Raw genomic sequence first — 57,671 nt, forward strand, 5'->3', positions numbered from 1 at the left:
GGAAGCACACCGGGATATCAGCCACTACCTGATGCATCGGTACAACTGGATACGGCCGCATCAGTTCAATGACGGACTGGCGCCGGCTGTTGCGGAAGAAAAACTTAACGCAGTGTCCGGGGTTGGTTGACCACTACAGATGTCGCTGGCGCAGAAAACCTGACAGATGACAAGCAAGACAAGGACATCGGCCGCATCGCTGCCTTCTGCGCAGCCCCGCAGAGGAAACCACCGGAACTTGGGACCTTTTCGCACTTCCTGCAAACGGTGATTCACAGCCAAGAACGGCGGCTAGCTAGCCCATTAATCCGCAGTTTTTTACGGCTCACGGGCCAATGGGTCGGTTCAAGTTGGCTTCTTGATCCCGATGGGTTGCATCGCACGCTCACGCAGCTCACAAAATCCTACCGGAACCGAGCTGCGCACATCGACGAGATGACCCGGGACGACTACCTTGGCTGCCGCGAAACGGTGATCGGTACAAGCGGACTGGTATGGAAACTGATTGTCTCGACAGAGCGCCACAAGTGAGCCTTAGTCCGGCACTTTGGACCAGCGCAGGGTGTCGTTCCAGGAACCGCCAGCGCTGCTGGGAACAAAATTACTTTGAGAGCAGGAACATAATTGCTTAAACAGACGGCAATAGCCACGTCTGGTTACGCGCATAGTTGATTTTACATAATCATAGTTATCGACAATTTTGGTGTAAGAGCAAAGTTGTAATGTCGCATCTAGGCAAAGTTGAAATGTCGTAGCTCGAGGGTTTCGGCGCATGCTGGCGGCGGTTCGAACTGCCGGAGCGCATCGTGGGCCAACCTGGACTGATCACCATGAGCATGCGGGAGCTGGATCGTCTGAAAGTCGTGGAAGCTGTGATCGAGCAGCGTCTGATGCCTTGGCGAGCCGCGGAGCGGCTCGGGGTCAGTCGACGGCAGATTGAACGGCTGGTCGCCCGGTATCGGGCTGCTGGCCCGGCCGGGCTGCTTTCGCAGCGCCGTGGCCATGCGAGCAACCATCAACTGCCCGAGGATTTGGCGCATCGTGCCTTGAGCCTGATTCGGGCGCGCTACGCCGATTTTGGGCCGACGCTGGCCTGCGAGAAGCTGTGGGAATGCCACGGGCTGCAGGTGTCAAAGGAAACGGTCAGGAAGCTGATGACGGACGCTGGGCTCTGGATTCCGCGCCGGCAACGACCGCCGAAGGTCTACCAGCCGCGAGCGCGCCGGGCGTGCCTGGGTGAACTGATCCAGATCGACGGCAGCGATCATCGGTGGTTCGAGGAACGGGCGCCGGCCTGCACGCTGCTGGTGTATGTCGACGACGCGACGAGCCGGCTGATGCATCTGCACTTTACGGCAACCGAATCGACCTTCAGCTACTTCGAGGCAACGCGGGCGTATCTGGAGCACTACGGCAAGCCGGTAGCGTTCTACAGCGACAAGTACAGCGTGTTCCGCAGCCCGAAGGCCAGCAAGACCGGCAGCAGTGTGACGCAGTTTGGTCGCGCCATGTATGAGCTGAACATCGACACGTTCTGCGCGAACAGCAGCTCGGCCAAGGGGCGTGTCGAGCGAGCGCACCTGACGTTGCAAGACCGATTGGTCAAGGAGATGCGATTGCGCGGGATCAACACGGTGGCCGACGCCAACGCTTACGCGCCCTCCTTCATCGCCACGTAAAACGCGCGCTTCGCGAAACCGCAGCGCTGAACCGGTGGCGTAGCGCGTTTCATCCCGCTACCGCCACGCCACCGCAGAGCTGCCCATGATTTACCGCATGATGCATGCCGGTCCGGTCCCCGCTTGCAAACTGCCTCAAATCACGGGATCTCGTCGGATCGCGACGTCGGGCCGGCGATCAGAAGCTGTGTTGCATGCCAATGTTGACCTGAACCTGGTTGCCGCCCGATGCCGTGTTGCCAAAGTCAGCGGCCGACGCCTGAGCGCCCAACGCATGGACATAGGCCCCCATGGCGTAAACCGCGGTCCTCTTCGACAGCGAGTACGTCGCACCCAGTGACACCTGGTTGATCGATGCCATCGTGCGGCCAGCTGCAGCTTGCGTGGGCGTGGCGGCGGAACCGTAGACATACGTGTACCCGGTGTCCAGCGACAGCGCCGGCGTTACCTGATACTGCAGGAGCGCACCGAGTACGTTGAAGTGGATCGACGGCTGGCCGTTGTTGCCTTGGTACTGAGCGTTCGAGTAGCGCAAGCCAGCCGTATAGGGGCCAACCTGGTATTGAGCGGCGACTTGAGCGATGCCCGCGCTCTTGAATGCATTGCCGCCGTTGTAGCCCGAACTCGGATAGCCCAGCGCACCACCGAAGCCCGGTTGTGCCGTTGCGTTCAACCACCCGTTCTCACCCTGGTTCGCAGCATGGAAGTAGCCGCCGGCGACCGTCAGGCCACCTTGGGCGTAGTTCGCCGCCACCGACCACGATTGCCCCGAACCCATCGCGCCGGCAACACCGCCGAACGAGTACGCGCCTTCGGCCTGGAAGCCGTTGATGATCGGCGAAATGTACTTCACGGCGCTGTTCTGGTTCGTCGTGTTGTCGTTGTTGTCCACATCGCCCGGGGTTGAGAATGCCGACGCCGAAATGGCGTCGCCCGTCAGGCCCTGGACCATCTCCGTCACGGCGTCGAGCTGGCGCCCCATTCGCAGGGTACCGTACCGGTCGGACGTGAGGCCTACGTAAGCCTGGCGGTTGAACAGCGAGCGCGTGGAGCCAATGGGCCCCTGCCCGTTTATGCCGCCTGTCCCGATGTTGAAACCATTTTCGATCTTGAATACAGCCTTGAGGCCGCCGCCAAGGTCTTCCTGTCCCTTGAGGCCCCACTTGTTCGAACCCGAGGCGCCGCCATCGAGGCCGAACCGATCGTGGCCATTGATGTTCGACGTGTAGCCGATACCTGCATCGAGCATCCCGTACAGGGTGATCGACGACTGTGCCATTGCAGCCGACGATGCGGCAAAGGCGGAAACAGCCATAACGCTGACTTTGATTTTTTTGTTTTTCATCGGTATTTCACTGTCAGGAGTGGTTTCGAGATTGATGGAAACGGGTTTTGTTGTATTCGAATGCAGATGACGGCGCCGGCCTGCGCGTTGTCTCGGTCGCAGCAGTCGGCGTCAGATTCGTTCAATCGGCATATTTAAATTCAATAAATTCGTCCTCCTAAAATTGACCCGAAGGGAGGGACCACACGTCTCGATCTATCCGGCACTCCCCCGGTTGAAACGGGCGCGGCGCCCCTGCCTGGGCGACAACCGCTCCCTTGCTGCCATTGCCGTTCCAGCTATACAGCGCCGTGAATCGATACAGTACCGAGTCCCGCGAAGCTCGTGACGACGAAACCGGAGCACGCGCCACCTGCAATTGAATAGCCGGAATTACCGGCCTCCACTGGAGGTTGGTTGGGCGTCCGGTTCAGCCGCCGGCGAAGTACGCGGCGCTTTCCGCCAGACGCCAATGCAGCCGGGTTGCACTTTGCAGGCAGAAAAACCATATCAGGAACATAATTTTTCGTCAAAATTTGTTAGATATAAGTTTATCTTTTTTGATAGCGTTGCCATCACGCGAAATCAATGCAAGGCGCGACAGAACGCCGGTCACTTCATGCTGCTGCGCGCCTTCTTGTCTGGCCGCCTCGGCTGTCCGATTTGAACTCGCTGCTATCGATAACCACGATCGCTCGCGTGGACAGCTTCAGGTCACGGCATGACATCGCGAAGCGTCGGCATTGCATTGCGAATGCCCTTCCCGTTGCTGCGCCTGAACCGGGCAATGGTGTCGAAATCCGGGTGCGAACCGAATCGATTCCAGCCCTCGCCTTCGACAAAACGCCCTCGCCTCGCATCGGTACGGGCAGATTCAGCCCAGGTGATCGCGGACGTTTTCACCCGGCCTCGGCGAATGGGAGACGGCCGACGGGCTCGAACAGTTCATCGTCAATCGATCCTTGAAATTGCGCACGCGGCGCTAGCTTTTGTCTCTGCCCGCCCGGGATTCGCGAAGTGCGCCCTGCATGACGACGCCAGCCGCTTCGATATGCGCTCTCGTCAGGCGCTTGGCGGTACGCCGGTCGCGAGCAAGCACGGCATCCAGGATTTCGACGTGTTCCGCAGAGGAAACGGGCTGGTACCGCTGTAGTTGCCAAACGAGCCTGAGATAGCGATCGGTCTTGCGCCAGATCGCTTCGAGGGTCTCAAGCAAATGCCGTTTGCCGCTTGCCTGGTAGATGGCCCGATGAAACGCCCAGTTATCGAGCGACCAGTCTTCCAGCTCGTGGGCGTCCGCGTCGCGCGTGAGAATCGCGCGTGCCGTGGCCTCGTCGGCGGCGCCGAACGAATCGATGGCGGAATCGAGCGCGAGCAACTCGAGCACAACCCGCATTTCCGTCAGCTCCGATGCTTCGGCCGACGTCATCGCCGAAACGAACGCCCCTCGGTTCGGCACGATCGTCACGAACCCGCTCGCCTGCAATTGCACGAACGCCTCCCGCACCGGGATATGGCTTGTTCCAAATTCCTTCGCGATCAGATCCTGGCGCAACTGCGTTCCGGGCACCCAGGTTCCGTCCGTGATGCGTTCGCGCAGGCGATCGGCCAGACCGCTCAAAGAAATCTTGCTATCGACTGATTTTTTCATTTTAATATATTAAACCGACCTCGGAGGCTGCCATGACAGTATCGAGATTGAGAAATATTCCTGGTATCGGGGTCGATCGCGTGGGCGACGCGGCGGACTTGCTGGGCGACCCGGACATTCTAAGGCTTGAAAATCTCGATACCGACCTGCGGCCGCCGGCAGTGGCGCTGGCGCGGACGCACGACGCGATAGAGGACGATTCCGCCAATAGCTACCTTCCATTTACGGGCCAGCGGCCGCTGCGGGAAGCGGCCGCCGCCCGCGTGGGACAGGCTGCGGGCGTCACTTATGACGCCGCAAGCGAGTGCATCGTGTCCGCGGGCGGGCTGGCGGGAATACTGAACGTGCTGCTGGCAATCGTCGAGCCCGGCGACGAGGTGGTGCTGACGGATCCGACTTACGCAGGCTTGATCAACCGCGTGCATCTGGCCGGCGGCATCCCGAAGTTCGGGCGCCTCGTCCCTGCGGCGGACGGCTGGCGCCTTGATCTCGACAGTCTCGCGGCGGCAATCGGGCCGCGGACGAAAGCCCTGTTGATCATGGCGCCGTCGATGCCGAGCGGTTACGTCCCGTCGCGGGACGAATGGTCGGCAATAACGACACATTGCGTGGAGCGCGGCATATGGCTCGTCTATGACGCCGCCATGGAGCGCATCTTGTTCGACGGCCGACGCGTCGTACATCCGGCGAGTTTTCCCGGCATGCGAGCGCTGACGATCACGGTCGGCGCCGTTTCGAAGGAGTATCGGATGATCGGGTGGCGCGTCGGATGGATCGTCGGTCCGGCATCGATCATGAACGACGTGCGCCTCGTCAGTCTGTCGAACGTGGTCTGCCAGGTCGGGATTGCGATGGCGGGGGCGACGGCCGCACTGACCGCAACCGACGACGGCGTGGCTCAGGCCGTGGCGGAGTGGGAAGCGCGTCGCGACTTCCTGATGGATGCGCTTGCCGACCTGCCGGTGATCCGTCCTCACGGCGGCTGGTCGATGCTGCTCGACACCCGAAGGTTGGGCATCGAACCCGCCGATGCCTCGAAGCGACTGCTGGAGCACGGCAAAGTCGCGGCAACACCGATGAGCGGCTGGGGCCCCGGGGCGGATCGCTACCTGCGCTTCGTCTTCGCAAACGAGTCCGTTTCTCGCTTGACGGACATTCGCGAGCGCATTCGCCGTGCGTGGGGCGCGTGACGCACCCTCACGGCCGGCAATTCGGCGCCGGCGCCACCACGAACGCAAGTCAGGCGCGGGCGCGCTGTCCCGGCACGGCGGACAGCGCCTTCAACATCTCTGCAAACAGGCTCGCCGCGCGGGTTCGGCCTGTTCTTTTCGGCCACAGCAGGCCCAGATCGCGCGACAGCTCGGGGCCCGTGATGCGCAGCAGGTCGACGTGTTCGGCGCGCGCCGCGGCGCTTTCGGGGACGATGGTTGCAAGCTGTCCTTGGGCCGCGACGGCGAGCAGCGACTCGGCCGTATCCATTTCCACCGCGACCTGCAGACGCGCGCCGACGTCGCTGAACGTCTGCTCGATCAGGACGCGCGTCGAGAACCGCGACGTCAGCAGCGCCAGCGGGATCGAATCAAGCGTCTTCCACTGGATCCGGCGTTTCTTCGCGAGAGGATGATGCCGGCCGACCGCCAACACGAGTCGTTCCGTGAACAGATACTCGGATTCGACATCGTCCCGCGACGCTGGATGAAATGCGATGCCGAGATCGAGCGTGCCGAGGGCGAGGTTTTCCTCCAGCTCGGCGGCCAGGAGATCCCGAACCGCGATGCGCACTTTCGGGTAACGCCGATTGAAGGCGGCGATCGCGTCCGGCAGAAACGACAGCGGAAACACCGGGATGGCGCCCAGCGTGAACGTCCCGGCCTCGAGTGCGTTGAGTTCCTGAACGGCTCGCCTGGCGTGCGTCGCTTCGTTGCAGGCACGCGCGGCATAGTCGCGAAACACGCGACCCGCCTGCGTGAGCCGGATGCTGCGCCCCACCCTGTCGAACAGCGCGGCGCCCAGTTCCTCCTCGAGCTGATGCAGCGCGTGCGACAGCGTTGATTGCGCGACGCACATCGTTTCGGCGGCCCGCGACAGATTGTTCAGTTCAGCGATGGCCAGAAAATAGCGAAGGTGCCGCAGTTCCATGGGTGCCTGCCAAGGTGTCTTCACGGGGCCGTCCGGACACGGCCGCACACGCGTGCCAGTCGGTTGCGCCAGCGTAGCAACATCGATCGACCGTGTCGAACGGTTTCATCTAATTAATTCATTTTATGAATCGTCGACGGCCACTTATCATCCGGCCTGTTACCGGTCGTTGGCGCAGGTGGTACACGAACGAAGCGGCCGACGGCGCCTGACACCGTGCAATTCAATCCGGAGCCTGACATGAGCGATGCCATCCTGCGACACCCGACTCCCTTGTCGATCCAGGAATCCTGGGCGCGAGAATTCTCGCAGGCGATCGAAATTCCAGCAGGCGCGAAAACCATCACGTTGAGCGGTGTGGGCGCATTGCCATGCAACCGCGAGGCCGGGCCGCGCACGGTCGCGTATTTCGGCGACATGCAGACGCAGACGAGAAGCGTACTCGACCAGATTCGGCAGATCCTGGAATCCAGGGGGTACGCGCTTGGCGATGTCGTCGCGGTACAGGCGCTGTTCGTTGCGGATCCGGCGAATGACGGCATGCCCGACTTCGACGCTTTTTCCACGGTCTATCGCGACTATTTCGGGTCGCCGGCGCAACCGGCATTGCCCACTCGCACGCGTGCGCAGGTGGTGCGGCTGGTCGAGCCCGGCTGGCTGGTCGAAGTGACCGTGACCGCCGCAAGGGTCGTGAACGCGTGAAGTTTCCGGCGCGGGCCCGCGATGCCTGAAACGTGGCGCTCCGACGCAGCCTGTATCGCTGCATCGAAGCGCGATCGTGGCGCGGTATGTCAGTTCAATTCCCGTTCTTCTTCAGGATGCCATATCACATCCCTGGCGTTCGACGACGAACCGGCGGGGCCGAAGATCGCGAAACTGACGGCTGCCAGCACCCATGCGGCCAGGCTGCCGTAAAGCAAGACCGAGCTGAAACCATGCACGAGCGCGGCGTGGGCGATGCGTCCGGACGGATCGAGCGTCGTTACCGCGGGAGCCAGCCGCGCAAGATCGGCGAGATTGCCGGTGGCGATGATTCCCGCCAGCGCGCGTAGCCGGGATTCGTCGAGGACGTTCGACCAGATGCCGTTCAGATACGCCAGAATGCCTTGAGACAGGATCGATCCCATCAATGCGATATTGATCGCGAACGTGATCAGCCGGGCGCTCATGTCGATACCCGCTGCCATGCCCGCGCGGTCGGTCGAAATCGCGCCCGTGGCCGTATTCGTGACGGTCGTGTTGGTGAAGCCCAGCCCGCACCCTGCCACCAGGCAACCGGGAATCACGGTCAGCCAGCCGGCATTCGCCAGGCCGCTGCCGACCCTGATCAGGAAGAGGCCCAGGCCGATGGTGAACAGCCCGAACGGGATGATCACGCGCGGGTTGTAGCGCAGCATCAGGCGTTCGGCGAGCGGCGGCATGACCAGCGTGGGAAGCGTATAGGCCAGCAGGCAGGCGCCGGCGGCGACAGGCGTATAGCCGAGTGCGCCCTGAAAATAGATCGGCAGGTAGATGTTGAACGGCCAGAAGCTGACGTTCATCGCGACGGAGCCGACGAGCGCGCCGGAAAGCGGACGGATCCTGAAGACGGAAAAATCGAACATCGGCCGCGGATGCCTGGATTCGATGACGATGAACGCGGCGAGGCTGATCGTCGCGGCAAGCAGTACGCCGATGCCGCCGGCGAAGCCGGCAGACGAGCCTTGCGTGATGAAATAGGTCGCGCCGAGCACGGCGAACGCCAGCGTGAACAGCCCCGCGAGATCGAGCGTCGTTTCCTCGCGATTCCTCGATTCGTCCACGTGTTGGAAGACGAGCCCGGCGGTCAGCGCGGCGAGCGGTACGTGTATCAGGAAGATCCATCGCCAGCTCGACAGCGCGACGATCAGGCCGCCGATGAGCGGCCCCAGGCCGAGGCCGATGCCGAACACCAGCCCCCAGACGGCAAACGCGCGGCTGCGCGCCCTTCCCGTCTGGAACTGATGCGACAGCACGGCAATCTGGGAAATGATCATCGCTCCGCCGCCCAGGCCCTGAAGGAACCGGCTGACGATCAGGAAGGACATGTCTTGCGCGAGGCCGCACATCAGGGACGTCACCGCAAACAACGCCAGACTCAGGATGAAAATGCGCTTGCGTCCGTAGCGATCCGCCAGCGTGCCCGTTACCATCAGGACGGTCGTGCAGGCGATGGTGTACGCATTCATGACCCACTGCATGGACTTGAAGTCGCCGTGCAGGACGGTCTCCAGCGTGGAGAGGATGACGGGCACGCTGGATATTTCCAGGTGAAACATGACGCCGGCCAGACTGACGGCCGTCAATACGATGGCGCGCTTGCGGATATCGGAGAGGGACATGGCTCGCTCGTTTCGGAGGGAAGATGCTGAGCTGTCGGAACACAACTCAAGTTCGCCGGGCCATCCTACAAGCCGGGTCTGCGCGGATAAACGGGACACGACTCCATACAGAATGAACCGGCCGGTCCGGAATCCTTCATACGCCGATGATGAATAACCTGAACTGGGTGCAATCGTTCGTGCAGGTTGCCGATACCCGCAGCTTCGTCGCCGCCGCACGGCATCTGGGCATTTCGCCTTCCGCAGTCGGCAAGAACGTGGCCCGGCTGGAAGCGCACCTGCGCGTCAGGCTGTTTCACCGCAGTACGCGCAGCGTGGCGCTCACGCCCGAGGGCAGCGTCTTTCTGGAGCGGTGTCGCCGCATCCTCGACGAGCTGGATCTGGCGGAAGTCGAGCTTCAGCAGCGCGCCGACGCGCCGCGCGGCAGGTTGCGGGTCAGCCTGCCGCTGACCAGCGTGGTGACGCCGCTACTCCTGGCGGGATTTCATCGACGCTACCCGGAGATCGAACTGGAGGTGGATTACTCGGATCGGCTGGTCGACGTGATCGAAGACGGTTTCGATGTGGTCGTGCGGACGGGGCAGCCGCGGGATTCGCGCCTGATTGCACGCGTGCTGGGGTCGTGCCGCCGCGTCATCGTCGGGTCGCCGGATTATTTCGACCGGTACGGCGTGCCCGGGCATCCGCGCGATCTCGAACAGCATGCGGTGCTGCTGTATCGATACCCGAGCACCGGGAAAATCCAGCCGTGGCCGTTCGCGGACGGCACGTCGATGGACGCGCTCAAGCTGAGCGCGGCCGCCGTCTCGAACATGAGCCCGTCGCTACTCGCGATGGCGTGCGCCGGCGCCGGCATCGCATGCCTGCTCGACCACGAGGTCGACGGCCCGCTCCGTGACGGATCCTTGCGTTCCGTCCTGGACGGGGACGCGCCCCCTTCCGTGACCTACCGGATTCTCTGGCCGCCGAGCCGGCAACACTCGCCGAAGGTGCGAGCGTTCGTCGACTGCATGACGGAAGCGGTCGCGTTTCATTCGCGTTCGCCCGCGTTTGCGCCGAACGCTCTATAGTTCCAGTCGACGCATCTTCCGGCTCAGGTTGGCATGACGGACATACACATCATCAATCCGGACACGTTTCTCGAGACGCCCGCCGGGCGGGTATGGACGCCGGAACGAAGCAAGGCAGCGTGGTCGAGCAGCTTCACGGCGCTCGAAGCAGCATTGGCCGGTCACGGGGAAGCGCCCGCGCGGCTGCTCGTCGTGTGCGGCGTGCAAGGCGCGGGGAAATCGTACTGGATCGACAGGCACGCGCACGCGCATGCGCCGTGCATCTGCTTCGATGCCGCGTTGCCCGGGGCACGACACCGCAAGCCGATCATGGATATCGCCCGTCGATACGGCGCGCAAGTGCATGCGATCTGGATCGACGCTCCGCTGCACGTCGCAAAGGCGCGCAATGCCCGGCGCCCCGAGGACCAGCGCGTTCCCGATGCGAGTATCGACAGCGTCGCTTCGCTTTTCGAGCCGCCGACGCTCGAGGAAGGCTTTGCATCCGTTACCCGGGTCGAGGGCGACTGACGCCTGCACGCCGCGGGTTCGGTACGACGGTGCCCGCGAATCGATCCCGCGAATCGGCCCGGTGAATCGCCGGACTTTCCCGGCGCGCGGGCGCTGAACGCTCCGGTCGATCAGCAACGGGCGCCCGCGCATTGCAATGCCTGCCACCGGACGCCCCCGCCCCGGTCCGCCGCCCCACCCTGCGCGGCAACTACCACTACTGCCAGTACCTGCGCCATCCACGTCCCCTTAACCTTGTCGGCATCGCGGGCGCGCCGTCGGAGGCCGCGCCGCTTCGACCGGAGACAGGACAGATGCCATTTGACTGGACGCAGGAACAGCATGCGACGCTCGCGCGTTTTCGCGACATCGGCGCGGAGATCGCCGCCGCGGAGCGGGACGGCCGCGCGCCGGCCGCCTTCGATGAAGCCGGCTGGAAACGCCTCGGGCAGGAAGGACTGTGGGACATGATCGTGCCGGAGACGTATGGCGGCGACGGTCACGGCTGGTGGCATTTTTCCGCGGCGCTCGAGGGGCTCGCCTCGTCGATCCGCCGTCCGGCGCTGCTGCTGTCGGTGATCGCGCAGGCCGGCATGGTGCGCGCGCTCGAACGGTATGGCACCGCGACCCAGCAGGACCGCTATTTCGGCGCGATCCTGCGCGGCGAACTGAGCGCGACGGCGATCGCCGAACCGGGCACCGGCACCGACGTGCGCAGCATCGCGACGAAACTGGTCGAGCATGGCGACGGCTATCGGCTGACCGGCAGCAAATTCAATATCGCGCACGCGCCGCTCGCGCGCTTCATCCTCGTCGTCACGCGCATCGAAACGCCGGGCCGGCGCAATACGGCGCTCGTGATCGTCGACCGCGACCAGCCGGGCATGACGGTTGCCGCGCCCGACCGCAAGCTCGGCCTCGACGACCTGCCCACCGGCGCGCTGCACTTCGACGACTGCCCGATCACGCGCGGCCAGCTGCTCGGCGAGCCGGGCGCGGGGCTCGGCAACCTGATCGACATCATCTCGCTCGGCCGCCTCTACTACGGCCTCGTCGCCGCGCAGGTCACGGCGCCGTATCTGCGCGACGCGATCGGCTATTGCCGCGAGCGGCGCAGCTTCGACAGCACGATCGACGAGCACCAGTACGTGCAGCGCCGTCTCGTCGACCTGCAGATCGGCATCGAGCGCGGCACGTGGCTCGCGCGCGGCGCGCTCGCGCAGTTGCTGACGGATCACCCGCAGGCGCTGATGACCTGCTCGATCGCGAAGCTGGTCGGCGCGCAGGATCTCGTCGACGGCGCGCTCGGCCTCGTGCGGCTGTACGGCAGCCTCGGCTACCAGGCCGGGCCGGTGGCCGCGTTCGCGTCGGATGCGCTGGGCTTCATGAGCGTCGGCGGAACCGAGGAAATGCACCGCAAGAACATCTTCAACCAGATGATGCGCGCCGGCTGAGCGCCCGCGCCATCGATCCGCCTATCACGCGCACTACAGGAAACCTCACATGGCAACGACCCACCGACGTCCTTCCCGCCTGCGCCGCTCCTGGCTGTTTCTCGCCGGCGCCGATCACGATGCGCTCGTCGCCGGCGCCGCGAGCGGCGCGGACGTATTGATCCAGGAACTCGAAACCTTTACGCCGCCCGACCGGCGGCCGGCCGCGCGCGAGCTGAGCGAGCGGGTGCTCGCGGGCTGGCGCGAAGCCGGCATCCTCGCGTCGGTGCGCGTGAATCCGCTCGACACGGGCGGCATCGACGACCTGCGCGCCGCGATGCGCGGCCGGCCGGACATCGTGATGATGTCGTATGTCGCGACGCCCGAGCAGGTCGTCGCACTCGACGAAGCCGTCACGCGGTTCGAGCGCGAATACGACATTACGCCCGGCTCGACCGAACTGGTGCCGAACATCGAGACGACGCTCGGTCTCGTGAACACGATGGCGATCGCGCGCTCGAGCCCGCGCGTGTCGGCCGTGCTCGTCGCGACCGAGGACATGGTGGCCGACATGTGCGCCGAGCGCACCCGCGCCGGCCGCGAACTCGACTACGTGCGCTCGCGCTTTCGCGTCGAGTGCGCGGCGGTCGGCGTCACGGCGATCGACTGCCCGTACAGCTATGCCGACAACGAAGGCGCGGAACTCGACATGCGCGTGTCGCGCGGCCTCGGATATCAGGCCAAGGCGATCGTCAACGGGCAGTTCGTGCCGGTCGTCAATCGCGTGCTGACGCCGACGGCCGACGAGGTCGCCCTCGCCCGCCGCGTGATCGACGCGTTCGACACCGCGCGGCGCGAATCCGGCGGCCGCCGCGTTGCCGCGGCCGTCGTCGACGGCTTCCTCGCGGAAGTTCCCGACTATCTCGCCGCGCATCGGCTGATCGCCCGCGCGACGCAATTCGGCATTGCCTGAGTGACGCCATGGATACGATCGCAACGCGCCTGAAGGCGCTGAAAACCCTCGCTCACGCGGCGCCGCACGTGCCCGCGCAGGACTGGCCCGCAACGCCGCAGGCGCAGTTCGAGCGCTGGCTCGACGAGGCCGTCACCGCGGGCGCCGTCGAACCGCAGGTGATGACGCTGTCGACGGTGCGCCCGGACGGGCGGCCCGATGCACGCTCCGTGGTGCTGCTGAACGTCGACGCGCGCGGCTGGCATTTCGCGGCGAGCACGCGCAGCCCGAAGGGGCGTCAGCTCGAACACCTGCCGTTCGCCGCGCTCACGTTCTACTGGCCGGCGATCGCAAGCCAGGTGCGCCTGAGCGGCCCGGTCGAGCGGCTGCCGGACGCCGAGGGCCGCGCCGATTTCGCGGGCCGCCCCGAGCGGTCGCGCGCGAGCATCCTCGCCGGACGCCAAAGCGAGCGGCTCGACGATCCCGCCGACCTGACGCGCGCAATCGACGCGCAGCTCGAGCGGCTGGCCGCCGATCCGGGGCTCGTGTCGGACGACTGGCACCTGTACACGCTGGCCCCGGACGAAGCCGAATTCTGGCGCGCGGACAGCGCACGCCGCTTCGCGCGGCAGGCGTACCGCCGGGCCGGCCAGCGCTGGGAACGGTGCGCGCTATGGCCTTGAAGTCCGCCGAACATCCGCCGCGGCCGGGCGGTCACCGGCCTGACCGGATGCACGACGACACACGGCTCATGCACGCGGGCCGCGACAGCGCGGCCTGGCACGGCTTCGTCAATCCGCCCGTCTACCACGCGTCGACCGTGCTGAGCCCGACGGTGTCCGATCTGCTGAACCGCACGCAGCCGTATATCTACGGCCGCCGCGGCACGCCGACGACCGAGGCGCTCGAGCGCGCGGTGACGAGCCTCGAGGGCGGCGCCGGCGCGGTGCTGTGTCCGTCGGGCCTGTCCGCGTGCACGCTCGCGCTGCTGTCCTGCCTGAAACCCGGCGATCACCTGCTGATGACCGCCTCGGTCTACGGCCCGGTGCGCCACGCATGCGAAGGCGTGCTTGCACGGCTCGGCGTCGAGACGACCTGGTACGACGGCAGCACGCCCGTCGCCGCCGCGTTCCGTCCCAACACGCGTGCGCTGTACGTCGAAGTGCCCGGCTCCTACACGTTCGACATGCACGACATTCCGGCGCTGGTCCGGCTCGCGCAGGCGCACGGCGCGCTGGTCATCGCGGACAACAGCTGGGCCACGCCCCTCTTTTTCCGGCCGCATGCGTTCGGCATCGACCTGTCGATCCAGGCCGGCACCAAGTACCTGGTCGGGCATTCCGACGCGATGCTCGGCACGGTATCGGCCAGCGAACGCGCGTGGCCCGCGTTGAAGCAGCTGCACGGCGATCTCGGCCTGTGCGCGGGCCCCGACGACGTATTCCTCGCGCTGCGCGGGCTGCGCACGCTCGGCGTGCGGCTGCGCCAGCATCAGCGCAATGCGCTCGCGGTCGCGGCCTGGCTCGCGACGCGCGCGGAAGTGCAGCGCGTGCTGTATCCCGCGCTGCCCGGCGACGACGGGCATGCGCTGTGGCGCCGCGATTTCGGTGGCGCGTCCGGGCTGTTCTCGGTCGTGCTGCGCCCTGCGCCGCAGCAGGCGGTCGAAGCGTTTCTGGACCACCTGGCGCTGTTCGGGCTCGGCTATTCGTGGGGCGGCTACGAAAGCCTCGCGCTGCCGTTCGAGCTGGACGCGCACGGCCTCGCGGCGCGCTGGCCGGCCGGCAGCCGCGGCGTGCGCCTGCACATCGGGCTCGAGGATCCGGACGACCTGATCGCCGATCTCGCCGCGGGCCTCGACCGCTATGCGGCGTACGCGCCTGCCGCCGCCTGCGAGGACGCCGCGCGATGCTGACCGTCTGGGGGCGCCGCACGTCGTTCAACGTGCAGAAAGTGCTATGGCTCATCGGAGAGCTGGGCGTGCCGTACCGCCATATCCCGGCGGGCGGGGAGCACGGCTCGCTGCAGACGCCCGCGTTCACGGCGCTGAATCCGACCTGCCGGATTCCGGTGATCGACTGGGACGGCGACGTGGTCTGGGAGTCGCACACGATCCTGCGCTATCTCGCCGCGCGCGTGCCGAACAGCCCGTTCTGGTGCCGCGACGCGTTCGCCCGTTCGCGCGCGGAGCGCTGGATGGACTGGTCGCAGACGGCGCTCGAGCCCGACGTGATGACCGGGCTGTTCTGGGCGCTGGTGCGAACGCCGCCCGAGCGGCGCGACGATGCGCTCGTGCGCGACAAGGCCGCGCGCAGCGCCATGCAATACCAGCTGCTCGACCGGCTGCTGTCGACGCAGCCTTTTCTCGGCGGGGCGACGCCGGGCCTGGCCGACATTCCGGCCGGCGCGACGCTGTTCCGTTATTTCTCGCTCGACGTCGAGCGGCCGCCGCTGCCGCACGTCGAAGCCTGGTACGCTCGCCTGTGCCGACGGCCCGCCTATCGCGAACAGGTGATGGTGTCGTTCGACGCGCTGCGCGGCCAGCCGGGCTGACTTCCTGCCAGACGACCTTCACGACACTCACGACACGACATGACGCCCCTCGCACTTCGTCCGATCCTGATCGTCCTGCATCGCGAGCAGTCGAGCCCCGGCCGGATCGGGCGCCTGCTCGCCGAGCGCGGCCATCCGCTCGATATTCGCCGCCCGCCGCTCGGCGATCCGCTGCCGGCGACGCTGGCCGGCCATGCCGGCGCCGTGGTGTTCGGCGGCCCGATGAGCGCCAATGACGGCGATCGCTGGATTCGCGACGAGATCGACTGGATCGGCGTGCCGCTGCGCGAGGCGGCGCCCTTTCTCGGCGTGTGCCTGGGCGCGCAGATGATGATCCGCCACCTGGGCGGCCGCGTGAGCGCGCACCGGGACGGGCGCGCGGAAATCGGCTACTGGCCGATCGCCGCGACGCCCGCCGGCAGGCGGGTCGGGTCCTGGCCGTCGCACGTCTACCAGTGGCATCGCGAGGGCTTCGAGCGCGTGGACGGGCTCGAGCTCCTCGCGACCGGCGAGCACTTCGAGAACCAGGCCGTCCGCTACGGGCCGCGCGCGTACGGCGTCCAGTTCCATCCGGAAGTGAGCTTTCCGATGATGCGGCGCTGGAGCACGGCCGCCGCGCACAAGCTGGCGGCGCCCGGGGCGCAGGATCTCGCGACGCAGGCTCGCGAAGGCTGGCGGCACGACCGTGCGACCGCGGCGTGGCTCAGCGCGTTTCTCGACCGCTGGCTCGCGGATGCACCCGCATCAGGTGGGCACCGTCACGTCGGAGATGCTGATCAGCCCCCACTCGACCGCACGCAGCACGGCTTCATGCCGACGTGACACGTTGAACTTGCGGCGGATGTTCATGAAGTGGAAATTGATGCACGACTCGGTCACGTTCAGGATGTGGCCGATTTCCCACGACGTCTTGCCGGCCGCGTGCCAGCGCAGGCATTCGACTTCGCGCCGGCTCAGACGCGGCACGCTGTCGGGCGGTGCGTGGCAGCGCGAGCCGGCGATCGCTTCGCACGCGACGTCGCGCAGCAACGTCAGTTTCGCGAGATGACGGTCGCAGCGCTCGCGCGTGTCGGCGAGGTCGTCCGCGCTCGCGCACAACAGCATGCCGACCTCCCCCTTCGCGCCGCGCACCGGCAGCACGACGCCGCTGCGCATGCCGTACGCGGCGGCCGCCTCGTAACACTGCCGTTGCCCGGGCAGCACGAACAGCGCGTCGTCCCAGACGAGCGGCAGCGCGGAACGGAAGCAATGCCGCAGCATCGGATCGATGCGGTCGAACTCACGCTGCCGGTACAGCGCCGTCCAGCCGGGCACGCCGCTGCTCCACTTGCGCGCGAGGTCGAACGACGCGCCGGTAAACGGCAGCACGATCAGCACCACCTTGTCGAATCCCATTCCGGCGGCCGCGTCGGTCATCCGCTGCCATGACGCGTCCGTATCGCCGGGTACCAACCATTTCAGACAATCCAGTCCATTCATACAAGCCACCCCGTTCATTAGTTGGAATCTGCATTCAGGCGGACTTGCGCAACCGGTTGGAGGCGTTGCGCGTGAACGGGCCGCGCTAGACCGCCTCTAGCAGACGTCGCCGGCCCGCCTGCTTCGCGTCGTCGAGCGACGCCGTCACGTCGAACGGAATGCCGAACGCCTTCTCGATGCCTGACGCGTTCGCGACGGCCGCTTCACGCTCGGCCGGATCCGGTTCGATCGAGACGAGCGCGCGGCAGACCGTGGCGAGCGCGGCCCGGTTCTGCTTGAGCCACATGCCGCGCTCCTTGCGGTCGTCGTGCGTCTCGTCCGGGCGGGCCGGCGGAAAGATCATGACAAACGGCTCGCCGTGCTGCATCAGCGTGTGCATGTCGTCGAGCCAGCGCTGCGCGTAGCCGGCGGACGCGATCGCGTCGTTGCGCACGACGACGAGCGGGAATTCCGTGACGTCGAACACGGCGAGCGTCGCCAGTCCGGACGGCGTATCGCCTGTGTGGTGGGTAGGCATCGGGTCAATCTCCATCGAATTGAACAGCATGGGTCGGAACGGGCCGCGCAGCGCCCGCTTCATCGTTTCGCGGCCGCACCCGGACCGAACGGCGGACGGGCGAGCCACACCACCGCGATCACGACCAGATACACGCAGCCGAGCGCGAACGAAACGTCGTTGAAAGAGATCTGGTAAGCCTGTGCGTCGACCAGGTTGCTCAGCAGCGTCGCCGCGCGCTGCGGATCGCCGCCGCCGAGCCGCGCGACTTCGGCGCGCACGGCCGGATCGAACGCGCTCACGTGTTCGCTGAGCTGCGCGTGGTGCAGGATCGCGCGCCGGTCCCACAGGAACGACGTGATCGACACCGCGAAGCTCGCGCCGAGCGTGCGCAGGAACGTCGACAGGCCGGAGCCGGCGGCGATCTCGTCCGGCTTCAGGTCGGACAGCAGGATGCTGTTGATCGGCATGATGAACAGCGCGAGACCGAGGCCCTGCAGCAACTGGATCAGCGCGATGTGCGTGAAGTCGATGTCGGGCACGAAGCCCGCGCGCAGGAACGACGACACGCCGAGGATCGCGAACGCGCAGCACACCAGCACGCGCATGTTGAAGCGCGGCGCGTACTTGCCCATGAACGGCGTCATCAGCACGGGGATCACGCCCATCGGCGCAACCGCGAGCCCGGCCCAGAACGCCGTGTAGCCGAGCGTGCGCTGCAGCCATTGCGGCACGATCACGTTGACCGCGAAGAACGCCGAGTACGCGAGCACGAGCGTCAGCGTGCCGGCCGCGAAGTTGCGATGCGCGAACAGCCGCAGGTTGACGATCGGATTCGGCTCGTTGAGCTCCCAGATCAGGAACAGCGCGATGCCGAACGCGGCGACCACCGACATCACCACGATGAACGTGGAGTTGAACCAGTCGGCCTCGTTGCCTTTGTCGAGCACGATCTGCAGCGCGCCGACGCCGACGATGAGCGCGGCGAGGCCGACATAGTCGACGCGCGCGGCAACGGTGGTCTCGACCCGCGCGCGCATTTGCGCGAACACGCACATCGCGGCGAACACGCCGATCGGCAGGTTGATCAGGAACGCCCAGCGCCACGAGTAATGCTCGGTGACCCAGCCGCCGAACACGGGCCCCGCGATCGGCGCGACCACGGTGACCATCGCGATCATCGACAACGCGAAGCCGCGCCGCTGCGGCGGGTAGATCGACAGCATCAGCGCCTGCGTGGTCGGGATCATCGGCCCGGCCACCAGGCCCTGCAGCGCACGGAACGCGATGAGTTGCGGCAGGTTCTGCGCGAGGCCGCACAGCAGCGACGCGAACGTGAACGCGAGCGTCGCCCACACGAACAGCCGCACCTGCCCGACGCGCTTGACGAGAAACCCGGTCAGCGGCAACGCGATCGCGTTGCTGACCGAGAACGTGGTGACGACCCATGCGCTCTGCGTCGTGCTCACGCCGAAGTTGCCGGCGATGGTCGGCAGCGACACGTTCGCGACGGTGCCGTCGAGCACCTGCATGAAGACCGCGAGCGCGAGGCCGAAGGTCGTCAGCGCGACGCTCGACGGACGAAAGCCGCTGTCGGCGGCCGCCATCGGGCCGCTCATCGGACGGTCTCCGTGCGTGCCGTCGCCGGCAGGTTCGCGTGGATGACGTCGGCGATCAGGCTGTCGGCGCGTGCGAGCACGTCGCGATACACGTCGGTGCGGAACAGCGGCGCGCGCTGCTCGCGGTACGACAGCATCGCGCCGCTGCGGTCGTGCTGGTCGACCCGCGCGTGCATCGACAGGCCGATGCGCAACGGATGCGCGTCGAGCTGGGCCGGATCGGTCAGCTCGATGCGGACCGGCAGCCGCTGCACGATCTTGATCCAGTTGCCGGTGGCGTTCTGCGCGGGCAGCAGCGAGAACGCGCTGCCGGTGCCCACGCCGAGGCTCTGCACGCGGCCGGTGTAGCGCACGCCGTCGCCGTACAGGTCGGCGCTCAGTTCGACCGGTTGTCCGATGCGCATGTTCTCGAGCTGCTTCTCGGTGAAGTTCGCGTCGACCCACAGCTCGCGCAGCGGCACGACCGCGAGCAGCGGCACGCCGGGCGATACGCGTTGGCCGACCTGCACCGTGCGCTTCGCGACGTAGCCGGTGACGGGCGCGACGATGTCGGTGCGCGCCCGCGCGAGGTACGCGGCGCGCAGGCGCTCGGCCGCGGCCTGCACGTCCGGGTGCGAGGCGACCGCGGTGTCGTCGACGAGCGCCTTGCTGGTCTGATGCTGCTCGCTCAAGGTCGCGAGCGCGCTTTGCGCGGATGCATACGCGCTTTGCGCGGACGTCAGCGTATCGCGGGCATGGGCGAGCTCCTCGCGCGAGATCGCGCCGGAGCGGCCGAGATCCTCGCGGCGCTGGTAGTCGGCCCTGGCCTTGTCGAGCGCGGTGCGCCGCGCGTCGAGGTCGGCGCGCGCGCCATCGATGCTGCTCGCGAGTCCGCGTTCGTTGCTGTACAGGCCGCGCACCTTGCGGACCGTCGCCGCGAGATCGGCCTGGGCGGTCGTGAGCGTGATCTGCGCGTCGCTCGGGTCGAGACGCACGAGCGGCGTGCCGGCGCGCACGAGGTTGCCGTCGTCCGCGTCGATCGACACGACGGTGCCGGTCACCTGCGGCGTCAGCTCGACGACGTTGCCTTGCGCATACGCGTTGTCGGTGGATTCGTACCAGCGTCCGACGCTCACGTACCAGACGCCCCAGCCGACGATGCCGAGCGCGAACGCGCCGACGAGCGCGCGCACGAGGTGCTTGCGTCGCGCCGGAGGCGCCGGGGGCGGCGGTGTCGCGGGCGCGGCGCCGCCGGGCGCCGCTTGCGCGCGGGCGTCGGGGCCGCCCGGGCTGCCCGGTGCGCGCGGCGCGCCGGTGTGGTCGGCCGCCGGCTGCTGGCGGGTGCTGGCGGAATCGGCGGCTGCCGGCCGCGCGGGAGTCTGCAGGGAGTTGTCGCTGCTCATGATCGATGTCAAGGACGTTGGGAAGGAGTGGCGGCGAGCGCGACGTCGTCCGGCTCGGCGTGGAAGCCGCCGCCGAGCGCGGCGACGAGCTGCAGCGACTGGTCCGCGCGCTGCGCACGCAGCGCGGCGACCTCGCGGCTCGCGACCAGCAGTTGCTGACGTACGACGAGCGCGTCGAGATAGCTGCCGACGCCGGCCCGGTAGCGTTCGTCGGCGAGCCGCCATGCATCGGTGGCGGAATCGAACGCGCGCTGCTGCGCGTCGGTCTGCACGGCGAGCGAATGCAGCCGGTGCAGATCGTCGGCGACCTCGCCGATCGCACCGATCAGCGTCTTGTTGTAGCCGGCGACGGCGAGGTCGTATTGCGCGTCGCGCTTGCGCAGCACGCCGCGCCGTTCGCCGCCGTCGAAGATCGGCAGGCTGACGGCCGGGCTGACGTTGTAGGTGCGCGAGGCGGCCTGGAACAAGGAGGCGCCGCCGCGCGTCGCGAGCCCGATCAACGCGGTGAGGCTCACGTTGGGCAGGAAATCCGCGCGGGCGGCCTCGACCTTGTGGCTGGCGGCCTCGACCCGCCAGCGTGCGGCGACGATATCGGCGCGCCGGCCGAGCAGCGCGGCCGGCAGGTCGGCCGGCACCGCGAGCGCGGCGACCGGCAGCGGCGCGGGACGCACGAGCGCAAGGCCGCGATCGGGGCCCGCGCCGAGCAGCATCGCGAGCGCGATGCGCGCGCTGTCGATCGTCTGCGCCGTGCGCGCCTGTTCGCGCGTCGCGGCCGCGACCTCGCTTTCGGCCTGGCGCTGTTGCGCGACGTTGTCGATGCCCCTGGTGACGCGCTGGCGCGTCAGCGTCAACGCCTCGTCGGCGCGGTCGTATTCGGCGCGCGCGACGTCCTGCTGGTCGAATGCATAGGCGAGATTCACGTAGGCGCGCGCGACGTTGACGGACAGCAGCACGCGCGCGGCCTGCAGGTCGATCCGCGCGGCGCGCGCCTCGCCGAGCGCGGCTTCCCACGTGGCCCGGCGGCCGCCCCACAGATCGATGTCCCAGCTGAGGCCGAGATTGACCTGGCGCGTGTGGCTGAAGAAGCCGCCGCCCTCGTCCGTCGAGAACTGCGTGCCGGACAGCCGTTCGGCCTTCGCGCTCGCGTTGCCGTCGACGTGCGGCAAACGGGCCGCCTGCGCTTCGATCACCAGCGCCTGCGCTTCACGTGCGCGCGCATCGGCGGTCGCGAGATCGGGATTGCCGGCGAGCGCTTCGTCGATCAGCGCGCTCAGTTGCGCATCGTTCAGCGTGCGCCACCAGTCGGCGGCCGGCCAGTCGGCAGCCTGCACGTGTGCGAGGCTGCGCGACGCGGCGAGCGTATCGGGGCCGCGCAGCGTGCCGGCCGGCGTGAGCCCGTCGCGGCTCGCGCACGCGCCGAGCACGACGAGCGCCGCGGCGGCGGCGATTCGCGACATGACGCGAATCGCGCCGGCATCGCGTGTCCAGGGAGCAAGTGCTGCATGCATCGCATTCCTCTGCTTCGTATTGGTTTGAACACGACATGCATTGTTGGACGCTCCCGGACAAAGCTGATAATGTTGTTTGGACAATAAATAATGAAATCCGGCCATGCCCATCCGAGACGTTGTTCCACCGCGCCCCGTGCAGCGCGCCGACGCCGATCCGAGCGAACGGGCGGACGGCCCGTCGCTGATCGCCCTCTGGGGCGAGGACGACGGCACCAACGCCTACCAGCTCGGCACCCGCGAGGTCGACTGGCACAGCCATCTGCGCGGCCAGGTGTTCTGCGTGGAAAGCGGTTTCGCGCATGTGCGCACGCCGCACGGTTCGTGGATGCTGCCGCCGCATCGCGCCGGCTGGATCCCGCCCGGCGAACAGCACAAGGTCAGCATCAGCGGCGCGTTGAGCGGCTGGAGCGTCGTGATCGCGCCGGCGGCGAGCCGGCGGATGCCGGACCAGCCGTGCGTGATCGCGATTACCGAGTTGATGCGCGCGCTGGTGCGGCGCGCGGTGTCGTGGGCCGACCAGGACCGGCTCGACATCGAGCAGGCGCGCATGAGCGTCGTGCTGCTCGACGAGATGCGCCGCGCGCCGCACGAGCCGCTGCACTTGCCGATGCCGCGCGACCGCCGGCTGCTGCGGATCGCCAACGCGATCCTCGGGCAGCCGCACGACAGCCGCACGCTCGAGGCGTGGGCCGAATGGGCCGGGTTGTCCGCGCGCACGCTGAGCCGGCTGTTCGTCGCGGAAACCGGCACGAGCTTCGCGCAATGGCGCCAGCAGGCGCGCCTGACGCACGCGCTCGAATGCCTGGCGAACGGCGACAGCGTCGCCAACGTCGCGGACGCGCTCGGCTATGCGACGCCGAGCAACTTCATCGCGATGTTCCGCCGCGCGTTCGGCGATTCGCCCGCGCATTACTTCGCAAAACGCAAGCAGCCGTAGCGCGCTCCGGCGCGGCGTCGCGCCGCGCCCTATCACCCCTGCCAGTATTCCGCGCGCATCGACGTCGCTATAGTCGCCGTGCGACCGACCGGTCGGTCGCTCAATATGCCTTGTGGAGGGTGTCGATGTCGAATGCCGTCGGATCGGACAATACGCCGATCGTTTCCGAGCAGCAGCTCGCCGATCATCTGGCCGCCGGCTGCAAGCCGCCGGCGCAATTCCGGATCGGCACCGAGCACGAGAAGTTCGTCGTCGCGCGCGCGACGCATGCGCCCGCCCCCTACGACGGGCCGGCCGGCATCGCCGCGGTGCTGGAGCGGCTGCGCGGCGACGGGACGCCGATCGTCGACGCCGGGCGGATCGTCGGCGTGACCGGGCGCGACGGCGCGGCGATCTCGCTCGAGCCGGCCGGTCAGCTCGAACTGTCGGGCGCCCCGCTCGAGACGCTGCACGATACGCATGCCGAACTGCACGCGCATCTCGCGGCGGTGCGCGACGCGTGCGATCCGCTCGGCCTGCGCTGCGCGCCGCTGGGGTTTCACCCGCACCTGTCGCGGGCCGCGCTGCCGTGGATGCCGAAGCAGCGCTACGGGATCATGCGGCGCTACATGCCGCGCGTCGGGTCGCGCGGGCTCGACATGATGCAGCGCACCTGCACCGTGCAGGTCAACCTCGATTTCGCGTCGGAAAGCGACATGGCGCGCAAGATGCGCGTGTCGCTCGCGCTGCAGCCGGTCGCGACCGCGCTGTTCGCGAATTCGCCGTTCCGCGAAGGCCGGCCGACCGGCCTGCTGTCGACGCGCGCGCATACGTGGCTCGACACCGACGAGGATCGCTGCGGCGCGCCGGCGCTGTTCCTGTCGCGCAGCTTCGGTTTCGAGCGCTACGTGAGCTGGCTGCTCGACAACGTGCCGATGTATTTCGTGCGGCGCGGCGACCGCTACATGGACGCGACCGGCTGGACGTTCCGCGACTTCATGCGACGCCGCGTGCCGCACCTCGAGGGCGAGACGCCGACGCTCGGCGATTTCGCGGACCATCTGACGACGGTTTTTACCGAGGTGCGGCTGAAACGCTATCTCGAGATGCGCGGCGCCGACGTGGGCTCGCCCGCGATGATGGTCGCGCTGTCCGCATTCTGGACCGGCCTGCTGTACGACCCGGCCGCGCTGTCGGAGGCCGAGACGCTGAGCGCCGCGATCGACCGCGGCGCGCTGCTGACCTTGCGTCGCGACGTGCCGCGCGACGGGCTCGATGCATCGGTCGACGGCCGTCCGCTGCGCGCGTTCGCGGCCGATGCGCTCGCGATCGCGCATCGCGGCCTGCGCGCGCGGGCGCGCAGGGATGCAGCCGGCCGCGACGAATCGATGTATCTCGCGCCGCTCGACGAGATCGTCGCGGGCGCGCCGACCCAGGCCGAGCACTGGCTCGCCCGTTTTTCCGGCGCGTGGGCCGGCGACGTGACGCGGATCTACGACGAAGCCGAAATCTGACCGCGCCGTGCGGGGCCGCTCATGCGCAGCACGCGAGCAGCGGCTCCTGCGCGAACTCGATGCCGGACACCGGCGCATGCCCTCGCCGCCGCGCGCGCACCGCGTGCGCGAGCGTCTCGAGCAGCCGTGCGGTATCGGCGAACGACAGGCACGCGTCGGTAATGCTCTGCCCGTAGCGCAACGGGATGCCGGGCACCAGGTCCTGGCGCCCTTCGATCAGGTTCGACTCGATCAGCACGCCGACGATGCGCGTATCGCCGGCCGCGACCTGCTCGGCGACATCCGCGCCCACACCGAGCTGATTCCGGAACTGGCGGCGGCTGTTGCCGTGACTGACGTCGATCATCACGCGCGGCGCGATGCGCGCGGCCGCCATGCGATCGCATGCGGCCGCCACGGCGGCCGCGTCGAAATTCGGCTCGCGCCCGCCGCGCAGCACGACGTGCGTATGCGGATTGCCGGGCGAGGCTGCCGCGCATAGCCGGCCGCCCGCATCGACCGACAGGAAGCGATGCGCGCGCGCGGCCGCGCACATCGCATCGACGGCCACCTGCACGTTCCCGTCGGTGCCGTTCTTGAAGCCGATCGGGATCGGCAGCGACGACGCCAGCTCGCGATGCACCTGCGATTCCACGGTGCGCGCGCCGATCGCCCCCCACGCAACCAGGTCGGCCAGATAGCGCGGCGACAGCGGATCGAGAAACTCGGTCGCCGCCGGCATTTCCGCACCGTTGATGTCGCACAGCAGCGCGCGGGCCGTGTGCAGCCCTGCATCGATCCGCTCGCTGCCGTCCAGCAGCGGATCGTTGATGAGCCCCTTCCAGCCGACCGTCGTGCGCGGCTTCTCGAAGTACACGCGCATCACGATTTCCAGCTCGTCCTCGAATCGCGCGCGCTGCAGCGCGAGCCGCGCCGCATAGTCGCGTGCGGCGTCCGGATCGTGCACCGAGCACGGGCCGACGATGACCACGAGACGATCGTCCGCGCCGCCGAGCACGTCGACGATCGCACGGCGGGTCGCATGAACCGTACGCGCCGCGCGCAGCGTCGGCTGCAGCGCACCGGCCAGATCCACGGGGGACGGCAAGTGCAGCACGGCGTCACGGTTCGTCATCCTGGCGTTTGCATGCATGGGGACTGCCCTCCTGTCGATAATTCGCGGGATTTTTTACTACAGCGCGACTTTATTGAATGCCGCTTTCCAGGCGCAACTGACATATTTACCAGTTTCTAATTCATAACCTTATGAATGACGAATATAAGGCGGAATAAGACAATTGCGGTATTTAAGATGCCTTTTTTCGCATTGTGATAATTGAGATCGCGTACTTTTCAATCGGTAATAACCAGACGTCAAGGGCTGCGCTGGAGTCCAGATGCTACGGGCCTTCTGAGCCGGTCGCTATTCGTTCTGATAGTGGCGGCCCGATAGGTGTTCGATTAATTTTCGGATGCCTGATAGGCCAATCAGGTACGAATATATAAATCAACCAAGTCATTGCGGAGAGTCACCATGTCGAAGCGTCATTACGAAACGCCCATTCACGTCAAGTATCGCGATACGGATTCGATGGGGCATGTGAGCAGCCCTGTTTATTACGACTATCTGCAGCATTCGTACCTCTGCTACATGTTCGACCTGCTCGGCTTGCCGCGCAGCGAGAAGCTGCCGCACATCATGGTGAAGACGCAGTGCGAATACCTCGCACCGGCGCAGTTCGGCGACAACCTGACGATCCGGTCGAGCATCGTGCGCTTCGGCAGCAAGAGCTTCGATCTCGAGCACCTGATGGAGCGCGACGACCAGACCATCGTCGCGCGCGGCATGTCGACCCACGTGATGTTCGATTACGAGAGCAACACGACGCTGGCCGTGCCGGACGAATTCAAGACGCGGGTGCTCGAGTTCCAGGGTTCGCTGTGATGCGCGCGCGCCATTTCGGGAGCGACACATGAGCGCCGCGGTGGCGCGTGCGCGGCGCCGGATCGGCGCGATCGTCGAGCGCCGCGACGATCGCGCGATCGTGATCGTCCGGCATGCCGCACAGACGCTGCTCGAGCCGGCCGCGCTCGCGCGGCACCATGCACTCGTCAGCCGCCACGAGGACGAGCTGGAGGTGCTGCTGCAGCCGGTCGGCGGCGCACACGACGGCGTGCGGCCGCTGCTCGGGCGGCTGCGGGAAGCCGGCGTGAGCGTCGCGCTCGATGCGGCGACGCTCGATCACGACGCGTCGCTGCTCGAATTCGCGAGCTGGATCATGCGGCGTGCGGCGTCCGGCGACACGGCGGCGCCGCGCGACGATGCGGCCGTGCCGAGCGGCGGGTCGTTTTGCGGCCTGGTGGTGCGCTGGCGCGACCTGTGCAACGGGTGGCGGCTGCCCGGGCGCAGCGAGACGGTCGGGCCTACGTCGCCGGCCATCGTGGCGGATGCGGCCGAGCACATCGCGACCGGCGATCCGGACGAGCCGGTGCTCGGCGCGCTGCTCGACGCCGACGACGCGTCGACCGGCGCGGCCCTCGACACGCTGTCGGACGCGGTGCGGGCCCGGCGCATCTGCATGGCGACGCGGGCCCGCTGGCCGCTCGCCCGCCGGCTATGAGCGCGGTCGTCGCGGCGGCCGGCTCGTGCGCCCTGCCCGAGCGCGTCTTCCTGGTCGGCATGATGGGGGCCGGCAAGTCGACGCTCGGCCGGGCGCTCGCGGTATCGCTCGGCTGGGCGTTCGCCGACTGCGACGACGAGATCGAGCGGCGCACGGGCCGTTCGGTCCCCGTGCTGTTCGACATGGTCGGCGAAGGCGGCTTTCGTCTGCTGGAGACGCATATCGTCGACGAACTGACGCAACGCCCGAACGTCGTCGTGGCGACCGGCGGCGGTGCGGTCCTGAATCCCCGCAGCCGTGCGCGCCTGAGCGAGCGCGGCTGCGTGATCTATCTGCATGCGGACCCGGATGCGCTGTGGCGCCGCACGCGCGACGACACGCGGCGGCCGCTGCTGCAGGTGGCCGAGCCGCGGCACACGCTCGCCGCGTTGTACCGGATGCGCGATCCGCTGTATCGCGAATGCGCGCATGCGTTCGTCGACACGACCGCGCATGGCGTCGCGCGCGTGACGGCCGACGTGTTGACGGTGCTGCATGCGCGGATGAACGCGCCGGCGTAACGGTGCGAACGGCGCGCGGATCGGGCGGCCGCGTCCCTGCCCGCGAATCGGCGGCGAGCTACGCAGGTACGGGGCGGACGTCGCGCATCAAGGCGCGTTTTGGAAACGGCGAGTTTGGATTCACGATAAAGCTATTGTGATAAGAAAAGTTATCTTGATGGATCGATATGCTGCGCAATATCCGGCAGACGACAACTGCCCGGTCGATGCCGATACGACGCATTCCGCGTGACTGACGGCCCGCGAACCGGGTGCGCACGGTCGATGGACTGATCGGGATCAGTGATTGCAGGCGTCGCCGCCCGGAAGGCGGGCCGGGTGACGACGCCGCCTTTTTGGCGGGACCGGTCGATGCGACGCGCCAGACGTCGTGTATGGATCCGCCTGCCCGGCCGGCGAAGCGGCGACGCCCTGCGAGCGCAGGACGGCATGCAAACGACCCGACTGTTTCGATCGTTGCAACGATCCGCCCGCTATACGAAGCCGATGCGATTTCCGCGCCGCGTCCATCGTGACGCCGGCAGACGCCGCGTCGTGACACGCGACGACCTCGCACCCAAGCGCCACCTCCGGGCCCCATGGCGGACGCCGTCCGGCAGGCGGTTGATTCGTCCTGCGGACAGTGATAGCTTCCGAACCAGGATCATTGCGCGGCCCTGCACGCCGATTCCCGCTGCCGCATTGGTATTCGCCCGTTCGAAGGGGGGAAATTGAAGCGAATGGTTCGTGTATCGCGGGTGTCGGCGACGGTCGCGGCGATCGTGATCGCGGGACTGGTGTGCAGCCTCCTGGCCGGCCGCATCGTCAGCGTCGGAAACGAGCGCGAGGCCCGTGCCGCGTTCGGCCAGGCCGCGAATGACGCGGCCGACACGATCGTCACGCGCATCGGGCGATACGAATACGGGTTGAGGGGCGCGCGGGGCGCGATTGTCGCCGCGGGCGAAGACCGCATCTCCCGGGAGATCTTCCTCCGTTACAGCCAGACCCGCGACGTCGCGCATGAATTCCCGGGCGCGATGGGTTTCGGGTTCATCGTCCGGGTGCAGCCGCCGGATGCCGCGCGGTTCGTCGAGCGTCAACGTGCGGACGGCGCGGGAAGCTTCGCGATTCGCCAGCTGGCGCCGCACCAGGGCGAGCTGGAGGTGGTCGCCTACGTCGAACCGGAAGCGCCGAACCGCGCCGCGGTCGGCCTCGACATCGCTTCGGAGCCCAATCGGCACGGTGCGGCGCTCGCGGCGATGCGCACCGGCGCCGCGACTTTGACAAGCCCCGTCACGCTGGTCCAGGCCACCGGCAAGGCGCGTCAGTCCTTCCTGTTCCTGCTGCCGATCTATCGTCCGGGCGCCGCGCTTCAGACCGTCTCCGAGCGCGAGGCCGCCGCGATCGGCTGGAGTTACGCGCCGCTCGTCATGGACGAGGTGCTTGCCGATCTCGATTTTCAGCGCAACGGCATCCGCTTGTCCGCCAGCGACGTCACCGCGCCCGGTCGCCCGGTGCCGTTCTACGCGTCCGGCGCCTCCGCGGCGGCCGATGCCGATGCACCCTTTACCGTCGTCACGCAACGCCATGTGTACGGTCGCATCTGGTCGTTCGCGTTCCGCCCGACGCCCGGGTTCGTCGCGGCGTTGCACCAGACCTCCCCCGCCACCGTCGTCGTCGCGGGGAGCGTCGTCAGCGTCCTGACCGCGCTGATTGCATTCGCGCTCGGGCTGGGCGCCGAGCGGCGGCGGCAGGTGCAGGAGGAACGCTCGCGGCTCGCCGCGATCGTCGAGAGTTCCGCGGACTGCATCGTCGGCTTGACGCTCGACGGCATCGTGACGAGCTGGAACAGCGGCGCGCAAGCGATCTTCGGCTACGGCGCGGGCGAGGCCATCGGCCGTTCTCTCACGGCGCTGATCGTTCCGGCCGAACTGATCGACGAAGAACGCGAGTGGCTGTCGGCGATCGCGCGCGGGCAACGCATACCGGAGCGCCACACGCGCCGCCGTCACAAGGACGGCCATCTGCTCGACGTGTCCGCCAGCATTTCGCCGATTCTCGGCGTGGCCGGCCAGGTCGTCGGCGTATCGAAAACCGTGCGCGACATCACCGCGCAGAAAGCCGCGGAAGCCCGCATCATCGAGCTCAACTCCGGTCTCGAGGAGCAGGTCGCCCGGCGAACCGCGCAACTGAACGAGCTCAATACCCTGTTGCAGGCGCAACGTCACGAGCTGGCGGCCGCCCGCGACCAGTTGCTGCTCGCGGTGAAGGCGGCGGAACTCGGCATCTGGACCTGGGATGTGCATGCGGGCACGGTCACATGGAATGCCCGCATGTTCGAGATCTACGGTTTGCCGCCGTCCTCGGCGGGCGAAACGATGACGGTCGAACGCTGGCGGTCGCTGCTGCATCCCGACGATCGTGCGCTGCTGTTTCGCGCGCTCGACGCGATCATCCAGGAACGCGAGACCGACATCGCGCCGTTTCGCATCGTCCGCCCGAACGGGGACGTTCGCCATGTCCAGGCCAATGCGCTGGCGGACCGCGACGACGGCGGCGCGGCCACGCACATGACGGGCACGCACCGCGATATTTCCGCTCAATACCAGCAGGAACGCGACCTGCGCAACGCCAAGGAGCAAGCCGACGCGGCCAACGACGCGAAGTCGGCCTTCCTCGCCAACATGAGCCACGAGATCCGGACGCCGATGAACGGCATCATCGGCATGGCGCGGCTCTGTCTCGAAACCGAGCTGAACGAGGAGCAGCGCGAGTACCTGACGATGGTGCTGTCGTCCGCGCAGTCGTTGCTGACGGTCATCAACGACGTGCTCGACTTTTCGAAGATCGAGGCGGGCAAGCTGCTGCTCGACTCGATCGACTTCAGCGTCCGCGCGACGATCACGGAGACGCTGCGCACGACCGCCTTCCGCGGCAGCGACCGGGAGGTCGAGATGCTGAGCGAGATCGGTCACGACGTGCCCGATTCGCTGGTCGGCGACGCCGGCCGCCTGCGGCAGGTGCTGACGAACCTGGTCGGAAACGCGCTGAAATTCACGGAGCGCGGCGAAGTGCGGCTCTCCGTCCACCTCGAGCGCGCGCTGGATTCGAAGGTCATGCTGCGTTTCGCCGTGGCCGACACCGGGATCGGCATCGCTCCCGAGCATCTCGCGCATATTTTCGATTCGTTCTCCCAGGGCGACAGTTCGACCACGAGGCGCTACGGCGGCACGGGGCTGGGATTGACCATCTCGTCGCACCTGGTCGCGATGATGGGCGGCCATCTGTCGGTGAAGAGCGCGCCGGGCGCCGGCAGCACGTTCGGCTTCACGCTGCCCTTCGCATTGGGGACGGGGCCGGCGCTCCCGCACCCGCCGCTGCCGCCGTCCCTGCGCGGCGTGCGCGTCCTGGTGGTCGACGACAACGCGACGAACCTGCGTCTGATGAACGACATGCTGCGCAATTTCGGGATGAATCCGGCCTGCGTGGACAACGCCGACGACGCGCTGGACGCGCTGTACCGGCAAGCGAAGTCGGACGAGCCGTTTGCGATCGCGCTCGTGGACGGCCAGTTGCCGGACTGCGACGATTATTCGCTGGCGCTCGAAGTCGCGAGCGACCCGTCGCTGCGGCGGACCTCGGTGATCGTGCTGACGTCGCTGGCCAGCAAGCTCGATTCCGCGACGCTTCGGCAAGCGGGCATCGCGGCGTGCATGACCAAGCCCGTCGACCAGTCGGAAATGTTCAACACGCTCGTCAGGATTCTCGGCGACGCGATCTTCGCGTCGCCGCAACCGGGCCAGGCGTCGCGCGTTCCCGCCGCGGCGACGGCGGCGGCGGTGAAACATCGCCACGCGGTGCTGCTCGTCGAGGACAATCCGATCAATCAGCGGCTGGCGCTGCGCATGCTCGAGAATCTCGGCCATCGGGCGGAGCTGGCGTCCAACGGCCGCGAAGCGCTCGAGAAACTGGCACGGGGCGGTTTCGATGTCGTGCTGATGGATGTCCAGATGCCGGAGATGGACGGGCTCGCCGCGACGCGCGCGTGGCGTGCCCGCGAGCAGCGCGACGGGCTGCCGCGTGTTCCCGTGGTGGCCATGACGGCCCACGCGATGGAGGGCGACCGGGAGCGCTGCCTTGCGGCCGGAATGGACGGCTACGTGTCGAAGCCGGTGTCGGTCGAAGCCCTGGTGCGCGAGATCGACAGGGTGACGGCATCGTTGCCGGATACGGCGCCGACGCTCGACGCCGCGCCCCGTCCCGCGCTGTTCGATCGGCGGATCGCGTTGTCGCAACTGGGCAACGATGCGGCGCTGCTGCAGGAACTGGCCCGGATGCTGGTCGACGGCGCGGCCGCGCAACTGGACGAAATCGACGCCGCCGCCCGGCTGGGCGACCTGCCGAAACTCGCGCGCCTCGCGCACAAGCTGAAAGGCGATGCCGGGACCTTCGCCAGTGCGGAACTCACGGCCCTTGCGCTGCACCTCGAACAGTCCGCGCGACAGGCGCACGCCGATGCGGCGGTGGCCGCGACCGCGGCCGTCCGGGACGGGTTCGTGCGGCTGGTCGACGAGATCAGCCGGACCCTTCTCGCGGCGGCGCCCTGAGCGCGCGCGGCGCGGGGGCGCTCAGGGCCGGCCCGGAGCGCGCCCCGACGCGTCGAGCCCGGCCGCAACGCCGGCCGCCGCACCGTGCGTGGCCATCTGCCGCATGAACTCGAGCCCGGGGGCGATGGTCATCGCCCATGCAATCTCGACCTTGGCGTCGTAATGGTGCGCGTCCAGTTCGCGAACCGTCGCGAGGATCGCGGATCGCCACGCATTGAACATCGCTTCGGGGATGCACAGCCTGGCAGGCCCGTGCTCGATCGCGATGCGTTCGAGGTAGTCCGACGTGACCTTGGTGTGGTACAGGGTCAGCAGATGAAAGAACGACTTGCGGGCCAGTTGCTGGTGGCGCGTCATTTCGGTTTGGGCAAACTTCTCGCGAATGTCGTCCGAGGACGCGAGAAAGTTGTCGTAGAAGCGCTCGAAAAAACGCGCACCGTTATCGTCGCCGGTGACGCGGCGATAGCTTTCCTGAAAGATCTCTTCGTAGTTCGTCACGCTCCCTCCGCGCCGCCGGTCGCCGGATCGTGCTTGACGAGCCGCAACCGGTTGATTCCGAGACGCCGCCGGTACGAGACCGCGTCGACGCATGCGTAAAGAATGCCGAGCCCCATGCCCCGCTCGGGCAGGCGTTCGATATCGGCGGGGTCGAACGCGGGAGTCGGGTGATGCCGGTCGAACAGCCCGTCCGGCGCGGCCTGCCCCGCGTCGAAAAGATCGACGACGATGCGGCGCGGCTGAATGCGCAGCGCCAGCACGATGCCGAAATCGGGATGTGCGCCGCGGGCGCATGGCTGCACGGTCGCGGTTCCGCCATGCCGTATCGCATTGGATGCGGCTTCCACGATCGCGAGTTCCAGTTGATCGACCCAGGCGGGCGCCGCCGCGTCGCGACCGCATTCGGCACGCACCCACTGCGCGATGCCGCGCAACGCATCGAGCCGCGCGGGAAAGCGGGCCCGGCTGGGGGGCGCGGAGCGACCGGAGGAGGCCTGTCGGGTAGTCATGCGGAATCCGCGTTCGGTCGGGTGGCCGGTGTCACGTGCGCCAATACGCGCAGGCGGCATCGAAATCGGCAACGATGCGGAACACGCGATCCATGCGCGTGAGCTTGAGCAGCGTGCGGACCGCGTCGGACGCGCCGCACAGGACGATATCGCCCTGCCCGTCCAGCGCCTTGACCCCGGACACCATCGCGCCCAGCCCGCTGCTGTCGACGAACGCGACCTGCTGCAGGTCGAGCACGATCTTGCGTGCGCCCTGTCGCACGAGGTCGAGGAGTTCGTCGCGAATGCGCGGCGCCACGAACGTATCGAATCGCGTGACCCGTATCTTCATCAACGTGATGTCGTCCAGCGCCGTCGTTTCCGTCAACACGATTCCCCCCAGTCAGTTGCCGCCCCGGCAGTCGGCGTCAGTGGACGCGTTTCTGCAGGGCGAGTACCGAAATGTCGTCGTCGAACTCGGCGGATTCCGCGCCGCGCCATTCGTGCAGCCTTTGCCGCAACGCGTCCAGCGTGTCGCGCAGCGGCGCACCGGCGTGTTCGGACAGGAACCGTTCCAGGCGCGCGTCGCCGAACTGCTCGCCGGTCGGGTCCATGCATTCCGTCACGCCGTCCGAATACAGATAGAGCCGGTCGGACGGCTGCAGCGAGAACGGAACGGTGTCGTAGTCGCACGCCTCGATCAGCCCGACGGGAAACCCGCCGTCGCCGAGCCGCGTCACGTGTCCGTCGGCGTTCACCAGCAACGGGTGCGTGTGCCCGGCCTGCGTGAGCCTGCCCTCGCCGGTGCGCGTATCGATCACGCCGTACGCCATCGTGAAGTAGGTGCCGTCGGACAGTTCGCGGGCCAGTTGCGCGTTCATCCGGCTGACGACCGCGGACGGCTCGCGCGGCGCGCTTTCGTCGCTGCGCTCCGATTCCCGGCTCAGCAGGCGGTTGACGATCACCGACAGCATCGCGGCGGGCACGCCGTGGCCCGCGACGTCGATATCGTAGAAGATCACGTGCCCGCCGGCGGCGGCCTTCACGTTCAGCATGTCGCCGGAAAGGTAGGCCGACGGGATGAACAGCCATTCGCAGTCGAGCCCGTCGAACGCCAGATCGGCCGGGGGCAGCATCGACTGCTGAACGGTGGCGGCCGCCTGCAGGTCGTTGCGGATCTGCTGGTACGCGGTGGCGAGATGCCGGTTGCGTTCGGCCAGCGCCGCCTCCAGCGCGATGACGCGCTGCCCGGCGCGCAGGCGCACGCGCAGTTCGTTGACGTCGACGGGCTTGGTCAGGAAATCGTCCGCGCCCGCCTCCATCCCGTCCACGAGCGACTCGGAACCGTCCCGCGCGGTCAGGAGAATGACGTAGATGTACCGTCCGAGCGACTCCTCCCGTATCGAGCGGCACAGCGCCGGGCCGTCCAGTTCCGGCATTTCCCAGTCGCTCACGACCATCGCGATCTCCGGCCGCTCGCGCAGCAGCGCCAGCGCCTGCGCGCCGTCCTCCGCTTCGATGATGCCGAAGCCGAGCTTGCCGAGCGTGCGCGAGAGCAGCAGCCGGTAGTTCGGGGAATCGTCGACGATGAGAACGAGAGGGGGATTCATGGAGCCCGTTCGTTGGGAATGGTGACGGCATGCCCGTGATCGGGCATGGGCCGGCCTTCTGCCGCTGACGCCATGCTGCATGCCGCGGGCCGGCAACGGCACGCGTGGTCGACGCGCCGCCCGGCCGTACCGGTCGCGGGTGCCCGCGCGATGTACCGCGCGCCCCGCCGCGTGCCCCGCGATGGCGGACACGCCCGTATTTTTATAGCAATTGTCCCGGACCATCAAGATGCCGTTCGCCGCGCAACCGGCCGAACGTCGACCGCCCGCCGCGCGCCGGACGGCACGAAGCGGCCGGCCGCGTGCCGTGCGCCGTCACACGACCTCGGGACAGGCGGCTTCGGCCGGGGATGCGGGCCGTTCGCCGGCAACCGCCACCGTGCCGCGATCGTCCCGGCCGTCGGCCGGCACGGGCCCGCAGGCGCGGCGTGTCCGGCCGGCCGGGGCGCGGGCGCGCGCGCCGAGGTACGCATCCAGGTACGCGCCGAATTGCGCGGCCACTTCCGGGTGCCGCAACGCGAACTCTACCGTGGCCTTCAGGTACCCGAGCTTGCTGCCGCAATCGAATCGCTGGCCCTGGTACTGGTAGGCCAGCACCTGCTCGTCGGCGAGCAGCGACTGGATCGCGTCGGTCAGCTGCAACTCGCCGCCCGCGCCCGGCCGCAACGCGCGCAAGTGGTCGAAGATGCGCGGCATCAGGATGTAGCGGCCGACGACGCCGAGATTCGACGGCGCGGCTTCCGGCGCCGGCTTCTCGACGATCCCCGACAGCTTGACGATCGAATCGCCGCAGGCCTTGCCGGCGACGACGCCGTACGCGCGCGTATCGGCGGGCGGAATGGCCTCGATGCCGATGATCGAGCTGTGGTAGTGATTGAACACCGTCATCATTTGCCGCATCACGGGCGGCGTGCCGTCGAGCAGGTCGTCGGCCAGGATGACGGCGAACGGATGGTCGCCCACCAGCTTTTGCGCGCACAGCACGGCATGGCCGAGACCGAGCGCTTCCGGCTGGCGCACGAAGAAGAAATCGACGTCGCGCGGCTTGATGCTGCGCACCGCGTCGAGCAGCGCGGTCTTGCCCCGGCTCTCGAGTTCGTTTTCCAGCTCGTAGGACTTGTCGAAGTGATCTTCGATCGCCCGCTTGCCGCGGCCCGTCACGAAGATCATTTCCTTGATGCCGGCCGCCATCGCCTCCTCGACCGCATACTGGATCAACGGCTTGTCCACGACCGGCAGCATTTCCTTCGGGCTTGCCTTCGTCGCGGGCAGGAAACGCGTGCCCAGCCCCGCGACCGGAAAGACGGCTTTCGTTACCTTGAACATGATTCCCCCTTGTGTCGGTGCAACGATGTCGATGTGATCCGCTTACGCGAATTTCAGTCTCAGCGCCGCGATCAGCATGCGGAGCAACTGGAACGGCCGGCGCGTCGCGATGCCGTAGAGATCGGCGGCCGCCTGGATTTCGCTCACGAGCGGATCGTCCGGCGGCAACGCGTCGTCCGGCGCGTCCGGCCCGATTCCGGCAGCCAGTACCGGCGTGTTCAGCCAGCCGGGCGGACGAGCGCCCAGCAACATCTGCCAGTCGCGCGGCAACATCGCCAACTGGGCGGCGGAACGGGGCCGCGGCCCGATCCAGTTGCGCACGCCGGCCGCGACATCGAGCGCGTTGCCGAACATCGACAGGACCCGGCCGCGGCATTTCCCGTAGCCCTTTCTCGGCACGCGTATCGGGCGCTCGATCCACGCGGCGGACGCAGCATCCCAGCCGGTCACGACGCTTTCGTGCGTCCACACGTGGCCGCCCTCGCGCCCGAAGCGCGTCGCGGCGACGGCAGCGGCGAACGGCGCGAGCAGCGTGGCCAGGGCGAGCGCCGCCAGCCGACCGGGCAGCCCGGCCCCCTGCTGCCCGGTCGGTGCGAGCAGCGGCGCGATCACGGCGTCGCCGCTGCGGAACGCGAGCTTCGCGCGCCAGCGCGCACTGTAGAGGCTCGCCGGCCCGACGACGGCGCCGTCGAGGCTGAGGCCCGGCCCGACGTAGACACCGGGCAGCACGGTCGTGTCGCGCAGCGACGTGCCGGTTCCGAGAATCACGTCGTCGCCGATCACGACGTTCGGGCCGATCTCCGCGCCCGAACCGATCAGGCATCGTTCGCCGATGAGCACGGGGCCGTGGATCACCGCATCGGGCGCGATCCGGCATTGCGCGCCCCGCCCGCCCCACGCCTCGGCCCGGTAATGCGACGGCATGCCGCCCGCGGCGACGGCCGTCAGCCCGGCGGCTTGCGCCCGCATCCAGCCGGCCATCGAATCGACCCGCACGAACTCGCCGCCATCCGCCGTACGCGACGGCAGCGCGCGCTCGAGCAGACGATGCAGCGCGTCGGCATCCAGTGCGACGTTCGTTCGGCCCGCCGCGTCGCGGCTCGCGCCGCCCCAGCCGAGCCAGTGCGTGCCGCCCGCGTCGCGCGGTTCGACCAGGAGCGCCGGGTCGTCGTACAGGCGCGCCAGCGTGGGCGCGCCGGGCACGATCTCGGCATGCCCGACGAGCACGGTGTCGTCGGTCGCGCCGGCCCCGATGCGATACAGCCAATCGTACGGATGGCTGGCGCTGGCGCTCAGATGCAGGTGCAGGTCCAGCCCCCAGCGCTGGCCGTCGCCGACGAGCGCCCGGAAGGTGTCCGGCGCGTCGCTGACGACGAGGTCGACATGCGAGCAGCCTGCCACCGCCAGGTTCTGCAGCACCTGCTCCAGCGCGGTCGTCGCCCCGACCGGCAGCAGTGCGGCGGGGGTGCCGGCCGGCACCGGGAAATCGTCCGGCGCGGGACGCGTCGCGAACAGGATGCAGCGCCGGCCGGCGCGCACCGCCGGCGGCGGCGCGGCGAATTCGTCGGCGCCGACGATGCGGCAGACGATGCGGCGGCGCCAGCCGAGCTGTTGCAACGCGATGCGCGCCAGGAAGCTTGTGTTGCCGATCAGGTAACGCTTCCACATGCGGCCCGGTTCGATGGCCAGCCGAAACAGCCACTCGCCGCCGAGTTCGCGCAGCCATGCCGGCGCGCGCGGCGTCGCGCCCGACATGAAGTCGAACAGCCCGCCGACGCCCATCGCGACCTTGACGCCGAAGGCGTCGAGATGCCGCGCGATGAACTGTTCCTGCACCGGCACGCCCATCGCGACGAGCAGCAGGCGCGCGCCGCTGGCACGGACCGCGTCGACGACCTCGCGCGCGGCCGTCGCGTCGTGCGGATCGAAATAGCCGTGCCGGCAGCCGGCGATCGACAGGCCCGGGTACTGCTGCGCGATGCGCCCGGCCATCGCTTGCGCGACGCCGGGCTTGCCGCCCAGCAGAAAGATGCCGTGGCCGCTGCCTTCCAGCGCCGCACACAGGCGGGGAAACAGGTCGGTGCCGTTCACGTTCTGGCGCAGCGGCGTCGACAGCAGGTCGCCGGCGATCTTGATGCCGATCCCGTCCGGCAGCACCAGCGCGGCCCGTCGCAGGATGGCGCGATAGCGCCGATGCCGCGCCGCGACGTTGACGCACGCCGGGTTGACGAAGCAGACCTGGGCCGGCGGCGCGTCGGCGTCGAGCCGGTCGCGGATGCGCGCGATCGCGTCCTGCATCGACAGGTTGTCGAAGCGCACGTCGACGATCGTCACGTCGTCCGGCGCGGCGTGCCGGCCGGCGACGCCGGTCATCAACGCGAGGAGCACGTGACGGACGGCGATGCCGAGGTCGCGGCGCGCGCCGCGATCGCGCAGGTATTCAAGGTCGGCCTGCCATTCGGTCCCGTAGTCGATCAGCGTGCGACGCCGCAGCGACCACAGGCTCATCAGCCCCGGCCGCACCGCGAGCCGCTGCTCGCCGAGCCCGGCGGGCGCCGCGTCGACGCTTGCGAGCGCCCTCGGCCCGACCCAGGCCATCTGTCCGCACACGACATTCAGCAGCGCCGGCCACGCGTCGACGCCGAAGCGGGCGCGCACCGGATGCGGGCCCGCGCCGCGGGGCGCCAGCCGCCACATCCTGAACGGGCGCCCGGCCCGGCCGATGCGCGCGATCCGTTCGACACGCGAGAACGGGGCCAGCAGCACGAGCGGCACGGCGAGCAGCAGCAGCGCGAGGCCGGCCGTCACGGCGCCGGCGCAGCGAGCGGCGGCGCGCTCGCGCGCTGCTTCCTGTGAACGAGACATGGTGTTTCCCCAGAGCAAGGTTGCGGCGGTCGCGGCCGGGTCAGGTTGCCGCCCGCCCGTTCCGCCGACGGAGCCGGTCAGTACGCACCGTGGCCGCGCAGGACGGCCGGCACGGTCTTGCAGAGCAGCTTCAGGTCGAGCGCGAGCGACCGTTCGCGGATGTAGGCGAGATCCATCGTCACCTGCTCCGGAAAGGCGATGTTCGCGCGGCCGCTGACCTGCCAGATGCAGGTCAGGCCGGGCGTCACCAGCAGGCGGCCACGGTCGGACGGCGTGTAGCGCGCCACTTCCCGGGGCAGCGGCGGCCGTGGCCCGACCAGCGTCATGTCGCCGGTCAGCACGCACCAGAGCTGCGGCAGCTCGTCGATGCTGGTGCGGCGGATGAAGCGGCCGATGCGCGTGATGCGGGGATCGTCGGCGCGCTTGAAGGTGACGCCCGCCGCGCCGTGCTGATTGAGGTGGCCGATTTCCGTGCGGCGTCGCTCGGCGTCGACGACCATCGACCGGAACTTCGGGAACGCGAACTCGCGCCCGTGCCGCCCGACCCGGCGCTGCCAGAACAGGACCGGCCCGCGATCCTCCAGCCGCACGCAGATCGCGACGGCGGCGAACAGCGGGCCGAGCATCACGAGCGCGGACGACGCGACCGCGATGTCGATCACGCGCTTGACGCACGCGTAGCGGCACGCGTGCCAGCGCCAGGCCAGCCGCGCGACGCGAAGGGCGAGCGCCGCGCGGCGCGGCGAAACGACTGCGAGGTGTGGGTCGAGGGTCATGGCGGGTCTCCTGTATCGGGTTCGATGCCATTGAAACGCGCCGTATCGCCCGAATCGTGACGGATTTGCAAACAGTGCCGCGCCCCGCCCCCCGGGGAGAACCGGGCCGGACAACCGGCACCCGCGGTGGCATAATCGTCCGAGCTTTCGCCGTCGCAGTCCGCCGCGTTGCCCGACCCGCTCCCAAGACAGGGCCGCATCATGGAAGACCACCCGATGACGCCAGATCCGGTCAGCCGTCTCTCCGGCACGCCGCTGCGCGTGCTGGTCGTCGACGATATCGACGCGAGCCGCGCCGCCCTCGCGGCGCTCGTGCGCCGGGCCGGCCACGCGGCGCTCGAGGCAGCGAGCGGCATGCAGGCGCTGGAGCTGAGCCGCGTCGAGCCCGTCGATCTCGTGCTGCTCGATCTGCTGATGCCGGACATGGACGGCTTCGAAGTCACCCGTGCGCTGCGGGAGTCGCATCAGGGCGCGTGGCTGCCGATCATCGTGATGTCGTCGATGCAGGGCGACGACCATTTCGTCCGCGCGATCCAGTGCGGCGCCGACGACTACCTCGTCAAGCCCGTCGATCCCGCGCTGCTCGACGCCAAGATCCGCAATCTGGGCCGCGTGCTGTTCCTGCAAACCCGTATCGCCGAACTCGCCGCGCACAACCGGGAGCTGTTCGATCATGTCGAGGACGCCGTGCTGACGGTCGACCGCGACGAGCGCATCCGTGACGCCAACGCGGCGGCATGCGGCCTCCTCGGCATCGACGCGCTGCCGCCGGACGGCTTGGCGCTCGCCACGCTGGGGGCCACGATCCACGGCGAACCGTGGCGGCCGGACGCGCGGCGCGCCACCTGCGAGATCGATGCGAAGCGCCCCGACGGCACGATCTTTCCGGCCGAAGTGCGCATGAGCCGCTGGCGCAACGATCCGGCCGGCCGGGTCTCGGTGCTGGTGCGCGATCTCACCGAACAGCGCCGGCTCGAACGCCTGAAGGACGACTTCCTGAGCACCGTGAGCCACGAGCTGCGCACGCCGCTGACGTCCGTGTCGGGCGCGGTCGACCTGCTCGTGGCGGGCGCGGCCGGCGAACTGCCGGCTGCCGCGCAGAAGCTGCTGGACGTCGCGAAGCGCAACGGCGAGCGTCTCGGCCGCCTGATCGACGACGTGCTGGACGTCGCGAAACTCGAGGCCGACCGCGTCACGCTGCAACTGAGCACGCATGCGCTCGACACCCTGCTCGACGAAACCGCTGCCGCCAACGCCGACTACGCGCGCCGCTTCGGTGTCGCGATCGGGCGCGTCGGGCCCGCGTCGGGCGCCATCGTGCGCGTCGATGCCGACCGGTTCCTGCAGGTGATGGCGAACCTGCTGTCGAATGCCGTCAAGCATTCCCCGGCCGGCGCGCAGGTCGACCTGAGGACCGACCGGTCGGGCGATCGCGTGCGCATCGCCGTTCGCGATCGCGGGCCAGGCGTGCCGGACGCGTTTCGCGCGCGCATCTTCGAGAAGTTCTCGCAAGCGGACGACACCGACCGCCGCGTCGGCACCGGCACCGGCCTCGGCTTGCACATCACGCGGGTGCTGATCGAGCGGATGCAGGGGCGGGTCGGACTGACGTCCGCCACCGGGCGCGGCGCCGAATTCCACATCGACCTGCCGTGCTGCGACGCCGAAGGACGGATCGTCCCGATGCGCCGCGTCGCGCCGCGCGTCGTCGTGATCGATCGCGACGCGGCGGCCCGCTCGCGACTCGGCGCCCTGCTGTCGATGCGCTACGACGTCTGCCTCGCCCGCACGCTGGACGACGCCGTCCTGCCCCGCCCGGACGGGCCCGCGCCGGCGCTGGTGATCTGCGATCCGCAGGGGGCGGGCACGGCGCTCGATACGGTGGCCGCGCGTCTGGCGGCCATCGCGGGGCCGGCCCCGGTGCTGCTGTATACCGACGCGGTGCCGGCGCCCCAGGCGCACGCGCTGACGTTCGCGCATCTCGCCAAGCGCGAGGCGGACAACGACATGCTGTTGACGGCAATCGGCCGAGCGATCGGCCCGGAGGGAGGCCCGCATCGATGAACGATACGCTCAGACGGATCCTGTGCGCGGAAGACGATCCGGACATCCGCACCATCCTCGATTTCAGCCTGGCGACGCTCGGCGGCTACGAGCTGTGCCTGTGCGCCGACGGCACCGACGCGCTCGACCAGGCCGACGCGTTTGCGCCCGACCTGGTGCTGCTCGACGTGATGATGCCGACGCTCGGCGGGCCGGAAACGATGCGCGCCCTGCGCGCGCGCCCCGCGTTGCGCGACACGCCGATCGTGCTGATGTCGGCCCGCGCGCTGCCGGACGAGATCGAGGCCCTGCTCGCGCATGGCGCCACCGGCGTGATCGTGAAGCCGTTCGATCCGGTCGCGCTGCCGGACAATCTGAAAATCTACTGGAACTACGCCCATGACCGGCGGGCCGGCGACGCCTGAACAGGACGAACGGTTCGCGGCGCTGAAACGCCGCTTCGCGCTCGGCCTGGCCGGCCGGCGCGACGAACTGTCGGCAGCCTGGGACGACTGGGCGGCCGATCCGGATCGTGCGCGCGACGCGCTGGCCGGCGGCCTGCACCGCCTGGCCGGCGCGGCCGGCGCCTACGGCTTCGACGCGCTGGGCCGGGCCGCCCGCGATCTGGAGGGCCAGGTCCGCTCGCCGGGCGCCGGCGCCGCGCCGCTTGCGGCCCCGTTTGCCGCGTTGCTGCACACGCTGTCGGCCGTGGCCGAAGCGGCTGCCGGCGAACGCTGATCCTGCCGGGCCTGTTTCGCGCACAGTTCACATTCCGGTGACACTGCGAACGCCGCGATGGCGTCCAATGGGGGCATCCAATCCGACCGACGCTTCGTCGAACCAGGGAGGCTCCATGGAACTGATCGCAACCCACGACCCGTCCGGCACGCTGCTCGTCCGCCTGCACGAGGCGCACCTCGACGCGGGCAACGTCAAGGATTTCCGCGAGGCGATCGGCCCCTGGCTGGAGCGCCACGATCGCATCGTGTTCGACATGTCGACGCTGCGCTTCGTCGACAGCTCCGGGCTCGGCGCGCTGATCGCGTGCCAGCGCCAGGCGCATCGGCAGCGCGGCGATTTCAAGCTGTGCGCGATGTCGCGGCCGGTTCGCGCGCTGTTCGAGCTGATGCGCATGCATCGCGTGTTCAGCATCCACGAAACGCGTGAAGAAGCCGTGCGCGCGTTCGCCTGATCCCGCGGGTGCCATCATGTCCGACGTGCTTCCCGGCCCCGGCATCAAGCCGCTCGTCAGCCTGCGCGCGCATCCGCGCATCGCCGCGGGCATCGCGCTCGTCGTCGTGCTGCTCGGCATCCCGCTGGCGTGGGTCAAGGGGACGCCCCGCTATCACGCGGAATCGACCGTGCAGGTCGCGCCCCGCTTCATGAAAAACCTGAGCGAGGACCAGGAACTCGTCTTCGAATCGAATTCGCAGTACCGCCAGTTCGTTCAGCAGCAGGTGCAGACGGTGCGCCGCTACGACATCGTGCAGCGCGCGCTTGCCGCGCCGGCCGTGCGCAGGTTGTGGAGCCGCCCCGGCGAGCCGGACCGGCGCGCGATCGAACGGCTGCAGACCGCCCTCGTCGTCCAGCCGGTTCCGGACACCTACCTGATCCGCATCGCGCTCGACGGCGCGAAGCCCGCGGGCCTCGCCGACATCGTCAACGCGGTCACGCAGGCGTACCTCGACACCGCGCACGACGAACAGCTGTATGCGACGGACGAGCGCACGGCGGCGCTCAAGCGCCGCGAGGACGAACTCGTCGCGCAGATCGCCGCGCTGGCGGCAAGCCGCGACGCGATCGCCCGCGACCTGAACCTGACGAGCTTCGCGGACAACGTGACCAATCCGTTCGACAAGCTGATCGCCGACCAGCGTCATGCGCTCGAGGACGCGATGCAGCAACGCCTCGCCGCGGACGCCGCGCTCGAAGCGTTCCGCAAGCGCGGCGACACCGGAATCAGCGTGCGCTCGGTGCTGGAAAACGTGCTGAACGATCCGGGACTGAACAGCCTGAAATCGAACCTGTACAAGCGCGAAGGCGACCTGACGACGCAGATGTCCGGCCTGCGGCCCGACCACCCCGCGTACGCGGCCGCGCGGCAGGAGCTGGCGGAGATCGCGCAGACCGTCGATACGCAGGATGCGCACGTCGAGGCGCGGGTGCGGGCAAACGTCGAGGCGCGTCTCGCGGGCACCGCCGACCAGGCACACCAGGTGGAAAACGGCCTGGCGCGCGACCTCGCGTCGCTCGAGGCCCGCTCGGCCGATTACGCCCGCCTGTTCCAGCAGGCGCATACGTTGACCGGCGACCTCGAACGGGCCCGCAAGGAACTCGACCAGATCCGAGACCGCACCGACTTCCTGCGCATGGAGTCCGGCGCGCCCGGCTTCGTGCGCGGCGTCAGCAAGGCGTTGCCGGCCGTCGAGCCGTACGGCCCGGGCCGCCGGAAGATGCTGATGATGGTGCTCCTCGCGGCCGCCGCGCTAGGGTTCGTCGCCCCGCTCGCGGTCGACCTGGCCGATCGCCGGGTGCGCACGGTCAACGTCGCCCAGGTGCTGATGGGCATTCCGCCGGCAGGCTGGCAAATCGACCGCCGCGACCTGGCCAGCCGCCTGTTCGCCGTCGACCAGGATCGCCGCCTCGCGAGCGCCCTGCTCCGGTTCAAGGCGCGCAGCGGGCAAGCGGTATTCGGTTTTTCGGGCGTCAAGCCGTCCGCCGGGACGACGACCGTGCTGCTCGGGGCGGCCGATGCGCTGCGCCAGCTCGGCTTTCGCGTGCTGATGGTCGAGGCGAACGCGTTCCGGCCCGACGCCCGCTTCGGCGGCGGGCCGGCGAGCCTGGCCGACGTGCTGGCCGGACGGGCGCCGCGCGACGCCGCGGTGGCCGCCGACGGGGCCGTTCCGGCCCACGTCCGGTTCTGCAATCCGGCCGCGACGGCGGCCGACGGCACGTCGTCCGAGGGGCTCACGCGCCTCGATCGTCTGGCCGAATGCCTGGCGGCGTGGTCGGCCGAGTACGACTTCGTGCTGGTCGACATGCCGCCCCTGCTGGTATCGGCCGATACCGAGCTGCTGCTGTCGCGCATCGGGCACGTGCTGGTGGTGCTCGAAGCGGGGGCGACCACGCGCGGCGAGGTCGGGCGCGCGCGGCGCATGCTGCAGACGATCGACCCGAATGCGGTCGGCTTCGTACTGAACCGCGTGCGCCCGTTCGACGGCGGCGGTTACCTGCGGGAAAACCTCGTCGAGTTCCTGACGCGCCGCAAGCACAGCGACGTGATGACGGGCCGCGCGTGGCGGCTGTGGCTCGGCCGGATGCAGCTGCTGTTGCGCAGGAAACTTCAGGCCCGCTGATGCGCGCGGCGCACCCCATTTTCCACGGGCGTTCCACGGGACGCGGACGACATGAACCTGCTGGCGAACTTCGACCGAATCTACGTCATCAACCTGCGCGCGCGCACCGATCGCCGCCGGCAGATCCTCCGCGAGCTCGAGCGGGTCGGGATGGCGCGCGACGACGCGCGCGTGCGCTTCTTCGAGGCCGTCGGCCCGGACGACCCGGGCGGCTTCCCGAGCATCGGCGCGCGGGGCTGCTACCTGAGCCACCTGGGCGTGTTGCGCGAGGCGCGCGACGCGGGGCTGCACAACGTGCTCGTGCTCGAGGACGACGCCGTGTTCGAGCCGGCGCTGGCGCGGTGCGGCGCCGCGATGGCCGATACGCTGCGGCACCGCGCGTGGGATTTCGCCTATGTCGGCCACGTCGAGCCGGGCGACGCCGATACGCCGGGCTGGCACCGCACCGACCGGCCGCTCGTCTGCGCGCATTGCTATGCGGTCAACGGGCCGGCGCTCGAACCGCTCGTGGCCTTCCTCGAAGCCTGTCTGGCGCGCGCGCCCGGCGATCCGCTCGGCGGGCCCATGCACGTGGACGGCGCGCTGTCGATGTTCCGCGCGACCCGCCACCCGGGCCGCACCCTGCTCGCGGTGCCGTCGCTCGCGCGGCAGCGCAGCTCGCGCAGCGACATCGCGACCGGCCGCTGGTTCGACCGGGCCGGGCCGCTGCGCACGCTGGCCGCGTACGCGCGCAGCCTCAAGGAGTGGCTGTGGCACGGCCGGCGCGCCTCGTTCTGAGGCGGTTCTTCGGCGGCCCGGCCGCCGGTGTCGCGGTCGCGGCGCTCGTCGTCTCGTCGGCCGCGGCGCCGCCGTCCGTCCAGGCGGACGCGTGGCTGGCCGCGGGGGCGACGGTGGATACCGCGGTGCCGCGCTACGGCGTCAACCTCGGCAGCTGGACCACCTGGGGCGCCGAGCAACTGAGCGCGCACCTCGTCAAGAATCCCGGGCTGCAGCCCGGCATCGACCGCGGCCTTCTGGTCGTCGGCGACGCGGACGGCGACGGCATCGTCGACGATGCGCCGTGGGCGGCCCGGCCGCCGGGCGCGTGGAACGGCGCGCACTTCGCGGTGCTGACGGGGTCGAGCCGGGGTGCGTCGGGGACCGTGACCGATCCGCTTCCCGACGGCGGCGGGCGGCGCCCGCTGCGCCTCGAGCCCCGGCCGCCCGGGCTGGCGCGTGGCGACGTGATCGCACTCACGCGCGACGCCGCCGGCCCGATTCCGCTCTGGTGGTCGGCCGGGAGCGTGCGCGCGGTTGCCGACGACGGGCCGGAACACGGCCCGGCCGCCGTGCTCGACGGCACGCGCGGCGTCGCCGCGCTGCGCCAGTATTTCGACATGCTCGGGCCGCGCGCCGGCAAGCTGCTGCCGCTCGACGGCCGCTGGCGGATGCGCTTCCGGATTCGCGCGCTGCACGGCACGCCGACGCTGCACGCGCGCTTCGGTCGCGACCGCGCGCCGCCGCTGGTCGACCGCACCGTCGCTCCCGGCCAGGCGTGGCAATTCGTTCAGGTGGATTTTGACGGGCGCGACGCGGGGCCGGCGGGCCCCGTGACGCTGTCGCTCGAAGCCGCCGGCGGCGCGCTCGAACTGGCCCAGGTCGACGTCGAGGCGCGCGACCCCGGGGCGGGCGGCTTTCGCCGCGCGGTCGTCGATACGCTGAAGGCGCTTCACCCCGGCTATCTGCGCGACTGGCAAGGGCAGCTCGGCGACACGGCGGCGAACCGTTTCGCCGCGCCGTTCGACCGGCGACCGACGCGATACCGGCCCGGCGACGCGGAATGGCAGTACGGATACGGCGCGGCCGAGCTGTTCGCACTGGGCGCCGCAGTGGGCGCGCGGCCGTGGCTGGTATTGCCCACCACGCTCGACGATGCCGAGGCCGTCGAATTCGGGCGGCAGCTCGGCCGGCTCGCGCACCGGTATGCCGTCGACGAGACGGTCGTCGAATTCGGCAACGAGAACTGGAACGCGATGTTCCGGCCGGCCGGCATCATGAATCCGGACCGCCTCGCCGAGCGCGCCGACCGCGTGTTCGCGCTGATGCGCGACGCGGCGTGGCCGGCCCGGCTGCATCGGGTCGTGGGCGCGCAATATGCGAACCCGCGGGCGGTCGAGCGGCTCGGGACACGCTTGCACGACGCCGACGGCGTGGCCGTGGCGCCGTACTTCCTCCATCGGATGTCGGCGGCGGAGCAACCCGACGCCGTGCTCGACCGCCTGTTCGACGGCGACGACGACGCGCTTGCGGAGCTCGCCGCGCGCTTGCGGCGGTCCGGCCGGCAGATGGACGTCTACGAGGTCAATTTCCACACGACGCTCGGCGACGCGCCCGCCGCGGCGCGCGCCGCGCTGCTCGAGCGCGGCGCCGCCGGCACGGCGCTCGCGGCCCGCCTCGTCGCGGCGACGCTGGCCGGCAGCCGCCGGCAGGCCGTCTACAGCCTCGCGGGTTTCGACACGCGGCTCGCGCAGCCGGGCGCCGACGGGCTGATTCCGCTGTGGGGCATCACGCGCGATCTGGCGGGCGCCGCGCACTGGCGGCCGACCGGCGCCGCACTCGCGATGCTCAACGATGTCGCGGGCGGCGCCGTGCGCGCAACGACGTGCGCGGGCCCCGGCTGCCACGCGATTCTGGCGGCATGGTTCGACGATGCGCGGGCCGCGATCGTGTCGCGCGGCGCGCAGCCGCTGCGCGTGGCGTTGCCGTGTCACGGCAGCGCCACGCTCGCGATCCGCGTGCTGGACGATACCGCGCCGCCGCCGGTCGTGGCCCGCGAGGCCGCGCTGGCATGTCACGCCGGCAGCGCGATCGCGATGCTGCCGCCCCGGAGCCTCCTGACGATCCGGCCGGGCGACAGCGTTCCGGCCGCTCCCGCCGATCGTTGAACGCGCCGCCGGCCCGGCGCCGGCGCTGCGATGGAATGCCTTCCGACCGCGGGCAGCGCTTGCCCGCCCGCTACCCGTGCCGACCCGCCCTAGGCGATGACGTCCCTGAACGGCATCGCGCGCGGCGGGGTCGGCCCGGCGGCCGGCTGAGACGGCCGGACGGCGACGGTGTCCGGCGCCTGCAGATAGCCTTCCGCCCAGCCGACGATGAAGAAGAACAGCGGCATCGCGGCCTCGCCGAGATAGACCGTGCCGAGCGAGATGGCCACCGCGATCAGGATGCCGAGGAACGTGAACGCCAGGGAATTCGGCGGCACCCGCGCGCCGGTGCCGGCGCCGTGCGCCGCGCGGCTCACGTCGGCCAGGCCGAAGCGCAGCAGGCGGGCTGACATCCACACGATCACGAACGCCAGCAGCCCGGTTCCGACGAGACCGTGCATCAGCGACAGCAGCAGGTAGTAGTTGTCGATCGACGGCATGCCCGGCACTTTCGGCCACGTGTTGCGTCCCCAGCCGAGCGCGGCGTGGTCCATCGCGATCGACAGGTAGCGGTCGAACAGCTCCTTGCGGTACATCGCCGATTCCTGCGACAGGGTCATCGCCTGCCCCGGCTTGACGTCGAGATAGGCGTTCAGCCCGATCCAGACGGCCGCGCCGCCCGCGACGAGCAGCATGCCGACCCATGCGAGCACCTGTTTCGGCTGCTTCGCGCGCCCGATCGCGGCGAGCAGCGCACCCGCCGCCGCGCCGAGCCAGGGGCCGCGCGCCAGCGTCATCAGCACGCCCGCCGCGAGGATCAGCGTGATCAGGCGCGCCTTGCCGATCCGCAGGCCCGGCCAGCGCCTGAAACGCGGCTCCCAGTGCCCGCCCAGCTCGAGCCAGCGCTGGAGCCGGAAGCCGATCACCAGTCCGACGCCGGCGAGGATCGCATGGCTGAACGGTCCCGCCGTGCGCGCGACGCCGTAGCGGAACGTCGTGACCCAGCCGAGCCCCTGCCCGGGAAAGAACAGGCCGGGAATCGCATGAAACAGGTTCACGCCGAAGCGGAATTCCCAGACGTTCACGATCGTGACGCAAGCCAGCAGGCCGACGATGCGGCGCGCGACGGCGACGTGCAGGCGCTCGCCCGGAATCACCCGGCGGGCGACGAAGTAAGGCAGCGCGGCCGACGTCAGCATGACGAACGTGAGGTTCTGGGCCTCCTTGTAGCCGGCGTTCTGGTATTCGGAGCAGGCAACGGCCGCCACGAGCGCCGCGATCGCCAGGTCGGCCACGCTCGGTCGCCAGTTGCGCAGCGACCGGGGCAGCGCGACGCAGGCGATCGCGACGATCGCGAGCTGGTTGAAATTCGGCGTCGTCGACACGGTCGCGTGGAACGTGCTCGGGATCAGCAGCAGCACCGGCAGATAGACGCCGACGAGCGCCGCCCCCGGCGTGCGGCGCACGGCCACGACGAATGCGGCAATCAGGGCGGTAAAGACGATCAGGGTCATGGAACGGCGCACGGCAGGATCGGCGACACGGGCACCAGTATCGCCAAATCGCCGCGCGCCGGCGCATCGCCGCGCCGAGAATTCACAATGCGGCCACAGTCTCGCGCCGGGCCGGCGGTTCAATACGCACATCGAACCGCGAGATCCCACGTCATGAGCGCCTCCCACTCCAGCCCCGCCGACGCCCGCGACCCGGCGCTGACCCACGACATGCTGTTCGTCGTGTTCGGCAAGCTGCTCTACCTCGCCGTGCGGCTCGCGATTCCGCCGCTCGTGCTCGCGCACGTCGGACTCGCGGAGTACGGCTTGTGGACGACCTGCTTCATCCTGGTCAGCTACATCGGCATGTCGGCGTCGGGCTTCGCCGTCGTCTACGTCCGCTTCGTCGCCCAGTATCACGCGCAGGGCGACGTACCGGCGATCTCGCGCCTGCTGTCGACCGGCATCCTCACGATGGGCGCGGCCGCGGCCGTGCTGCTCGGCGCGCTGTGGCTCGGCATGCCGCATCTGCTGGCGCTCTTCAAGGTCGCGCCGGACGCACGGCCGACGGCGGCGTGGCTGTGGCTCGGCGCATGCGCGGTCTTCCTGCTCGACGCGAGCGTCGGCGCGTTCAGCTACGTCCTGCACGGCCTGCAGCGCATTCGCCGCGAACAGCAGATCTGGATCGCGGCCTATGTGCTCGAGACCGTGTGCATCGCGCTGTTCCTGCGGGCCGGCATGGGCGTCTACGGCCTGCTGGCCGCGTTCGGCGTGCGCTATGTCTTTTCGATCGCGGCCGCGGCGATCGTCGTGCGAATCGAGCTGCCCGCCCTGCGGATCGGCCCGCGTGCGTTCGATCGCCGTTGCCTGCGCATCTTTTTCGGGTTCGGCACGGGCGTGCAGATCGGCGGGCTGATCAGCACGTTCCTGCAGTCGGCCGACCGCGTGATCGCGGGGCTGGCGATGGGGCCCGCGGCGGCGGCGATCATGGATCTCGCGGGCAAGCTGCCGGCGACCGGCGCGTCGCTCGCGTCGTCCGTCAGCATGGTGGCGTTGCCGGCCGCCGCGCGGCAAGGCGCGCTCGGCGCGGACCGGTCGCTGCTCGGCGTGTACGAGCGCTCCGTCCGGATGACCGCATGGCTGTCGGCCCTGGTGCTGCCGCCGCTGGCGTGCCTGTCGCCGCTCGTCGTCGCCGCGTGGCTCGGGCCGCGCGCCGATGCGCCGGCGCTCGCCGCGATCCTCACCTGCGTCGCGCTGTACACGCACCTGCACGTGCTGACCGGCCCCGCGTCGTCGGTGTATCGCGGCCTGGGCAAGCTGTCCAACGAGTATGTCTATCACGCGCTGCGGCTGACCGGCCTCGCGCTCGGGCCGGTGGCGCTGGCGCTCACCGTGCCGGTCTCGCCGGTGCTGCTCGCCCGCGCGCTGGCGGTATCCGGCATGTCCGCGGCCGCGATCTACCTGTTCGTCAGCCACCGGCGGCTCACCGGCGAAGTCCGCGGCATGATCCGCCTGTATGCGTTGCCGTACGCCCTGCCCTACGTTGCGGCCGGCGGCATCGCGGCACTCGCGCGGCTCTGGCCGCTGGCGGCGCAGCCGGGCCGGTTCGCCGCGCTCGCGCACCTCGTGCCGGCCGGGCTGCTCTACCTGCCGGCCGCCTGCGCGATCGCGTGGCGCTGGATCCTCTGTCCCGCGCAACGCGCGGCCTGCACGGCCCGCCTGCGTCCGTTGCTCGGCCGCATGGGCGGCCGGTGGCGCCCGACCCGCCCGCTTTCGGAGACCGCTCATGACTGAATCGCATACCCGTCGCGTTGCCGCATGGTTCCTGGCCGCCGCCGCGTCCGTCGCGCTGGTCGCGTGCCAGTCCGTGATGCCGACCGTGCCCACCGCCGGCGCCGACGCCGTCTTCAAGCCCGCCAGCAAGGCCGACCATATCGAGTTCCCGAGCGACGACGAGCTGGCGCGCCTCGACGCGCCGGCCGATGCCGTGCAGCGCATCGGCGAAGGCGACGTCCTCAGCGTGAACGTATGGGGCCGCGCGGAGCTGACGGCGCGCTACACGGTCGGCCCCGACGGCCGCGTCACGCTGCCGCTCGCCGGCAGCCTGAAGGTCGCCGACGACACGCGCGAAGGCGCCGCGGCGCGGATTCGCGACGCGCTGCTGAAGTACTACAGCGCGCCGTCGGTGACCGTGGGCATCGAACAATACACGTCGAACCGGATCACGGTGCTCGGCCGCGTCCAGAACCCGGGGACGCTGCAGTTCGAGCACGCGCCGACCGTGCTGGAAGCGCTGGCGCGCGCCGGCGCGCTGCCGGTCATCGACAAGCAGGCGACGCTCACGCGCTGCGCGATCTTCCGCGGCCGCGAGCGACTGATCTGGATCGACCTGAAGCGCCTGCTGACCCAGGGCGACATGGCGCAGAACCTCCGGCTGCATCCGGGCGACCTCGTCTACATCCCGGATTCGTTCGACACGCTCGTCTACGTGATGGGCGAAGTGGGCAAGCCGGGCGCGTACCGGCTCACGCCGAACATGTCGCTGCTCGACGCGCTCGCGCAGGCGGGCGGCCCCGGCGAGGACGCGGCGCCCGACGAGATCGGCATCTACCGGCCCGGCACGCATGCGGTGCAACGCGTGCCGCTGCGCAGCCTGCTCACGGCGGACCACAGCGTCAACTTCGCGCTCGAGGAAGGCGACGTGATCTACGTGCCCAAGAGCGGGATCGCCGATTTCGGCTACGTGATGCGGCAGCTCGCATCCGGCTTGACGATGATCACGGTCGGCGCGCTGCTCAAGTAGGCGCGTTGCGCCGGATTCGACGAGCGCCTGCGCGCCGGCATGTCCGTCGCGCAGGCGCTCGCCCGCATGGATGCGGCCGGGCCGCATCGCGGCGGACGGTTTTACAGTCGCGTCACGATCTGCCGCGCACGCTGCAGTCAAATGGGTCTCACGTTCCAGCAAAGGAGACCCGTCATGGCAACGCCGCTTGTCTACATCCTGCACAGCGGGCAGCTGTTCGGCACCGAGCGCATGGCCGTGCGCACGCTGGCCGCGCTCGAGGGCTGCTTCGACCGGACGATCGTGGCGCCGGCCGGGCCGGTGCACGATCATGCGCGGGCGCACGGGCTGCGCACCGTCCACGCCGGAACGCCGGCCGAACTCGCGCGGTTCCTGTGGCGCACCGGCCGGACGCACCGGGCGTGCGTGGTGGCGGCCACCGGCCTGTCGCATACGCTCGTCGCCATCGCGATGCAATGGCTGAGCGGCTGCCCGACGACCCATGTCCATGTCGTCCACGGCGGCACCGACGAGCGCCTGAGCTACGGCCGCAAGCGCCTGCTGCTGCCGTTCGACGTCCGGTTCGTCGCCGTGTCCGGGTTCGTGCGCGAGCGTCTCGCCGCGCACGGCGTCCCGCCCGGCCGCGTGACCGTGATCGAGAATTTCATCGACGCGCAGCCGGATGGCGGCCGCCCGGCCTTCGCGCAGGCCGGGGTGCGGCGCGTCGTCGTGCTGAGCCGGCTCGACCGCATCAAGCGCGTCGGGCTGCTCGTGAACGCCGTGCGCCGGACGCCCGCGCTCGCCGACATGCACTTCGACATCTACGGCAGTGGCGAAGAGCACACGCTGCTGCGCGAATCGGCGGCCGACCTGCCGAACGTCCGTTTCCACGGCTTCGCGCCCGATGCGAGCGCACGTCTGCGCGAAGCCGACCTGCTCGTGCATACCTGCGCGGAAGAGCCGTTCGGCCTCGCGATACTCGAGGCGTTCGCGGCCGGCGTGCCGGTGCTGGTGCCCAACGCGGGCGGCGCCGGCGCACTCGTGCAGGACTGCGAAACAGGTTTTCACTTCGCCGCGAACGATGCGGCGGCGCTGGCCCGCGCGCTGCAGCGCCTGCATGACGCGCCCGCCGCCCTGCTCAACGGCGTCGCGGACGCCGCGCGCGCCACGCTCGCCGGGCGCTTCGCCCCGGCGCGCCAGACGCGGCGCTACCTGTCCCTGCTGGGAGCCTGGGCATGAACCGCGCCCCGACCTCATACGACGTATCGGTCGTCGTGATCGGCCGCAACGAGGGCGAGCGTCTGCGCCGCTGCCTCGACAGCGTGCATGCGGCGGACTGGCGCCACGTGTCGTACGAACTGATCTACGTCGATTCCGCATCGACCGACGACAGCGACGCACTCGCACGGCGCGCCGGCGCGTGCGTCCTGCAGGCAGGCGGCGCGCATCGCAACGCGGCGGCCGGACGCAACGCCGGCTGGCGAGCGGCGGTCGCGGATGCCGTGCTGTTTCTCGACGGCGATACGGTGCTCGACCCGGCGTTTCCGCTTCACGCGCTGGCGCAGCTGGATTCGGGCCCGTATGCCGCGGTCTGGGGGCACCGCCGGGAAATCGCGCCCCGGCAGTCGCTCTACACGGCCGTGCTCGATCTCGACTGGATCTACGCGCCGGGCGAAACGGACTACTGCGGCGGCGACGTGCTGTTCCGGCGCGCGGCGCTGGCGGAAACCGGCGGGTTCGACGAGACGTTCGACGCGGGCGAGGAGCCGGAACTGTGCCGCCGCGTCCGCGCCGGCGGGTGGCGCATCCTGCATGTCGATGCGCCGATGACGCGGCACGATCTCGCGATCACGCGATTCGGCCAGTACTGGCAGCGGGCGCTGCGCGCGGGGCTGGCCTATGCGCAGGTGTCGGCGCGCTATGCGGGCAGCAGCGACCCGCTGTGGCGTCGCGAGGCCCGGCGCAACCGCGTGCATGGCGCACTCGTGCTGGCCGCGCCCTTCGCGTGGGCCGCCGTGCTGGCCGTCGCGCCGCCCGCCGCGCTCGTGCTGGCCGCGCTGGGCGCCGCGATCTGGCTGCGCTCGGCGTCGCGCGCGTACTGGAAGGCGCGCGACTGGAAGCTCGCGCTGCTGTACGCGCTGCACGCCCATTTCCAGCAGGTTCCGATTCTCGTCGGCCAGTGGCGCTACCGGCGCGCCGCGCGGGCCGGTCGGGCGGCCGCCGCTCCGCAGTACAAGGGCGCCGATGCCGGACACGTCAACCGGGAGGCATCGTGAACCTCAAATTGCTGGCCGCGCGGCTGCTCGCGCCGATCGCCACCTTCATCGCCGGCCCGGGCGGGCGGCTGCGCCGCCTGTGGTCGTTCGCCCGGCTGCATGCGGCGCTGCCCGGCGGGATCGACGCATCGGTCGTCGTCGAAGGCTGCCCCGAGCTGCACGGCACCCGCAGCATCGCGCTCGGCCGCTCGCTCTACCTGTACCCGGGCCAGTACTGGGAAACCCGCGATGCCGGGCGCATCGCGCTCGGCGACAGGGTCGTCCTGTCGCGCGGCGTGCACCTCGCGGCGCGCGCGGCAATCGAAATCGGCGCCGGGACGATGGTGGGCGAATACACCAGCATCCGCGACGCCAATCACGGCCGGGGCACGCACTGCCTGCGCGACGCGTCGCACGTCGCGTCGCCGATACGGATCGGACGCGAGGTATGGATCGGGCGCGGCGTGACGATCCTGCCGGGCGTGTCGATCGGCGACGGCGCGGTCGTCGGCGCGAACGCGGTCGTGACCCGCGACGTGGCGGCCGGCACGGTCGTCGCCGGCGTGCCGGCACGCCGGCTCCATTCCACTGTCCTCGCGGAGGCATCATGAAGCAGGCTCCGATTCTTCTCGTTGCGTATCAATGCGGCCCCGGCATGGGCTCGGTGTCCCGGATCGGCTGGGAATGGCTGACCGGTCTCGCGCGGGTGCGGCCCGTCACGCTGCTCACGCACGTGCGCAACCGGCCCGCGATCGACGCGGCGGGACCGCTGCCCGACGGCGCCGAGGTTCACTACATCGACACCGAATGGCTGGCCCGGCCGCTCTACGGCATCGCGCGGCGCCTGTTCCCGCGCAGCGAGCACAGCGTGTTCCTGGTGTCGCAATGCGACTACTTCGCGTTCGACCGCGCCGCGTTGCGCACCGCGCGCCGGATCGCCCGACGCCACGACGGCCGGCTGCCGTGGGCGGTTGCCCACGTCGTCACCCCGGTGACGCTCTCCGCGCCGACCGTGCTGCATCGGCTGGGGCTGCCGCTGGTGCGCGGCCCGCTCAATTGCGGCCTGGGCGATCCGCCCGGCTTCGGCCACGTGCTGCGGCAGGAGTCCCGCTGGCTCTGGCGGGTGCGCGACCTGCTGAAGGGGCTCGACCGCATGCTCGGCTCGATCGCGCACACCGACGCGCTGCTCGTGGCCACCCGCGCGACCGCGGCGGCCGTGCCGGCGCAGCATCGCCATCGCTGCATCCCGATGCTGGAAAACGCGGTCGATCTCGCGTGCTTCACGCCCGGCGCGCCGTTGCCCCGGCCGGGGCCGGACGAACCGCTCGCGATCACGTTCGCGGGCCGGCTCGTCCCGGTCAAGGCGCTGGACCTGCTGCTGCACGCGATGCACCGGCTGAACGCCGACGGCATACGCACGCGCCTCACGGTCGCCGGCGACGGGCCGATGCGCGGGCCGTGGGAGGCGCTGGCGCGGCGGCTCGGGCTGGCCGCCCAGGTCCGGTTCGCCGGCAACCTCGGCCACGAGGACGTGGCGCGCGCGATGCACGATTGCCACGTGTTCTGCCTGCCGTCGGTGCGGGAATCGGGCGGCGCCGTCCTGTTCGAGGCGATGGCCTGCGAGCGCCCGGTGATCGGGCTGGATTTCGGCGGGCCGGCGGAGATCGTCGACGACGAAGTCGGCCGCTGCATCCCGTTCGACGGCCCGAACAGCGCGATCGACGGGCTGGCCGATGCGTTGCGGGACTGCGCGCAGCGTGCCGACGCATGGCGCTGGCGCGGCATTTTCGCGCGGCAGCGCATCGTCGACCGGCATACGTGGGACGCCCGGATCGCCGCCGCCGAGCAGGTGTACGACCGGCTGTCCCACGCGCCCGAAGCGGCCGCGCGCGGCGCGCGGCCGGCGCCGCTCGCGGTCTGACGGGCGTGCCGCCACAGTTTGCACTCCCGTCACAGATGCGCGGGCGTTCTCGTCTGTAATGCAGTCATCGCCAGCCCGAACCGTGACCGATCATGCAACCCTTGCCCGTCCCTGATTGTCCGGAAGCGTCCGCCCTGCGGCTCGCCTACCTCGTGAGCCGCTATCCGGCCGTCTCGCATACGTTCATCCTGCGCGAGGTGCTCGCGCTGCGCCGGCTCGGCGCAACGGTCGCGGTGGCGTCCGTCAATGCGCCGGACCGCCCGGACGCGCGCATGACCGACAGCGAGCGCGCGGAAGCGGGCGCGACCTACTACGTGAAGCGCGACGGCGTGGCCGGCGCCGGGCGCGCCCTGCTCCACTGCCTGCGCCGGCATCCCGCCGGCTGCCTGCGCGCGTTCGCCCGGAGCCTGACGCTCGGGCGCGGCGTGCGCCGCCTGTATGCGCTGGCCTATCTCGCCGAGGCGATGATGGTCGTGCGCTGGATGGACGGCGCCGGCCTGCGTCACCTGCACGTGCACTTCGCGACGGCGGGCGCCAGCGTCGGCGTGCTGGCCCGCGCGATCGCGCCCGTGGGCCTGTCGCTGACCGTGCACGGCCCGGACGAATTCGACGACGTCGAAGGCCAGCATCTGCGCACCAAGGTCCGCACCGCCGATCTGGTGGTCTGCATCAGCCAGTTCGCGCGGAGCCAGCTCATGCGGCTGTCGGACCCCGCGCAATGGCGCAAGCTGCAGGTGTGCCGGCTGGGCGTCGCGTTGCACGCCGACGCCGGCGCGCCGGCCCGCGGCACGGCGACGCGGCTGCTGTGCGTCGGCCGGCTGACGGCGGCGAAAGGCCAGCACGTGCTGCTGGAAGCCTGCGCCCGCGTGCGTGCGCAAGGCCGCGACATCCACCTGACGCTCGTGGGCCAGGGCGGCGACGAAGCCAGCCTGCGCGAGCACGCGCGGCGGCTCGGTCTCGACGGCTGCGTCCGCTTCGCGGGCGCGCTGAACGAAACCGAAGTGCGCGCGGCATTCGCCGCAGCCGATGCGTTCGTGCTGCCAAG

General features: G+C 69.4%; 47 protein-coding genes and 4 pseudogenes (1 of these 51 running past the window's edge). 33 read left to right on the forward strand and 18 right to left on the reverse strand.

Features of this window, described 5'->3' with window-relative positions; all coding sequences use genetic code 11:
- From GQ56_RS44535 to GQ56_RS0122315, 3 genes and pseudogenes are all read left to right on the forward strand, one after another.
- Positions 1 to 130, forward strand: a pseudogene (locus tag GQ56_RS44535) (IS3 family transposase); the annotation flags it as partial.
- Positions 127 to 531: a hypothetical protein gene (locus GQ56_RS44540; RefSeq protein WP_152601822.1), complete on the forward strand. Its 405-nt coding sequence runs from the start codon at positions 127 to 129 to the stop codon at positions 529 to 531. The pseudogene GQ56_RS44535 and the gene GQ56_RS44540, both read left to right, overlap by 4 nt.
- A 299-nt stretch (positions 532 to 830) precedes the next feature.
- A pseudogene (locus GQ56_RS0122315) lies at positions 831 to 1,673 on the forward strand (ISNCY family transposase); the annotation flags it as partial.
- 184 nt (positions 1,674 to 1,857) lie between these two features.
- On the opposite strand, the gene GQ56_RS0122320 reads toward GQ56_RS0122315, so the two are convergent.
- Positions 1,858 to 3,024, reverse strand: a complete 1,167-nt coding sequence (locus tag GQ56_RS0122320; RefSeq protein ID WP_031400749.1) for a porin — start codon at positions 3,022 to 3,024, stop codon at positions 1,858 to 1,860.
- A gap of 961 nt (positions 3,025 to 3,985) precedes the next feature.
- Entirely contained in the window at positions 3,986 to 4,654 is a 669-nt protein-coding gene (locus GQ56_RS0122330; RefSeq protein ID WP_052007304.1) for a GntR family transcriptional regulator, read from the reverse strand.
- 32 nt (positions 4,655 to 4,686) lie between these two features.
- Here GQ56_RS0122330 and GQ56_RS0122335 point away from each other — a divergent pair, with 32 nt between their 5' ends.
- The gene (locus GQ56_RS0122335) at positions 4,687 to 5,844 is read left to right on the forward strand and encodes a pyridoxal phosphate-dependent aminotransferase (protein ID WP_031400751.1); all 1,158 of its coding nucleotides are present in this window, start codon (positions 4,687 to 4,689) and stop codon (positions 5,842 to 5,844) included.
- Positions 5,845 to 5,893: 49 nt separating this feature from the next.
- Here GQ56_RS0122335 and GQ56_RS0122340 read toward each other — a convergent pair whose 3' ends face one another.
- A complete protein-coding gene (locus tag GQ56_RS0122340; protein WP_152601823.1) occupies positions 5,894 to 6,817 on the reverse strand; it encodes a LysR substrate-binding domain-containing protein in 924 nt (307 codons plus the stop codon).
- A 216-nt stretch (positions 6,818 to 7,033) separates the two neighbouring features.
- Between GQ56_RS0122340 and GQ56_RS0122345 the strand changes: the two genes are divergently transcribed.
- Positions 7,034 to 7,495, forward strand: coding sequence for a RidA family protein (locus GQ56_RS0122345; protein ID WP_235212738.1), 462 nt, complete (start codon positions 7,034 to 7,036; stop codon positions 7,493 to 7,495).
- Positions 7,496 to 7,584: 89 nt separating this feature from the next.
- Here GQ56_RS0122345 and GQ56_RS0122350 read toward each other — a convergent pair whose 3' ends face one another.
- Positions 7,585 to 9,153 (reverse strand): MFS transporter, encoded by a 1,569-nt coding sequence (locus GQ56_RS0122350; RefSeq protein ID WP_052007305.1) that lies wholly within the window; start codon positions 9,151 to 9,153, stop codon positions 7,585 to 7,587.
- Positions 9,154 to 9,302: 149 nt separating this feature from the next.
- On the opposite strand from GQ56_RS0122350, the gene GQ56_RS0122355 reads away from it, so the two are divergent.
- The 8 genes from GQ56_RS0122355 to GQ56_RS0122390 all read left to right on the forward strand — a co-directional run bounded on the left by GQ56_RS0122355 (position 9,303) and on the right by GQ56_RS0122390 (position 16,469).
- Complete coding sequence (locus GQ56_RS0122355; protein WP_043301586.1) at positions 9,303 to 10,223, forward strand: LysR family transcriptional regulator; 921 nt, start codon at positions 9,303 to 9,305, stop codon at positions 10,221 to 10,223.
- 33 nt (positions 10,224 to 10,256) lie between these two features.
- Entirely contained in the window at positions 10,257 to 10,733 is a 477-nt protein-coding gene (locus GQ56_RS0122360; protein WP_031400756.1) for an AAA family ATPase, read from the forward strand.
- A 293-nt stretch (positions 10,734 to 11,026) separates the two neighbouring features.
- A complete protein-coding gene (locus GQ56_RS0122365; RefSeq protein ID WP_031400757.1) occupies positions 11,027 to 12,166 on the forward strand; it encodes an acyl-CoA dehydrogenase family protein in 1,140 nt (379 codons plus the stop codon).
- A gap of 49 nt (positions 12,167 to 12,215) precedes the next feature.
- Positions 12,216 to 13,118 (forward strand): HpcH/HpaI aldolase/citrate lyase family protein, encoded by a 903-nt coding sequence (locus GQ56_RS0122370; RefSeq protein ID WP_031400758.1) that lies wholly within the window; start codon positions 12,216 to 12,218, stop codon positions 13,116 to 13,118.
- Between the two features lie 8 nt (positions 13,119 to 13,126).
- Complete coding sequence (locus GQ56_RS0122375; protein ID WP_031400759.1) at positions 13,127 to 13,780, forward strand: pyridoxine/pyridoxamine 5'-phosphate oxidase; 654 nt, start codon at positions 13,127 to 13,129, stop codon at positions 13,778 to 13,780.
- 47 nt (positions 13,781 to 13,827) lie between these two features.
- A complete protein-coding gene (metC, locus tag GQ56_RS0122380) occupies positions 13,828 to 15,009 on the forward strand; it encodes a cystathionine beta-lyase (RefSeq protein ID WP_052007306.1) in 1,182 nt (393 codons plus the stop codon).
- The gene (locus GQ56_RS0122385; protein ID WP_031400761.1) at positions 15,003 to 15,647 is read left to right on the forward strand and encodes a glutathione S-transferase family protein; all 645 of its coding nucleotides are present in this window, start codon (positions 15,003 to 15,005) and stop codon (positions 15,645 to 15,647) included. Before metC ends, GQ56_RS0122385 begins: the two co-directional genes overlap by 7 nt.
- 39 nt (positions 15,648 to 15,686) lie before the next feature.
- Positions 15,687 to 16,469, forward strand: a complete 783-nt coding sequence (locus tag GQ56_RS0122390) for a glutamine amidotransferase (RefSeq protein WP_052001228.1) — start codon at positions 15,687 to 15,689, stop codon at positions 16,467 to 16,469.
- Here GQ56_RS0122390 and GQ56_RS0122395 read toward each other — a convergent pair.
- From GQ56_RS0122395 to GQ56_RS0122415, 5 genes are all read right to left on the reverse strand, one after another.
- Positions 16,392 to 17,126, reverse strand: coding sequence for a helix-turn-helix transcriptional regulator (locus tag GQ56_RS0122395; RefSeq protein WP_160257517.1), 735 nt, complete (start codon positions 17,124 to 17,126; stop codon positions 16,392 to 16,394). The two genes, GQ56_RS0122390 and GQ56_RS0122395, sit on opposite strands and share 78 nt — an antisense overlap.
- 85 nt (positions 17,127 to 17,211) lie before the next feature.
- Entirely contained in the window at positions 17,212 to 17,643 is a 432-nt protein-coding gene (locus tag GQ56_RS0122400; RefSeq protein ID WP_031400764.1) for a hypothetical protein, read from the reverse strand.
- Between the two features lie 59 nt (positions 17,644 to 17,702).
- On the reverse strand, positions 17,703 to 19,241 hold the full coding sequence (locus GQ56_RS0122405) for a DHA2 family efflux MFS transporter permease subunit (protein WP_031400765.1): 1,539 nt from the start codon (positions 19,239 to 19,241) through the stop codon (positions 17,703 to 17,705).
- Positions 19,238 to 20,623: an HlyD family efflux transporter periplasmic adaptor subunit gene (locus GQ56_RS0122410; protein WP_031400766.1), complete on the reverse strand. Its 1,386-nt coding sequence runs from the start codon at positions 20,621 to 20,623 to the stop codon at positions 19,238 to 19,240. Before GQ56_RS0122410 ends, GQ56_RS0122405 begins: the two co-directional genes overlap by 4 nt.
- 8 nt (positions 20,624 to 20,631) lie before the next feature.
- Positions 20,632 to 22,080: an efflux transporter outer membrane subunit gene (locus tag GQ56_RS0122415; protein ID WP_031400767.1), complete on the reverse strand. Its 1,449-nt coding sequence runs from the start codon at positions 22,078 to 22,080 to the stop codon at positions 20,632 to 20,634.
- Positions 22,081 to 22,234: 154 nt separating this feature from the next.
- On the opposite strand from GQ56_RS0122415, the gene GQ56_RS0122420 reads away from it, so the two are divergent.
- Positions 22,235 to 23,071 carry an AraC family transcriptional regulator gene (locus GQ56_RS0122420; protein WP_031400768.1) on the forward strand — a complete coding sequence of 279 codons (837 nt, stop codon included), beginning with the start codon at positions 22,235 to 22,237 and terminating at the stop codon, positions 23,069 to 23,071.
- A 125-nt stretch (positions 23,072 to 23,196) separates the two neighbouring features.
- Entirely contained in the window at positions 23,197 to 24,564 is a 1,368-nt protein-coding gene (locus tag GQ56_RS0122425) for a glutamate--cysteine ligase (protein ID WP_031400769.1), read from the forward strand.
- 19 nt (positions 24,565 to 24,583) lie between these two features.
- On the opposite strand, the gene GQ56_RS0122430 is transcribed toward GQ56_RS0122425, so the two are convergent.
- Positions 24,584 to 25,678, reverse strand: coding sequence for a 3-deoxy-7-phosphoheptulonate synthase (locus GQ56_RS0122430; RefSeq protein ID WP_063934565.1), 1,095 nt, complete (start codon positions 25,676 to 25,678; stop codon positions 24,584 to 24,586).
- Between the two features lie 399 nt (positions 25,679 to 26,077).
- On the opposite strand from GQ56_RS0122430, the gene GQ56_RS0122435 reads away from it, so the two are divergent.
- The 4 genes from GQ56_RS0122435 (at position 26,078) to GQ56_RS40210 (ending at position 32,310) form a co-directional block, all read left to right on the forward strand.
- Positions 26,078 to 26,488, forward strand: a complete 411-nt coding sequence (locus tag GQ56_RS0122435) for an acyl-CoA thioesterase (protein ID WP_031400771.1) — start codon at positions 26,078 to 26,080, stop codon at positions 26,486 to 26,488.
- Positions 26,489 to 26,516: 28 nt separating this feature from the next.
- Entirely contained in the window at positions 26,517 to 27,164 is a 648-nt protein-coding gene (locus GQ56_RS0122440) for a hypothetical protein (protein WP_031400772.1), read from the forward strand.
- The gene (locus GQ56_RS39475) at positions 27,161 to 27,724 is read left to right on the forward strand and encodes a shikimate kinase (protein WP_052001222.1); all 564 of its coding nucleotides are present in this window, start codon (positions 27,161 to 27,163) and stop codon (positions 27,722 to 27,724) included. The genes GQ56_RS0122440 and GQ56_RS39475 overlap by 4 nt, the downstream gene beginning before the upstream one ends.
- 719 nt (positions 27,725 to 28,443) lie before the next feature.
- The gene (locus tag GQ56_RS40210; protein ID WP_052007308.1) at positions 28,444 to 32,310 is read left to right on the forward strand and encodes a CHASE domain-containing protein; all 3,867 of its coding nucleotides are present in this window, start codon (positions 28,444 to 28,446) and stop codon (positions 32,308 to 32,310) included.
- A 21-nt stretch (positions 32,311 to 32,331) separates the two neighbouring features.
- Here the strand turns inward: GQ56_RS40210 and GQ56_RS0122455 are convergent, their stop codons facing one another.
- The 7 genes and pseudogenes from GQ56_RS0122455 to GQ56_RS0122485 form a co-directional block, all read right to left on the reverse strand.
- A complete protein-coding gene (locus tag GQ56_RS0122455; RefSeq protein ID WP_052001219.1) occupies positions 32,332 to 32,808 on the reverse strand; it encodes a globin in 477 nt (158 codons plus the stop codon).
- Positions 32,805 to 33,317: an ATP-binding protein gene (locus GQ56_RS0122460; RefSeq protein ID WP_161788571.1), complete on the reverse strand. Its 513-nt coding sequence runs from the start codon at positions 33,315 to 33,317 to the stop codon at positions 32,805 to 32,807. The genes GQ56_RS0122455 and GQ56_RS0122460 overlap by 4 nt, the downstream gene beginning before the upstream one ends.
- 31 nt (positions 33,318 to 33,348) lie before the next feature.
- Positions 33,349 to 33,684, reverse strand: coding sequence for an STAS domain-containing protein (locus GQ56_RS0122465; protein ID WP_031400777.1), 336 nt, complete (start codon positions 33,682 to 33,684; stop codon positions 33,349 to 33,351).
- A 40-nt stretch (positions 33,685 to 33,724) separates the two neighbouring features.
- On the reverse strand, positions 33,725 to 34,906 hold the full coding sequence (locus GQ56_RS0122470) for a PP2C family protein-serine/threonine phosphatase (protein ID WP_031400778.1): 1,182 nt from the start codon (positions 34,904 to 34,906) through the stop codon (positions 33,725 to 33,727).
- Positions 34,907 to 35,380: 474 nt separating this feature from the next.
- Positions 35,381 to 36,232, reverse strand: a pseudogene (gene galU, locus GQ56_RS0122475) (UTP--glucose-1-phosphate uridylyltransferase GalU); the annotation flags it as partial.
- 42 nt (positions 36,233 to 36,274) lie between these two features.
- Positions 36,275 to 39,097, reverse strand: a complete 2,823-nt coding sequence (locus GQ56_RS40215; protein ID WP_052007309.1) for a WecB/TagA/CpsF family glycosyltransferase — start codon at positions 39,095 to 39,097, stop codon at positions 36,275 to 36,277.
- A gap of 77 nt (positions 39,098 to 39,174) precedes the next feature.
- Positions 39,175 to 39,873, reverse strand: a complete 699-nt coding sequence (locus GQ56_RS0122485; protein ID WP_052007310.1) for a sugar transferase — start codon at positions 39,871 to 39,873, stop codon at positions 39,175 to 39,177.
- 216 nt (positions 39,874 to 40,089) lie between these two features.
- On the opposite strand from GQ56_RS0122485, the gene GQ56_RS0122490 reads away from it, so the two are divergent.
- From GQ56_RS0122490 to GQ56_RS39480, 7 genes are all read left to right on the forward strand, one after another.
- Complete coding sequence (locus GQ56_RS0122490) at positions 40,090 to 41,937, forward strand: response regulator (RefSeq protein ID WP_031400782.1); 1,848 nt, start codon at positions 40,090 to 40,092, stop codon at positions 41,935 to 41,937.
- Positions 41,934 to 42,341: a response regulator gene (locus tag GQ56_RS0122495; protein ID WP_031400783.1), complete on the forward strand. Its 408-nt coding sequence runs from the start codon at positions 41,934 to 41,936 to the stop codon at positions 42,339 to 42,341. The genes GQ56_RS0122490 and GQ56_RS0122495 overlap by 4 nt, the downstream gene beginning before the upstream one ends.
- Entirely contained in the window at positions 42,316 to 42,654 is a 339-nt protein-coding gene (locus tag GQ56_RS0122500) for an Hpt domain-containing protein (RefSeq protein WP_031400784.1), read from the forward strand. The genes GQ56_RS0122495 and GQ56_RS0122500 overlap by 26 nt, the downstream gene beginning before the upstream one ends.
- Before the next feature lie 115 nt (positions 42,655 to 42,769).
- The gene (locus GQ56_RS0122505) at positions 42,770 to 43,108 is read left to right on the forward strand and encodes an STAS domain-containing protein (RefSeq protein ID WP_031400785.1); all 339 of its coding nucleotides are present in this window, start codon (positions 42,770 to 42,772) and stop codon (positions 43,106 to 43,108) included.
- A 16-nt stretch (positions 43,109 to 43,124) separates the two neighbouring features.
- Positions 43,125 to 45,272: a GumC family protein gene (locus tag GQ56_RS0122510; RefSeq protein ID WP_031400786.1), complete on the forward strand. Its 2,148-nt coding sequence runs from the start codon at positions 43,125 to 43,127 to the stop codon at positions 45,270 to 45,272.
- A 51-nt stretch (positions 45,273 to 45,323) separates the two neighbouring features.
- Entirely contained in the window at positions 45,324 to 46,049 is a 726-nt protein-coding gene (locus tag GQ56_RS0122515) for a glycosyltransferase family 25 protein (RefSeq protein WP_031400787.1), read from the forward strand.
- Entirely contained in the window at positions 46,022 to 48,196 is a 2,175-nt protein-coding gene (locus GQ56_RS39480; protein ID WP_043301581.1) for a hypothetical protein, read from the forward strand. The genes GQ56_RS0122515 and GQ56_RS39480 overlap by 28 nt, the downstream gene beginning before the upstream one ends.
- An 89-nt stretch (positions 48,197 to 48,285) precedes the next feature.
- Here the strand turns inward: GQ56_RS39480 and GQ56_RS45620 are convergent, their stop codons facing one another.
- Entirely contained in the window at positions 48,286 to 49,689 is a 1,404-nt protein-coding gene (locus GQ56_RS45620) for an O-antigen ligase family protein (protein WP_052007311.1), read from the reverse strand.
- Between the two features lie 153 nt (positions 49,690 to 49,842).
- Between GQ56_RS45620 and GQ56_RS45625 the strand changes: the two genes are divergently transcribed.
- The 7 genes and pseudogenes from GQ56_RS45625 to GQ56_RS0122560 all read left to right on the forward strand — a co-directional run.
- Positions 49,843 to 51,462: a lipopolysaccharide biosynthesis protein gene (locus tag GQ56_RS45625; protein WP_031400789.1), complete on the forward strand. Its 1,620-nt coding sequence runs from the start codon at positions 49,843 to 49,845 to the stop codon at positions 51,460 to 51,462.
- Positions 51,455 to 52,471, forward strand: a complete 1,017-nt coding sequence (locus GQ56_RS0122535; protein ID WP_052001212.1) for a polysaccharide biosynthesis/export family protein — start codon at positions 51,455 to 51,457, stop codon at positions 52,469 to 52,471. Before GQ56_RS45625 ends, GQ56_RS0122535 begins: the two co-directional genes overlap by 8 nt.
- Positions 52,472 to 52,645: 174 nt before the next feature.
- Positions 52,646 to 53,689, forward strand: coding sequence for a glycosyltransferase family 4 protein (locus GQ56_RS0122540; RefSeq protein ID WP_052007312.1), 1,044 nt, complete (start codon positions 52,646 to 52,648; stop codon positions 53,687 to 53,689).
- The gene (locus tag GQ56_RS0122545) at positions 53,686 to 54,726 is read left to right on the forward strand and encodes a glycosyltransferase (protein ID WP_052007313.1); all 1,041 of its coding nucleotides are present in this window, start codon (positions 53,686 to 53,688) and stop codon (positions 54,724 to 54,726) included. Before GQ56_RS0122540 ends, GQ56_RS0122545 begins: the two co-directional genes overlap by 4 nt.
- 413 nt (positions 54,727 to 55,139) lie before the next feature.
- Positions 55,140 to 55,274: pseudogene (locus GQ56_RS47230) on the forward strand (DapH/DapD/GlmU-related protein); the annotation flags it as partial.
- 38 nt (positions 55,275 to 55,312) lie between these two features.
- Positions 55,313 to 56,626, forward strand: a complete 1,314-nt coding sequence (locus GQ56_RS0122555) for a glycosyltransferase family 4 protein (RefSeq protein WP_063962863.1) — start codon at positions 55,313 to 55,315, stop codon at positions 56,624 to 56,626.
- A 92-nt stretch (positions 56,627 to 56,718) separates the two neighbouring features.
- A protein-coding gene (locus GQ56_RS0122560; RefSeq protein ID WP_052007314.1) for a glycosyltransferase crosses the window boundary here: on the forward strand, positions 56,719 to 57,671 show its 5' portion. It continues 322 nt past the right edge of the window; the window shows 953 of its 1,275 coding nt (coding positions 1–953); its start codon is at positions 56,719 to 56,721; the stop codon falls past the right edge of the window.

This window comes from Burkholderia paludis, assembly GCF_000732615.1.
Taxonomy (GTDB): Bacteria; Pseudomonadota; Gammaproteobacteria; order Burkholderiales; family Burkholderiaceae; genus Burkholderia; species Burkholderia paludis.

Bases quoted from the DNA above. Each gene is read 5' to 3' on its own strand.
- GQ56_RS0122320 (WP_031400749.1), bottom strand. From the start codon at position 3,024: ATGAAAAACAAAAAAATCAAAGTCAGCGTTATGGCTGTTTCCGCCTTT.
- GQ56_RS0122330 (WP_052007304.1), bottom strand. From the start codon at position 4,654: ATGAAAAAATCAGTCGATAGCAAGATTTCTTTGAGCGGTCTGGCCGAT.
- GQ56_RS0122335 (WP_031400751.1), top strand. From the start codon at position 4,687: ATGACAGTATCGAGATTGAGAAATATTCCTGGTATCGGGGTCGATCGC.
- GQ56_RS0122345 (WP_235212738.1), top strand. From the start codon at position 7,034: ATGAGCGATGCCATCCTGCGACACCCGACTCCCTTGTCGATCCAGGAA.
- GQ56_RS0122350 (WP_052007305.1), bottom strand. From the start codon at position 9,153: ATGTCCCTCTCCGATATCCGCAAGCGCGCCATCGTATTGACGGCCGTC.
- GQ56_RS0122355 (WP_043301586.1), top strand. From the start codon at position 9,303: ATGAATAACCTGAACTGGGTGCAATCGTTCGTGCAGGTTGCCGATACC.
- GQ56_RS0122360 (WP_031400756.1), top strand. From the start codon at position 10,257: ATGACGGACATACACATCATCAATCCGGACACGTTTCTCGAGACGCCC.
- GQ56_RS0122365 (WP_031400757.1), top strand. From the start codon at position 11,027: ATGCCATTTGACTGGACGCAGGAACAGCATGCGACGCTCGCGCGTTTT.
- GQ56_RS0122370 (WP_031400758.1), top strand. From the start codon at position 12,216: ATGGCAACGACCCACCGACGTCCTTCCCGCCTGCGCCGCTCCTGGCTG.
- GQ56_RS0122375 (WP_031400759.1), top strand. From the start codon at position 13,127: ATGGATACGATCGCAACGCGCCTGAAGGCGCTGAAAACCCTCGCTCAC.
- metC (WP_052007306.1), top strand. From the start codon at position 13,828: ATGCACGACGACACACGGCTCATGCACGCGGGCCGCGACAGCGCGGCC.
- GQ56_RS0122385 (WP_031400761.1), top strand. From the start codon at position 15,003: ATGCTGACCGTCTGGGGGCGCCGCACGTCGTTCAACGTGCAGAAAGTG.
- GQ56_RS0122390 (WP_052001228.1), top strand. From the start codon at position 15,687: ATGACGCCCCTCGCACTTCGTCCGATCCTGATCGTCCTGCATCGCGAG.
- GQ56_RS0122395 (WP_160257517.1), bottom strand. From the start codon at position 17,126: ATGAATGGACTGGATTGTCTGAAATGGTTGGTACCCGGCGATACGGAC.
- GQ56_RS0122400 (WP_031400764.1), bottom strand. From the start codon at position 17,643: ATGCCTACCCACCACACAGGCGATACGCCGTCCGGACTGGCGACGCTC.
- GQ56_RS0122405 (WP_031400765.1), bottom strand. From the start codon at position 19,241: ATGAGCGGCCCGATGGCGGCCGCCGACAGCGGCTTTCGTCCGTCGAGC.
- GQ56_RS0122410 (WP_031400766.1), bottom strand. From the start codon at position 20,623: ATGAGCAGCGACAACTCCCTGCAGACTCCCGCGCGGCCGGCAGCCGCC.
- GQ56_RS0122415 (WP_031400767.1), bottom strand. From the start codon at position 22,080: ATGTCGCGAATCGCCGCCGCCGCGGCGCTCGTCGTGCTCGGCGCGTGC.
- GQ56_RS0122420 (WP_031400768.1), top strand. From the start codon at position 22,235: ATGCCCATCCGAGACGTTGTTCCACCGCGCCCCGTGCAGCGCGCCGAC.
- GQ56_RS0122425 (WP_031400769.1), top strand. From the start codon at position 23,197: ATGTCGAATGCCGTCGGATCGGACAATACGCCGATCGTTTCCGAGCAG.
- GQ56_RS0122430 (WP_063934565.1), bottom strand. From the start codon at position 25,678: ATGACGAACCGTGACGCCGTGCTGCACTTGCCGTCCCCCGTGGATCTG.
- GQ56_RS0122435 (WP_031400771.1), top strand. From the start codon at position 26,078: ATGTCGAAGCGTCATTACGAAACGCCCATTCACGTCAAGTATCGCGAT.
- GQ56_RS0122440 (WP_031400772.1), top strand. From the start codon at position 26,517: ATGAGCGCCGCGGTGGCGCGTGCGCGGCGCCGGATCGGCGCGATCGTC.
- GQ56_RS39475 (WP_052001222.1), top strand. From the start codon at position 27,161: ATGAGCGCGGTCGTCGCGGCGGCCGGCTCGTGCGCCCTGCCCGAGCGC.
- GQ56_RS40210 (WP_052007308.1), top strand. From the start codon at position 28,444: ATGGTTCGTGTATCGCGGGTGTCGGCGACGGTCGCGGCGATCGTGATC.
- GQ56_RS0122460 (WP_161788571.1), bottom strand. From the start codon at position 33,317: ATGACTACCCGACAGGCCTCCTCCGGTCGCTCCGCGCCCCCCAGCCGG.
- GQ56_RS0122470 (WP_031400778.1), bottom strand. From the start codon at position 34,906: ATGAATCCCCCTCTCGTTCTCATCGTCGACGATTCCCCGAACTACCGG.
- GQ56_RS40215 (WP_052007309.1), bottom strand. From the start codon at position 39,097: ATGTCTCGTTCACAGGAAGCAGCGCGCGAGCGCGCCGCCGCTCGCTGC.
- GQ56_RS0122485 (WP_052007310.1), bottom strand. From the start codon at position 39,873: ATGACCCTCGACCCACACCTCGCAGTCGTTTCGCCGCGCCGCGCGGCG.
- GQ56_RS0122490 (WP_031400782.1), top strand. From the start codon at position 40,090: ATGACGCCAGATCCGGTCAGCCGTCTCTCCGGCACGCCGCTGCGCGTG.
- GQ56_RS0122495 (WP_031400783.1), top strand. From the start codon at position 41,934: ATGAACGATACGCTCAGACGGATCCTGTGCGCGGAAGACGATCCGGAC.
- GQ56_RS0122500 (WP_031400784.1), top strand. From the start codon at position 42,316: ATGACCGGCGGGCCGGCGACGCCTGAACAGGACGAACGGTTCGCGGCG.
- GQ56_RS0122505 (WP_031400785.1), top strand. From the start codon at position 42,770: ATGGAACTGATCGCAACCCACGACCCGTCCGGCACGCTGCTCGTCCGC.
- GQ56_RS0122510 (WP_031400786.1), top strand. From the start codon at position 43,125: ATGTCCGACGTGCTTCCCGGCCCCGGCATCAAGCCGCTCGTCAGCCTG.
- GQ56_RS0122515 (WP_031400787.1), top strand. From the start codon at position 45,324: ATGAACCTGCTGGCGAACTTCGACCGAATCTACGTCATCAACCTGCGC.
- GQ56_RS45620 (WP_052007311.1), bottom strand. From the start codon at position 49,689: ATGACCCTGATCGTCTTTACCGCCCTGATTGCCGCATTCGTCGTGGCC.
- GQ56_RS45625 (WP_031400789.1), top strand. From the start codon at position 49,843: ATGAGCGCCTCCCACTCCAGCCCCGCCGACGCCCGCGACCCGGCGCTG.
- GQ56_RS0122535 (WP_052001212.1), top strand. From the start codon at position 51,455: ATGACTGAATCGCATACCCGTCGCGTTGCCGCATGGTTCCTGGCCGCC.
- GQ56_RS0122540 (WP_052007312.1), top strand. From the start codon at position 52,646: ATGGCAACGCCGCTTGTCTACATCCTGCACAGCGGGCAGCTGTTCGGC.
- GQ56_RS0122545 (WP_052007313.1), top strand. From the start codon at position 53,686: ATGAACCGCGCCCCGACCTCATACGACGTATCGGTCGTCGTGATCGGC.
- GQ56_RS0122555 (WP_063962863.1), top strand. From the start codon at position 55,313: ATGAAGCAGGCTCCGATTCTTCTCGTTGCGTATCAATGCGGCCCCGGC.